Source organism: Gemella sp. zg-570, from assembly GCF_018866345.1.
Lineage (GTDB): Bacteria > Bacillota > Bacilli > Staphylococcales > Gemellaceae > Gemelliphila.
The window spans coordinates 954,899-1,012,569 of the sequence record NZ_CP076443.1 but is presented as its reverse complement, the minus strand read 5'-3'; the positions used below and the strand labels follow the sequence as shown (position 1 = coordinate 1,012,569).

Sequence of the window (57,671 nt, the reverse complement as noted above, 5' to 3'; positions counted from 1 at the left end):
ACTATGGCTAGTATACTAGAAAAAGAATCTACGTCAGCTTCAGATAATTCATCAATAGCTGGTGTATTTCTTAATAGGTTAGCAATTAGTATGCCACTTCAGACAGACCCATCTGTTTTTTATAGTTTAGATAAAATAACAGGGGAGTTGTCATTTGCTGATTTAAAAAATACTAGTAAGTATAATACCTATGTTAATTTAGGGTTACCTCCTGGACCTATATCATCTCCAAGTAAAAAATCATACGAGGCTATAAATAATCCTGTAAAACATGACTATATCTATTTCCTAACTGATAAGCAAGGCAAAGCGTATTTTGCAAAAACATACGCTGAACATGAAGAATTAGCTAAAAAACATGTAGAGGGCTATATAAGTACAGGAAATTAAAAGGAGTACTATAAATTAAAATTTTTAAAAAATTATTAATTATTGTTTGAGAAGAAAAAAGACAACCACAAGCTTGTCTTTTTTAATGATTAAGAAAGGCTAGGATATAAATAAAAATTTAATTTGTAAATAAGAAAAATCAAAAATAAAATTTTTTATCCCATCTTTAGAAAAAAGCATAATAAAAAAGCAACTAATTTAGTTGCTTTTTTATTATTTATTTAATTTAGATTCGTGGAATTTTTTTAATATTCCTTCTTTAGATAATAAACTTCTAACTGTATCAGAAGGTTGTGCTCCATTAGATAACCATTTCAATGCAAGTTCTTCATCAATTTTAACTTCTGCTGGATTTTTTACTGCATTGTAAGTACCAATAGTTTCAATTGAACGACCGTCACGTGGTGATTTAGAATCAGCAACAACTATACGGTAGAAAGGTGATTTTTTAGCACCTAATCTTTTCAAACGGATTTTTACTGCCATTTTAATACTCCTTTAATATATGTTTCAACTTTATATGTGTGTGTTTATGAGAATTTAATGAAAAGTTGAATCAATAAGCTAAGTTTTAAGCTAGTAGTAATTGTAACATTAAAAAAATATAATGTCAATAGATTTTAATAATAAGTGTCAATTTTTTTTGTTGACAGAATTTTCTTTTAAACTGAATAAAAAATTATATTTTCATTTATTAAAATTTTATTTTATTATTTATATAATTACTTAATTCTGATATAGCTATTCTTGTTTGTTCCATAGTATCTCTATCTCTTACTGTTACCATATTATCATTTTCAGATTCAAAATCATAGGTAATACATAAAGGAGTACCTATTTCATCTTGTCTTCTATATCTTTTTCCAATAGAACCTGTTTCATCAAAATCTACCATAAATTCTTTAGATAAATCAGAAAATAATTTTACAGCTTCTTCTGATAATTTTTTAGAAAGAGGTAGAATAGCTGCTTTGTATGGCGCTAGGGTAGGATGTAATTTTAAAACTATACGTTTGTCATTTTCTCCTACAACTTCTTCTTTATAGGCATCACACAAGAAAGCTAATAAAACTCTATCAACACCCACAGATGGTTCTATACAGTAAGGAAGATATTTTTCATTTGTTATTAGGTCTTGATAAGACAAATCAGCTTTAGAGTGTTCACTATGTTGTTTTAAATCATAGTCTGTTCTTGAGGCAATACCCCATAATTCTCCCCAACCAAAAGGAAACTTAAATTCTATATCAGTAGTAGCATTAGAATAATGAGATAATTCTTCTTTATCATGGGCTCTAAGTCTTATTAAATTTTCATCAATCCCTAAGTTTAATAGCCAATCTTTACAATAATTTTCCCAGTATGAGTGCCATTTTAATTCCGTTCCAGGTTCACAGAAAAATTCTAATTCCATTTGTTCAAATTCTCTTGTTCTGAATATAAAATTACCAGGAGTAATTTCATTTCTAAATGATTTTCCTATTTGTCCAATACCCAACGGTAATTTTTTACGCATAGCCCTTTGAACATTTTTAAAGTTTACAAAAATACCTTGAGCAGTTTCTGGTCGTAAAAATATTTCACTTGTAGAATTTTCTACAACACCTTGACTAGTTTTGAACATAAGATTAAATTGTCTAATGTTAGTAAAATTATGTTTGTTGCATTCTGGACAAGGAATATTTTCTTTCTTTATTACATTTTCTAATTCTTCAAAAGGCAGGCCGTCAACAATTATATCTTCTTTTTTATTTTTAAAATAAAATTCTTCTATTAATTTATCTGCACGTAATCTCGATTTACATTCCTTACAATCCATCATAGGATCACTAAAGTTTCCAACATGACCAGACGCTACCCAAGTTTTTGGATTCATCAATATTGCAGAATCTAGTCCGACGTTGTAAGGTATTTCTTGTATAAATTTTTTCCACCAAGATTTTTTTATATTATTTTTTAATTCTATTCCAAGCGGACCATAATCCCAAGTATTAGCTAAACCTCCATATATTTCTGAACCTTGAAATACAAAACCTCTATTTTTTGCCAAAGATAATATTTTTTCCATTTATAATTCCTCCTAAATTATTATTAAAATTAAAAATACCTGAACATAGGTATAATAAAACACCTACATTCAGGGACGAAATTTATCCGCGGGTCCACCCTTATTAGTAAAAACTCACCTTTATTATTAAATTTTAAATTTCAAGCCAAATAAATTTGTTAATCTTTCACCATCATTAACTCGCTTTTTAATATTCTATCATTTTTAAAAAATTTTTTCAATACAAAAATATTTTTAATTTATTTAAACTATTAAATATGATATAATAACACTACAATCTTTTACCCAATTTTAAACATTGGAGTTGGGAGGAAAAACTTTGAGTAAAATTTCACAAAAAGATATAGATTATATTTTTGATAATATTGATATAGTTGACTTAGTGAGTGAATATGTAAAGTTGGAAAAAAGAGGCAGAAATTATATAGGTCTATGTCCTTTTCACAATGAAAAAACTCCATCTTTTACAGTTTCACCAGAAAAAAAAATATCACACTGTTTTGGGTGTGGTAAGGGAGGAAATATATTTCAATTTTTATCAGAAATAGAGGGTTTAAACTTTAATCAAGCAATATACAAATTAGGTTCCAGGTTAGGACTTAACATAGAAAAAGATAGTAATGATAATTTTAATTTATCTGATGAAAAAGATGTAATGTATTATTCACATGTTTTAATTGCAGATTATTACAACTACATTTTATTAAATACAAAAGAAGCAGAAAAAGCATTAGACTATCTTTTTGAAAGAGGTATAACCATAGATACAATAAAAAAATTTAATATCGGCTATGCTCCTCCAGGTAGAAATATAGCTGTTTCTTTTTTTAATTCACATAATTTAAATTTAGATTATGTTGTAAATTCTGGTATTTTAGGTAAATCCAACGGAGAATATTATGACGTTTTTAAAGACAGAATTATTTTTCCTATAAAAGACAATAACGATAAAGTAGTTGCCTTTTCAGGAAGAACAATGTCAAAAGAAAAAGAAATATCAAAATACTATAATACACATGAAACGCAAATATTTGAAAAAAGAAAAGTACTATTTAATTTTTCAGAAGCAAGACACCACATAAAAAAAGAAAATAGTGTCATAATTTCAGAAGGCTATATGGATGTTATAAGCTCATATCAAGAAAATGTAAAGAATGTAGTTGCATTAATGGGAACTAATATAGACGAAAATATTTTAAATGATATTTTTAAATTAACAGACAAATTTACTCTAGCCTTAGATAATGATGGTGCAGGAATAGAGGCGGCTTTTAAAATAGGAAATTCCTTAATCAAAAAAACAGATAATGTATTTAAGCTATCTTTTTCAGGAGCCAAGGATATTGATGAATTTATACACAAGAAAAAATCTTCAAATTCTTTATTTTCATTTTATGATTATTCTAAAGACAATATCACACATTTTATAGAATATAAGATAGAATACTATAATAGCACAATAAAAAATTTAGAAGATAAGATTAAATATAAAAATGAATTGGTAGAAAATATAAGTTTTATAGAAGATGAAGTTTTAAGAGATTTACTAATTACAAAATTATCTAATGATTTCTCTATTGATAAGAATATATTACTTAGAGAATTATCCAATAGTAATAATAAAAGACAAATTAATACAAAACAAAAGCTGCTATCAAGTAATAATTTTGATTTTAAAACTTTTTATGGAATACCAGCATTTGATAAGAAAATCTGTAAATTATTTAAGTATTTTTTTATTAATAGAGATTACTTTTTATCTGTATATGATGAATTTGAAGGATTTACATTTAAAAATTCAATTTTTAATGAGCTATTTAATGTTTTAGTTATTTATTATAATAATTATAAGTATTTTTATGTACATAAATTCATTAATAATATAAATAATGTTGAACTAGTTAATTTAATAAAATACATAGATAATACCGACTTTTTAATTTCACAAAATGAAGATTTATCTACTATAAAAGAATACATAAAATATATAAAAAAAAGTTATCTATTTAAAGATAAAGTTGATAGCATAAAAACCAACTTGCAGAGTGCGATAATAGAAGCAGATTATGAAGCACAAATAAAAATGCTTTCTAAGTTGAAAAAATATAAGAAATAGTGAGGCTAATTATGTTGAAAGATTCAAGTAATAAAGATTTTGAAACAATAAAAAATGAATTTATCGAAAAAGGTAAAAAAAATGGAGAATTAACGCAAGAAGAAATTCTTGAAGCAATTTCAGGACTAGAAATAACTCCTGATGAAATAGATTTTTTCTATGAACAGTTGAGTAGAGAAGATATAATTTTAATAAATGCAAATCATGCAGAAGAAATAGAAGAAGACGAAATTAATTTAGAAGATTTATCAGTGCCAGCTGGTATAAAAATAAATGACCCTGTAAGAATGTATCTTAAAGAAATAGGTAAAGTTCCCTTATTATCAAAAGAAAGAGAGTTAGAATTAGCTAAAACTATAGAAAATGGTAATGATGCAGAAAAAGAATTAGCAAAACAAGAATTGGCAGAAGCTAACTTAAGACTTGTTGTAAGTATTGCAAAAAGATATGTGGGCAGAGGAATGCTATTTTTAGACCTTATTCAAGAAGGCAATATGGGATTGATTAAAGCGGTAGAAAAATTTGATTACTCTAAAGGATTTAAGTTTAGTACCTATGCTACTTGGTGGATTAGACAAGCTATAACTAGAGCTATTGCAGACCAAGCAAGAACTATAAGAATACCAGTTCATATGGTAGAAACAATAAATAGGTTAATAAGAGTTCAAAGACAACTACTTCAAGATTTAGGAAGAGAACCAAAACCAGAAGAAATAGCAGAAAAAATGGGAATTACTACTGAAAAAGTTAGGGAAATTTTAAAAATAGCTCAAGAACCAGTATCTTTAGAAACGCCAATAGGTGAAGAAGATGATTCACATTTAGGAGATTTTATTGAAGACAAAGATGCTCAATCACCGGTAGAGCATGCTGCTAATGAATTGTTAAAAGAACAGCTTGAAGAAATTTTAGAAACTCTTACAGATAGGGAAGAAAATGTTTTGAAACTTCGTTTTGGTTTGAAAGACGGAAAAACGCACACTTTAGAAGAAGTAGGAAGTGCCTTTGGAGTAACAAGAGAGCGTATAAGACAAATAGAAGCAAAAGCAATAAGAAAATTAAAACACCCATCTAAATTAAACAAATTAAGAGGATTTATGGAGTAAAGTTAAGAACCCTTGTTTTATAAGGGTTCTTTTGTTTTGTATTTGAAATAGTATCAAATTTGTAGTGATTTTTAAAAAATATTAATGTTAGTCAGATTTTAAAAGAAGCTTTGTTAAAAGAATTATAGGCTAAATTAAAAGAGAGTGTTTAACTCTCTTTTTGTGTGTCTATGTAATATTTATATAGCTTTTCGGCTGTTTTTAGGGTCATGTTTTCTATTTTTCGGTCTCCTGTTATGTAGCGTTGAATTATATTAGGGTTTATCTCTAAGTCTTTAGCTATTTTGTAGGCTGTAATTTCTCCGTTTAGCAGTTTTTCTATATGTTCTATAAGCATAGTATACCCCCTAAATAAATTTTAATATTATTGAAATTATTGTTGCTATTATACCTAGTATAATTATTGTAACTTGTATTTTTTCTTTGTCCATGTTATGATTAAGTAAGATATAAGGAGGGGGCTTTTACCCCAACCTTATTTATTTGAAAAATTTTTCAAACAATTCTACTAAAAGATTTATTATTTGTAATGTGGCTAAAATAATATTAATTTTTATTAGTAGGTTTGAAGAATTTTTTTTATTTTTCTTACTCATTTTCTCACCTCCTTATATTTATATTATATAGCAAAAGGTGCATAAAGTCAAGAGTTTTTAGAGAATTTTTTTAAAAAATTTGACAAAATATTTTAATTTTGTTAATATGATTTTAGAGATAAAAACCAATCCTTAGTGATTTAACCTATCTCTTTCTAAAACACTAATGTTAGTAAATCTATAGTGATATAGAAGTGTAATAGAAGCACGTTACACTGCTTGGCAGAGCTTAATAACTGTTCCTTTGCGATAAGCCTAAAAAGCACAACATAGGGAGTTAGTTTTAATAACTAATCGATTACTCCGTTCGGTAGTTTTTAACCGTTCCGTGCTTTGTATAACAGGGGTACGTTATACTGCCTACCACAGGCTTTGTGAGTGGTCTTTTAGTAGTGAGCGAAAAGAGAGTTAGCTATTCGTTATTTTGGCTTACTTTTGTAAGGCAATTTTATTTTAAAAAGTAAATTTATAAGTTAATTTTAAGTCAATTTTTGGTTGGCTTTTTTATTTTGAAAGGAGTTTTTTTTATGGTAACACAGACAGAAGCGATTAGTTGGGTAAAAAGTAAGATAGGGGGGCGTACTGATTTTGACGGTTGGTATGGTTCTCAGTGTGTGGATTTGATTATGGCTTATGTTTATGATAATTGGGGCGGTAAAGTTCACGGTAATGCTATTAATTATGTTAATAATGCTTTGCCAGCTGGTTTTAGGCGTTTTAAAAAGGGTGAGGTTACTATTCAACCAGGTGATATTGTGGTATGGAATATTACTTTACCTTGGGGGCATATTGGCATTTGTACGGCTGTAAATGGAGGTTTGCTTACTTGTGTTGAGCAAAATGTAGACGGCAACGCAGACGCTTTGACAAAGGGAGGCCCTGCAAGGGTTGTTAATAGGTATGATGGCTTGGTTGCCGCTATTATTAGGCCACCTTATGATGTTGATGGTGCAAATGATAGGGAGTGGACAAGGGTTCCTGAGAGTTGGCATTTTACGGTTACGGCTGGGTCTTTAAATGTTAGAAATGAGCCTAGGCTTGATTGTGAAGTGGTGGCTGTTTATAAAAGGGGTCAAGTTATTAATTATGATAGTTATTGCATAGCTAATGGTTATGTGTGGGTTTCTTATGTTTCTTCTAGTGGTAAGCGTAGGTTTGTTGCGACTGGTACTTTTAGGGATAATAAAAACCAAATGGAATTTGGCCATTTTAGATAGTTTAAGGGAGCTTATTTGCTCCCTTTTTTTGTTTGTTTGTAGTAGTTGTATAGTTTTTCTGCTGTGGCTAGCGTCATGTTGTCTATTTTTCTTTTTCCAGACATGAAGGCATATATGTTGTTGTTAGGTATTCCTGTATCTTTTGAAATTTTATAGGCTGTTATTTGTCCATTTAGTAATTCTTCTATTTCTTTTTTCATTTTTTACCTCGTTAAGTAGTATATTATTAGTCCTGTAATAATTATAGCTACTATAAATTCTATTTTTTCTTTTCTAGTAGTTTTTTTAAGTTCAATAGTTATATTTTTGTTAAATAATCTATACTTTTTCATTTTTTTATGTTATAATGGCAACTATAGGGGGATTATTTATCCCCAACTATAGTTATTGTTAGCTTAATAAATAAAAGGTGTATTGTGAATTTTATTTCTTTTATTTTTAAGCTTTTTTTGTTTGCCATTTTGTTCTCCTTTCTTTTTTATTTAAAGTTGTTAATTAACTTTATGTTTATATTATATATCATAAGATAGATTTTGTCAAGTGTTTTTTTGTGATTTTTTTAATATTTTACATAAATAAAGTGTATAGAAAAAGAGAAAAAGTATTAAAAAAGAGAAAAAAGTATTGACAAGAACAATATAATATTGTATAATATTATTATCAAGTTAGAAAGGAGGGTTAAAGGCTTGAAAAAGTGAGATGAAAAAATCGACGAAATCAAAGACTTCATCGACAAGTTGGTTTTGTTGGTATTATCACTTAGAACTTTAGCTAGTTTGATTAAGTGGATAATACAAACATTATTAAAATAATTATATAGGGGCGAAAGCCCCTAATAATTGAATTATAACATTTTTTTAAGTTTAGAACAAGAGGGATGAAAGATTTATTTTTAAATATTGGTGGTGTAATTGTAAAAATACTTATTTTATGTGTTACTATATACGCTTTTTATAAACTGTTAGTATAGCTATATATATTTGAACTTAAGGGAGGTGAAGATTTTGGAAAAATTAACGTTAAAGATGCTAAGGGTTAAGTTTAATTTGTCGCAAGATGAAGTGGCTGGGCGTTTGAATATATCCGCTGCGACTTGGAGCAAGTGGGAAAGAGCTATTAATTTCCCTAGTGTACCAGATATTAAAAAAATAGAAAAACTTTTTAATATCACTTATGCTGATATTGATTTTAAAATATAAATTAGCCTTAGTTTATTTTTTTACTGATTATTATTTATGAATAGTTTACGCAATTAAAAGGAGCATTAGCTCCTTTTTTTATTTTGGCTATTTTTATAAAAAAAGATGAAAAAATATTATTTTTTTTGTAAAAAAGGCTTGACAAAAGAAGAAGAAGAAGAAGGTAGAATATTTATACAGGGTTAAGTTAATCCGAGTTTTTGAAAAAGGAGTAAGGTATGATTACTTTTAAAGAGTTAGCAGAGCTTTTGACTAGCTTAGGTGTTTTATTTGCCGGTATTGCTAGTTTAATAACAGCTACTAATAATAAAAAGCCTTCTGTAAAAAACAGAAAGCATAAAAACCATCGCAAAGGGGGCTAATCCCCTTTGTATATAAGTATATCATATTGGTTTAGAAAATGCAATTTTTATTAGCTTTTATATTTTGTTTTTTAATTTTCCGTTGGGTAAGTAAGGGTGATTAGGTTTTAAAGGAGGTGTTATTTTGGTTACTTTGAAGGAATTAAGGGAAAGTAAGGGGCTTAGCGTCCAGCAGGCGGCGAAGCTTTTAGGTATTAGTAGAAATTCTTTATATAATCATGAAAAAAATACTAGGAGCGTTAGGCTTTACAGGTTAAAAAAGATTAGCCAGGTTTACGGAGTAAGCATAGATGAAATAGAATTTGAAGGGGGGCTGTAAAATGCAAGGTGTAAGGGGCTTTATAATAGGTGTTTTTCTAGCTGTAGGAGTAGAAGAAGGCTTAAACCCTTTCAGAACACTAATGTACATACTGGGGGGCTTAGTACTAACAATGTTTTTTGATTTTAGAGATTTAGACGAAAAGAAGCCTGTGAAAAAGAAAGTTAATAAAGGTAATCAAAAATTCATAAGCCCTTTTTATTAAAGGGGGTTCGGTACTTTTAGCTTGTTATCTGTTGCTAGTAGATAAAAGAAGGCTTAGCAAGTACAGCAGGCGTGCCTCCTCAATAAATTTTTCACGGCACCTATATTTACATTAAAATTTCATCTAGCTAAAATTACTTTGTTTAATGTAAAGTCGACTGAAAAAAATATACAAGTTTACGCTATCAGTAAAAACTTGGTCAATAAAAAAGATTTAGAAGAAAAAAGGAAAAGGCAAGATGGGAGAAGTAAGCAAGAAATGGGAAATGAAAGAGGATGTAGATCTGTATAAATTGCAACCTCATTTTATAGTTAGGGACTTAGCAAAACATTTTAAAACCAGCAAGGAAGAGGTAAGGGCAAGGATAAAGCTTTTGGGCTTACGGCGTGATTTTTCAACGGATAGGGTACAATTTGATAGAATACCCAAGAAATATTTTATACATGCGGTTTTAACAATCCACGGTGTAAGTACGTATAATAAAGTACGTTTAGCTGTGTATATGGGGGAAGTCATAGAATATATAAATGCTTCTTACCGTCAAGTAAATAGGAGTTTAGGCAAATAAAAAAGCTAGCAACATAAGTTACTAGCAAACCTAAATATATAGGTAGATGATAGCATAAAAAGAGGGGGAAGTCAAGATGAAAGAAACAATACAAGAAAAAATAGACAGGAACAAAAAAGAAGACCTGGCAGAAATGCACCATTACATATACGAATTAAAAATACTAGAAAAGAAAACAAAAATAAAATTAGGTATAGACTGGGACAAGGCAATAAATAGAACGCTAAGAGCAATTAGTGAAATATACAAAAAAAGGAAAAATAAAAAATGCGACAACTAACAGATGAATTAAACGAGCAAAGGGAAATAATAAGACTACTTAATAGGCAAAAATACAATTTGGGCAAGAGGCTACCAGAAAAGAAGGTAACCGAGATAATAGCCCTTATTTGGGATAATATAGACTGGTGGGAAGGAGTAAACAACGAAGGTTGGAGAAAGTAGGAGGTAAAGACGGTGAAAAAATTACAAAAAGCAAGGGTGTTATTACAAGAAAAGCAATTAAAGAAAAGTGGGCTTAATCCATTTCAAAAGTTTAAGTATTTTGAACTGCAAGATTTTTTACCAAGGGTAAATGAAATTTTTGAAAGTTTAGATTTATATAGCCACTTTGACTTGTATAAGGAAGTGGCCAAGCTGACTATAAAAGATAATGAGACGGACGAGAAGGTGCAATTTACAAGCCCTATACAGAAGTTAGAGGGGGCAAAGATGCAGGATATAGGGGCGACTATTACTTATGCTAAAAGGTACTTGTATATGAACGCCTTAGAGATAGCAGAAAATGATATAATAGACGCTAAGAACCAGGAGGAGAGAAAGGCAAGGCAGGCTTTAAAGGATGCAAATACGGCAAAAGATAAGGAAGAGATAATAAAAAATATTAATGATAATGTTGACCCTGTCCAAGTTACGAAGTGGTTAAAGGCTAATGGTTATGAAACGTTAAATGATGTTAGTGGGGAGGTGCTGGCGACTTTATGGAAAAACTACTTAGAGAACTTGAAGCAAAAGAAAAATTAGTTAAGGAAGTAACGGAGGATATAGCAAGGATAAAAGAGGACTTAATGCAGGAGATGAAAAAGGAGGGTATAGACAAGTACCTTACAAAGGGGGCGAGTATATCTTATATTCCGTCTAGTGTGTCTTATGTGTTTAATTCTCGGCAGTTTAGACAAGAGAACAGCCAGCTATATGAAAGTTATTTAAATCAAGAGAGGGTAACAAATGAACAAATTAGAATTTCAAGAAGCAAATCATAGTTATACTAAGATAATTTATTTTTAAAAATTTTATTTTATATATTGAATTTTTATAAAAAAAATGATATCATATTAGAAAGCGTTATATTATTAGTAAGGAGTAGTTTTATATGTTAAATTTAGTTAATGTACCTAGACCCGGAGTTAGTCAGTATGTTTCTGGTAGAGGAGCTTTGGGTGAATTAGATAATAGAATTGCAGGATTTAAAAAGCCTTTATTAATTTCTGGAGAAAAATCAAAGGCTGCTTTTGATAAATTCTATAAAGGGATAAGAAAGTTTCAAGAATTAAAATACGATGGGTCAGCTTCTCACGAAGATATGGACAGACTAGCAGGATTGGCAGCTGCGGATACAGACTTAATAATTGCAGTAGGTGGTGGAAGAGTTTTAGATACTGCAAAAGGAGTTGCAGATAGATTAGATGTTGAATATATAACAGTGCCAACAGTTATAGCTACTTGTGCTCCTTATGCACCTGTTGCGGTAGTGTATCATCCAGATCATAAATTTAAAACCATTGATTACACTAAAAGAACAGCTTATGCTTGTATTGTAGATTTAGATTTACTTGTGGAATCTCCAAAAGAATATTTTGTTGCAGGTATTGGAGATACCCTAGCAAAATGGTATGAAGCTCGTGTTCTTGTAGAACGTGCCAATAAATTTAATGACCCTATGGTAAGAATGGGCTTGGAAGCTGCAAAAATCACAAGAGATGTTTTATTAAAAGATGGGGAAATTGCCCTAGAATCACTTGCTAAAAAAGAGGTTACAGAAGAATTTAAGCATTGCGTGGACACTGTTTTTGCAGTTTCTGGGGCTGTGGGTTGCTTTGCTGTACACTATGGTAGAATGGCAGGAGCTCATGCAGTTCATAATGGCATGAGCTTTGTAGCAGAAACTCATCCAGTTTTACATGGTGTAAAAGTTTCTTATGGCATTTTAGTTCAGCTTGTTGCAGAAGGTAATGAAGATGAAGTAAGAAGGTTAATTCCATTTTACAAAGAAAATAATTTAGCCTACAATTTAGCTTCATCTAATATAGTTGAAAATGTTGAGGAAAAAATAGATAAAATTGCAGATTTTGCTGCTAGTGAAAAGGAAACTTTTAGGCTAGCAATAGATGATTGTAGCCCAGAAAAAGTTGTGCAAGCTATGAGAAGATTAGAAGAAATTGTCAAAGAATTTTAAATAAAAGCCCTTATTTTTTACAAGGGCTTTTATTTTTTTGTTTTTAAAAATTTTTTGCTTAATAATATAGTTAGTAAGAAAGATATAATAATTAATATTATAGAAAATATAAATAGATTTTTATTTTCTACTAGGTGGTTCAAATTATTTTTACTTAGTATGGAGATGACAGCAAATATAGTAGGAATAATAGTAAGGATAATTTCATTAAAAGATATTCCAGCATATATTATGGCTAGTATTGATGCCAAATAAGAACTTATTAATATAGTTGGTGTAACTTTTATATGATAAGATATTCCTAAATTGATAATATCATATTTTATGAGTAAAGGTGCAGCTAATAAGGCTAAAAATATTAGAATAGATAATATCATTAATACTAGAATTTTATTTTTTTTATAAAAATTACTTGTTACTAAATATAGGCTGGCTAATATAATTATTAAAATAAAAATTCCAGATATGGCGTAAGTTACTAAATCAAAATCTTCTTTTCCGACTAAATTTATAAAAAAAGATGGTAGAAAAAACATCATTATTATTTCTACTATATTCTTAAATTTTCTGCTAAAACTATCTTGTGAAGAATTTTCTATTATATTTTTAGCAATTAAATCTATATCATTACCAAAAATATCTTCAAAATGTTTTCCGTTTTTTTGTGCTTCGATTAAATCTTGTAAAATTTCTAACAGAGTTTCTTCTAATTTCTCTTGGTTTTTAAAAAATCCTATAAATCTTATTTTAATTAATAGTTCCTCGTATTTTTTATTGTTTTCTTCTGAAAGTTTGTTTCTAAGTTCATTATTATATGTAATTAAATCTTTAGTCTTCATTATTTTCTCCTTTAATATTTAAGATGTTATTAATAGCAGTGTAAATATTTTTCCAAATAGGTATAAAATCATTAATATATTTTATTCCTTTCTTGGTTATTTTATAGTATTTTCTTGGTGGGCCACTACTTAATGCGGTTGAATAACTCGTTAATAATTTTTCTTTTTCTAATTTTAAGAGTAGGGGATATATTGTACCTTGTGCAACCATATTTAGTTTGTATTCTGAAAGTTTTTCGTTTATCTCATAACCGTACATATCTCTTTTAGAAATTATTTTTAAGACACAAACTTCGAGTATACCTTTTAATATTTGCGATGTGTTTATTTCCATTTAGTCCTCCTTAAAAATTTTTATTTCTAACTATCTTGCAAAACAAAATAGAAAATTAAAAAAATATTTTCTTTTCCTTAATTCATATAATAACAAAACAAAACTATTTTGCTTTACAAAATAGTTTTGTTTTAAAAATAATTTTAATTTTTATCAATAAAATCTTCATCTGGTTCTAAGTGTATCAAAGTTTCACAAGCAAAAAATTCTTTTTGCAAGGCTTTTTCAATTTTTACTGTAATATCATGACTTTTAATAACATTTAATTCTGGATTTACGGTTATAGTAACGTCGATAAAGTGTATTAAACCGTGTGAGCGTCCCCTAATTTCTTTGATGGAGACTACCCCCTCTATATTTTTCACAATTTTATTTATTGCTTCTATTTTTTCTACATCTATTCCATCTGTTAGTATATGAGTTGCCTCTTTAAAAATATTTATGGCAGTATAAATTATTATGCAACCCACGATAAAAGCGGCTATACCGTCAGCTTGTTTTATCCCTAAAATTGTTCCGACAATTCCCACCAAAGTTCCCATGGAAACAAAGGCATCACTCAAATTATCAAAGGCCACTGCTTTTAGGGCAGAACTACCAATTTTTTTTGATAAGTTGTAGTTGTAGTAAAAAACAACTAGCATTATCAAAGATGATATTATAGCAACAATAATGGTGGGTGTAGAGGGCGAGTTAAAGTCCTGATACCAAATTTTTTTTATGGAAAATATTACAACTTGAATACCAGCATAGAGCATAATAAATGAGGCTATTAAACTGGAGATAAGTTCTGCACGAAAGTGTCCGTATAAATGATTATCATCGGCTGGTTTTCTTGAAATTTTTAGTCCTACTAGAACACAGATAGAAGATATTAGGTCAGTAGCATTGTTAATTCCGTCGGCAAGTAGGGCTGCAGAATTAAAAATAATTCCAGTAATAAGTTTTATGGAAGATAATATTAAATAAGAAATAATACTTATCCTTGCACCTTGTTCTGCTTTTTTTAAATTGTCGAAGATACTTTTATTATTCATAAAGTTGCTCCTTTTAATTATCAAATCAAGGTATTATACCATTATTTTGCCCATTCTTCAATTTATAAAATAATTTATAGCAAATTACAATAGTAGGATAGGTAGATAATAATAATAATAATAATACAATAATTAAATAATTCACTTAAAATAATTTATTAATAGTAATAATAGACTTATTTAAGTAAGTATGTTATAATTTTGTCATATTTGAATTAAAATTGAAATTATGGTGAGGAGCATGTTTAAAGATGTTTAAATTTTTGAAATCAGTTGTTTCTGAAATGAAAAAGGTCAGCTGGCCTACATTTTATGAATTAATAAAAAAGACTGCGATAGTAATTTTTTCAGTAGGAATATTAATAACTTTTATTTATTTTGTAGATTTAGGAATCTCTACATTAATCAGACACATGAAGTAAGGAGATATTATGAAGAATACAGTTAGTAAAGAATGGTATGTCATACATACTTACTCTGGATATGAAAATAAGGTAAAAGATAATTTAGAAAAACGTGTTGAAACTCTAAATATGCAGGATAAAATATTTAGAATAGTTGTTCCAGAAGAAAAAGAAATAATTACAACACCAACAGGCAAGAAAAAAGAAGTAAATAGAAAAACTTTTCCTGGTTATGTTCTAGTTGAACTTGTTATGACAGATGAGTCTTGGTTTATCGTAAGAAATACACCAGGAGTTACTGGCTTTGTTGGTTCACACGGTGGAGGAAGTAAGCCAGAACCCCTATTGCCAGAAGAAATAAACTTTATCTTGCGTGATATGGGACTGTCTAATGTAACAGAAGTAGATATTAAAGTTGGTGATTTTGTAAAAGTTATATCTGGACCTTTTGTTAATATGGAAGGAAAGGTAGCATATATTGACCTATCTAACTATAAAGTTGATGTTATGATTGAACTTATGGGTAGAGAAACTAAGGTTGAATTAGAACTATACCATGTAGAAAAATTTAATTAATTTTATAGAAAGGAATATTATAGTTTTATATTATAATATCGGTTAAAATTATTGAAAAAAATAGCAATACTTGTAGATTCTACAGCTTATCTCACTGAAGAATTTAGAAAAAAAGAAAATTTAAGAGTAGTATATCTTACTATTACACTAGCAGGAAGAACTAGAAGAGAATTATTAGATATTAAACTAGATGAATACCAAAAATATTTGACAGCAGAAAATAAGGTTTTTCCTACAACATCACAACCTCCGATAGGAGAGGTAGTAATCGCCTTAGAAAAATTTAAGGAAGAGGGCTATACAGATGTAATAGCCATAGGTCTATCAAGTGGCATAAGTGGAACTTACTCATCTTACAATACTGCTGCTCTCATGGTTGCTGGTATAAATGTACACCCATTTGATTCTGAAGTATCATGCCAAGCAGAAGGATTTTATGTAACTAAAACCTGTAAGCTAATAGAAGAAGGAAAAAATCCCAAGGAAATTATTGCAGAATTAAATGAAATGAAAAAAAATTCTAAAGCCCTTTTTATTGTTGATGATTTAAGTCATCTTCAAAGAGGGGGACGACTTAGTCAAACTCAAGCCCTAGTTGGAAATTTATTACAGGTAAAACCAATACTACATTTTGATAATAAGGTTATTGTACCCTATCAAAAAATTCGTACTTATAAAAAAGCAATAAATAAAATATATGAAGTCTTTGGAGAATTTTATTCAGAAAACAAGGGAAAAAACATCCATGTTTGTATTATCCATACCAAAGCAGAAGATAGGGCAGACGATATGGAAGATTACATCAAGGAAAATTATCCCGATGTAAAAATTTTAAAAGATGAAATAGGACCCGTCATAGCAACTCATTTAGGTTTAGGAGCCATAGGTTTTGCTTGGACAGTATTATAGGAGAAAAATTATGAAACAACGAATGGCACATACTTGCTACCGAGTAGCAGATTTAGAAAAATCTATAAAATTTTATACAGAAGCATTTGATTTTAAAGTTAGTAGAAAACGTGATTTCCCAGAATACAAATTCACCCTAGTTTATTTAACTTTACCAGATGATGCTTACGAGTTAGAACTAACTTACAACTACGGACATGGAGCCTATGAAATAGGGAATGGTTATGGGCATATTGCCATAGCAGTAGAAAACTTAGAAGAATTACATGCTAAGCACAAAGATGGAGGCTATAATGTTACAGAACTAAAAGGACTACCAGGTAGCCCTGCTGGTTACTATTTCATTACAGACCCTGACGGTTATAAAGTAGAAGTCATAAGATTTAAGTATTAAAAATATTTAGTGTAGACAAGTCTGCACTAAATATTTTTTGTTTTTATAGCAATATTCTATTGAAAATTTGAGATTTTAATAAAAAATTATTTACAAGTCTTAGCAATAAAATTTTTATTTTGGGCATACAGTTTTTATTTTACACTTATTAATTTTTTATCTTAAATAGAATTTATTTTTATAAAAAATTTTCTAGCAAAAAATTATTAAATATACAGAAAAAATTTAAAATATATTTTTAAAAATTTAATAAGTAATATCAATTAAAGAGAAAAAGAGATTATAAGTTTACTTATAATCTCTTTTTCTCTTTATCTATTTTATATTTTAAATTATAAAAATGTCCACAAGTTTTTAAGTAAATACTCTGACAAAATAAAAATTTTTATATAAAAGCCTCTAACAAGAGCATTAGATAGTTTTTTGAAAATAACAACAGATTTTCAAAAAATATTACAACAGTTAAAAAGTCCATAAACTTGTGGACATGATTTGGTATTTTATTAGTCATGTAAACGAATTATAATTTTAATTAATAAGGAGGTAAGAGTAATGTCAGAGTTAAACAATAGAGAATTAGAACTCATTAAAGTATTAACTGAGGCAAGTAATTATCTACCTGTGCATGTTATTGCAGAAAGATTAAAAATTTCTACTAAAACTATTTATAGGGATATAGAAAAGTTGACTTCTAAAAGGAGTGATTTAATCTTTGAGAAAAAGAGGGGAAAAGGAATAAAACTAAATATCTCTAAAATATCCTTAAATACTTTGCAAATACAAAAAGTTTCCAGATATTCCATAGAAGAAAGAAGAATTAAAATGTTGCTAAGACTACTAAGAAATTCTAAAAATTTTATTTCTATTGAATCTTTATCGGAAAAATACTATGTAAGTAAGTCAAGTATTGTCAACGACCTTAACTATATAAGTATCTATCTTTTAGGAGATACTCTCTCAATAGCAAAGACTAGACAGGGTACTAAAATAGTTGGTGAAGAAAAAGATATCAGAGCCAAGATAGTTAGTTTAATGGATACCTACTCCTTTATTTCTGATGATGAAAAAACTTCTGAATACTATTCAGAAAGAATTAATAGCGCCACTATAAAAGAACTCAGTGCAAAATTTGATGTTAACAAGTTAGAAAAAATTGAATACATCGTAAATAAGTACGAGGGTAGACTACCATACACTATTGGTGATTTATATTATACAAACTTGGTCGTTCATATCTTAATTGCTATCGAAAGAATAAAATCGGGTAATTATATAGACGTAAATGAAAATAAGGTTGGGACTGATGAAAATTATTATAGAGAGGCAGTTAATATAGCAAAGTCTCTTGAAGAAGAATTTGCAATAAAATTTCCTAAGAGTGAAATTTACTACATCTATCAATATTTAGTTAGTACGGGAGTTGGAGAAATAAATTATGGCAACAGCATTCCAGTAGAACAAAATATAGAAGATATAGCAAATAGATTTTTAGCAAATATTAATTCGAGTAATCTTTTTAAAATTGATAAGAACGAACATATCTATTACGTTTTCAAACTACATATCAGAGCCTTAATAAAAAGACTTAAATATAATATAGAAATCAAAAATTCTTTGGCAGAAAAAATAAAGTTAGACTATAAAGATATCTTCCTTGCTGTAAAAAATTTAGCAAAAGAAACTTTAAGTAATAATATTTCTGATGATGAGGTGGCCTATCTTACGGTCTATGTTCAATCTATCTTAGAAGACAATATAAGCCATAAAAATGTAGTTCTTGTTTGTCATAGTGGTTTTGGTACATCACAATTCCTTAAAAAACGGCTAGAAACAATATTTACTAAACTAAACATAGTAGATGTTGTGTCATCAAGAGAACTAAAAGGTTATAACTTGAAAAATGTTGATTATATAATCTCTACCGTCAAATTAGATATAGAATACAAAAATATAATTAATGTAAATGTGCTATTAGTTGATGAAGACATAAATTTAATCAATAAAACAATCTTTGGTGAATGACATGATAGTTGATATTTTAAAAGTGAACAAAACAGAAAATATAGAAGGTGTCTATAGAGAAGTTGCTGATTATCTTCATACAAATAAAATACTAGCTGACAAGTGCGTCTTTTTTGAAGAATTAAAACACAGAGAAGAATTAGGAAGTATAAAAATATATGATGATGTTTACCTGCCACACATACTAAGTGAAAATATCTTAAAAAATATAATTTTACGAGTAGACGGGTACAGAGAAAAAGTTTTATTTATACTCATAGGAAATGCAGATGAAGAAGTTAGAAGCAAAATATTTAGAATAATCACAAAACTTTTAGATAGAAATTTTATAGAGGAGTTATTTAGATATAGCAAGCAAGAATTTGAAGAAAAAATAAAAATAATTTAGGGGGAAATAATGCAGCAATATTTTAGTAAGGAAAATATTTATTTGAATGTAGCTGGTAATAGCTTTGAAGAAGTTTTAAAAAATGTTACCGAAATACTAGAAAAAAAGGGTGCTGTTAAAGATAGCTTTTACAATGCCGTTTTAGAAAGAGAAAAAGTATTTCCAACAGGTTTAGAGTTCCCGAAGTATAGTATCGCTATACCACATACTGACCCACAGCATGTAAACGTAAATAGTATTGTGGTTATAAAGCCAAAAAATTCAGTAATATTTAAAGACATGGGAAATAACTCTAAAGAATTGAGTGTAGGAGTAATATTACTATTATTGATAAGCAAGAGTGAAGACCAAGTTTCAGTATTATCTAGTATAATTAAAAAATTTGCTGATGCAGATTGCTACAACAAAATTTTATCAAGCAGTAGCCAAGAAGAAATTTATGCTACTTTAACAAAATAAGGTCATAAAAATAAAAAATAATTTATCGGAGGATACAAAAATGACAAAAACATTATTAATTGCTTGCGGTGCAGGAATTGCAACATCAACAATAGCAGTAAAAAAAGTAGAAGAGTTGGTTGCAAAACATAACTTGGACGTAAACATAAAACAAATTCAAATTTCAGAGGCAGCCTCATTACAAAATCAGGCAGATTTAATTGTTTCAACAACTATGTTACCTACAATATATTCAATACCAGCAATAATAGCTACTGCTTACATTACTGGTTTTGGTGAAGAAGAACTAGATGAAGAAATTCTTTCACATTTAAAATAATTAAATATGGTTATAAAAATCCGTAACTATTAATTAAATTTAATACTTATGGAAATAACAAAAAATAATTTTTAAAGGAGAATATAATAATGGATGGATTATTAAAAGGTGTTCAGTATTTTCTAAATTTAGGACCTACTGTAATTTTACCTATCGCAATATTTTTACTTGCACTTATTTTCAGAGTACCAGTTGGAAAAGCAGTTCGTTCTGCTCTTACAATAGGTATCGGTTTTGTTGGAATTAATGTAGTTGTAGGTATATTAACAAGTAACTTGGGACCTATAACACAAAAATTCGTAGAAGTACACAATTTAAAACTTGATACAGTAGATGTTGGTTGGCCAGGTGCAGCAGCAGGTTCTTGGGCATCTCCAGTAGCAGCAGTCCTTATTCCTGTTTGTTTGGGTGTGAATATTTTAATGATTGCACTAAAATTAACTAAAACTCTTGATATTGACGTGTGGAATTATTGGCACTTCATAGCAGCGGGGGCTACTGGTTATGTAGTTTCTGGTGGTATTTGGTGGTTCAGTATCCTATGTGCTGTTCTTTACGAAGTTATGGTATTAGTTATGGCAGACAGAACTCAAAAATCTGTTGAAGATGTTTACGGACTTAAAGGTATCTCACTACCAACAGGTTCAACTGCAGCTTTTGGTTTTGTAGGTATTCCAATAGCTTGGTTAGTAGGTAAAATACCAGGAATTAAAAATATCCACGTTGACCCAGAAACAATACAAAAACGTTTTGGAATTTTCGGTGAGCCAATGGTAGTTGGTCTATTCTTAGGTATGCTTTTAGCATTAGGTGCAGGCTATGACATTGGTGGAATTTTAAAAACAGGTGTGGCTATGGCAGCCTTCATGGTTCTTATGCCTCGTATGGTTAAGCTTTTAATGGAAGGTTTAATTCCAATTTCAGAATCAGTTAGAGAATACATGAAAACACGTTATAAAGGTAGAGATTTATATATCGGTCTTGATGCAGCAGTATCAATAGGACATCCTGCAAATATCTCTACTGGATTAATCTTAGTACCAATTACATTGTTATTAGCAATAATTATTCCAGGTAACAAAGTATTACCATTCGGTGACTTGGCAACAATTCCTTTCTATGTATCATTTATCGTAGCTAACAGAAAAGGAAATATCCTACACTCTGTCTTAGCTGGTACAGTTGTAATAGCCCTATCTCTACTTATGGCTACTGACTTTACAAGTGTTCATACACAAATGATGGCAGGTGTTGATGGTTACGGAGCTGGTCAATCACTAAGTTCACTTGACTTAGGTGGTAACTTCTTCAACTGGATTATCTTAAAATTTGCACAATTATTTTACTAATAATATTTAATTTACAGAAGCGGTAGTTAGGTATTTGTAGGTTTCCTATTAAATATTAACTACCTTTTTTGTATAGTAAGAAAGGAGAATAAAGTGAAAGCAGCAGTATTATACGAAGGAACAAAGATAGAAACTAGGGAAGTTGAAGAAATAGCTTGTGGTAAAAAAGATGTAAAAATAAAAGTTATGGCTTGTGGAATATGTGGTTCAGATATTCACAAAATGCAAACTAGGTGGAAATATTCTTACCCAGCAGTTATGGGTCATGAATTTTCTGGGCGAGTAGTAGAAGTGGGAAATGAAGTTACAAAATTCAAAGTAGGAGATAGAGTGGTGGCAGTGCCATTTTTACCTTGTAAAAAATGTAGTTATTGTGAACAAGGAAATTACTCTATGTGCGAAAATTATAAAATGATAGGCACTCACTTTTACGGAGGATTTGCAGAATATTGCACTCTACCAGAAGAAAATCTTTTAAATATAGGTAATTTAGATTTTGAAAGAGCAAGTTTTATAGAACCTCTAGCAGTTGTTATGCACGCAGTTATGGGTATAAAAGTTCAACTGGGAGACAGTATTGTTATTTTGGGAGCTGGAACAATTGGTATGCTAACTATGCAGGCAGTAAAAGCCTTGGGAGCAAGTAAAATTATAGTAGTCGATATTGATAACAAAAAACTTGAAAAAGCTAAAGAGTTAGGAGCAAGTCATACCATAAACTCCCTAGAAGAAAATTTAAAAGAAAAAGTATATGAATACACAGCAGGTTTTGGAGCAGATATTTCTTTAGAATGTGCAGGAAGTCCTATAACACAAGAGCAAGCACTTTTAATTACTAAAAAAAGTGGCAAGATAGGTTATACAGGTATAGCTTATAAAGATGTTTTATTAAAAGAAGAAGCCTTTGAAAGTATTTTTAGAAAAGAATTAACCTTAAAAGGATTTTGGAATTCTTATTCTGCACCATTTCCTGGTCGTGAATGGACTAATGCCATAGAATTATTAACCAAAGAAATTATTAAAGTTGATAGTTTTATTTCTCATAGATTTTTAGTGGAAGAAGTTGCCAAAGCTTTCCAAATGATTTTAAACAAAGAAGAAGTATACAACAAAGTATTAATTAAACCTCAAGGAGAATAATATGTTATCAGTAGTAAAAACAAAAGCAGGTTATGACAATTTAGAAATTTTAGAACTAGAAGAACCAAAAGTTTACGGAGATAAAGTTAAAATTGCAGTAGGCTTTACTGGTATATGTGGTTCTGATATTCATACCTTCAAAGGAGAATACAATAGTAAAAATCTTCCAGTAACATTAGGTCATGAATTTTCTGGAAGGGTCGTAGAAGTAGGAGAAAATGTGAAAAATATTAGGGTGGGTGATAGGGTAACGAGTGAAACTACCTTTGAAACTTGTGGAGAATGTATCTATTGCCAAAGTAAAGATTATAACCTATGCAGTAAAAGAAAGGGTATTGGAACACAAATTAACGGAAGTATGGCTAAATATGTTTTATCAAGAGAAGAAAGTTGCCACGTTTTACCAGATAACGTAAGTTTAGAAGCTGCTTCACTAACAGAACCTCTAGCTTGTTGTACCCATGCAGTTATGGAAAAAACATCTGTTAAAGATGGAGATGTAGTTTTAGTTATCGGTCCAGGACCAATAGGTTTATTACTATCTCAAGTAGCAAAAGCAAATGGTGCAAAAGTTATCCTAACTGGTATAACAAAAGATATGCCACGTTTAAATCTTGCTAAAGAAATAGGAATTGATATCATAGTAGACAGCCTAAAAGAAAATTTAGAAGAAATTGTCCTAAGAGAAACTAATGGTTACGGAGTTGATAAAGCCTTTGATTGTTCTGGTGCTGTTATCGCAGTAAATTCAGCCCTACCCCTAGTTAAGAAAAAAGGAGATTTTGTTCAAGTTGGACTGTTTGCTGAAAAACGCAACTCACTAGACCAAGAATCAATTATCCAAAGAGAATTACGTTATATCGGTTCTCGCTCTCAAAAACCATCATCTTGGGTGCTAGCCTTAGAATTATTATCGCAAGGAAAAATTGCGACAGATAAAATGATTACAAAAATTTTCAGCATAGAAGAAGCAAGACAAGCATTTGAAACTGTAATGGCAGGTAATGAAATAAAAGTCTTAATAAAATCATAAAATCAATATGCAAAAGGAGTTAATTTTTAATTCAATCCTTCTTACTAAAAAATTTATATTATTTTACTAAAAATATTTTTCGTAAAATCTTACAACTAACAAATAAAAATAAATCTACTTTGTTATAAATTTCAGCCTGAATAAGCATTTCTACCCTAAATATTAAAGGGCATTACTCTATCTTTTGAAATATAGGATAAAAACTTATGAATAAATAATAAAAAAGAATTTCATGTGGTATAAAATTCATCGAAATTCTTTTTTTATTATTTATATTATTTGAGATAATAGGCTAAAAAATATTGGAGATATCAACTATGAAATACGGTTATATAAGAGTATCAACAAGAGAACAAAATATTGAACGCCAGTTGACGGCTATGTACGAAAATGGTATTAGCCGCAGATATATTTATATTGATAAGATGTCGGGGAAAGATTTTAACAGAAGATCTTACAGACAAATGATAAAACGTCTAAAAAAAGGAGATGAAATTGTAATTAAATCAATTGATCGTTTGGGAAGAAATTATGACGAGATTCTTGAACAATGGCGTTACTTGGTAAGAGAATGTGAGGTGGATATTAGGGTTATTGATTTAGAACTACTCAATACTAAGTCGGCCTTTGATAATAATATTACAGGACGATTTATTTCAGATTTAGTCTTACAGGTATTATCCTACGTTGCACAAGTTGAACGTGAGAACACACTTCAGAGGCAAAAGGAGGGGATAATAGAGGCAAAGAAAAAAGGGGTTAGGTTTGGACGGCCTAAAAAGGAAGTGCCGGATAATTTTGAAGAAGTTTATCAAAAGTGGAAACTAGAAGAAGTAAATATTCGAGAAGCGGCTATAATACTAGGAGTAGCAAAGACGACTTGCTACAACTGGTTAATACAGAGAAAAAACAAAAAAAATTTGCAAAATACCAGGTTTTTGGACTAGAAAAGCAAGTGTAAAAAATAAAAAACACCAAAAATTCAATAAAATTCTATTTTATGATACAATAAGAAAAAAAGACAGAAAGGAAAAATCATGGCAAACATATCACAGCAAAAAAGACAGAAAATGCTAGACTTTTTAAATAAACTAAAAGGGGAACATCAAGATGATGAAAGTCTAAGAGCTTTGGGTCAAATTGAAACAGCACTTAACGAGAAAAAATACGGTCTAGTCTGGGAAAAACACACAGAAAAAGTAGATGAAATGTTAGAACACAACATACCCGTATTCTGTGAAGATGAGAATAGAAAAATCACAGTAAAAGAAAATGAAGTTTACAATTTTTTATTAGAGGGGGACAATCTCCACTCCCTAAAACTCCTTGAAAAAACACACAAGGGGAAAATTGATGTTATCTATATCGACCCGCCTTATAATACGGGTAACAAGGACTTCATTTATAACGACAGCTTTGTTGATAAAACAGACGGTTATTCACATAGCAAATGGCTATCCTTTATGGAACAAAGACTTGAAATTGCCAGAGAGCTTTTAAGTGATGAGGGTGTTATTTTTATCTCTATTGATGATAATGAACAAGCACAACTAAAATTACTTTGTGATGAAGTGTTTGGGGAAGAAAATTTTATTGCAATTTATAAGTGGAATAAAACGTCAACCCCACCTTCATTATCTAAGAAAGTAAGAAATAAATTTGAATATGTTATTTGTTATGAAAAAAATAGAACTGATATTAAATATAATGCTGGAATTACTCTTGGTGGAGATATGCCTTTGTTGAATGAAGGAAATACAGTTAGAGATATAAAGTTTGATAAATCAAAAGTTAAATTTAGTTTTAATGGAAAATTTAAAAAAGGAAATTATGGAAAAATAGAATTAAAAAATGATTTAGATATTGTTGACGGATTTTCAAAAGAAGATTTTGTTTTAAGAGGATGTTTTAAATGGACTCAAGAAACAGTAGATGAGGAGGTACTTAACGAAACAACTTTTGTAATAAAATCTAAAAAATTTTCTCCACGTTATGTTAGAGTTGGGGAAAGAATAAAACGTCCTTCAGATATTATTTCTATGAATGAGTGTAGAGTTGAAACAAATGAAGGAGCAAAAAAAGAACTTAATATTTTAGTTCCTAATAATTCCATGACTTATCCAAAACCTACATCTTTAATTAAATATTTAATTAGATTTACTGAAAATAACAGAACAAATAAAATTATTTTAGACTTTTTCGCAGGGTCAGGCACAACGGGGCATGCAGTAATGCAACTAAATAAAGAAGACGGAGGAAATCGTAAATATATTCTTTGCACCAATAATGAAAATAATATTTGCGAGGAAGTAACCTACCAAAGATTAAAAAATATTCAAGAAGACTTACCCCATAACTTAAAATACTTTAAAACAAAATTTATTGCTAAATATGAAAGTGATGAAGATGAAGAAAGTATCTCTGAAAAAATGCTAGAACATATTAAAGAACTAATTGAACTAGAATATCACATTGAAATAGACAATAAAAAATATATTATTTTAGATGATGAAGATAAACTTGATGAAATAGTTAATACTATAAAAGAATATGGAAAACTATTTATTAGCTCGGGTATCTTCTTATCAAGAAGCCATCAAAGAATATTAGACGATAAAAATGTTTCTGTAATCAATATTCCTGAATATTACTACAGAAGTGAACTTAAGGAGGTTGGAGAGATATGATTGGATTAAAACTTAAAGATTTTCAAGAAAAAGCAGTAGACTTTCTTTTTGAAAAAACAACAAATAGTAAGTCTAAACCCAAAATTGTCCTGCAAAGTCCTACAGGAAGTGGTAAAACAATAATTTTAGTAGCCTACATTGAAAAATATTTAGATTATCATGAAGATGATATTATTTGTTGGTTTTGTCCGGGCAAGGGAGAACTTGAAGAACAGTCAAAAGAAAAAATGTGTCGATTTTCACCGACTTTAAAAACAGGAACTTTATTTGATATTTTATCTAGTGGATTTGTTTCTGGCACAAGCTACTTTATTAACTGGGAAACAATTACTAAAAAAGATAATACTGCCATAAGAGAAAGCGAAAGAAAAAATCTATTTGAAAGAATTTCTGAAGCACATAGAAAAGGTAAAAACTTTATTATTATCATAGATGAAGAACATCAAAATAATACATCTAAAGCAGATGATATTATTTCAAGTATCAATGCAAAATATGAAATAAGAGTATCTGCTACACCAAATAAAAGAGTTGTTGGAGAATTTTATGAAATACCAGAACTTGATGTAATCAATGAAGAATTAATTACTCGCTTTATGTATATTAATAAAGGATTAGAATCAGTAAGTGTAATTGACCCCAAAAATGAAGCAGAAATACTACTAGAAAAAGCAGACGAAGTTAGAAAAGAAATTGCACAAGCCTATATAGATGAAAAAGAAGATGTAAGACCTCTTGTTTTAGTTCAATTTCCAAATTTAAATGATGAACTTATTGAATTTGTAGAAAACAAATTGAATAACATGGGCTATAGTTATCAAAATAAACTACTGGCTTCATGGTTTAGTGCAGAAAATAAGGAAGACAAAGACAGAAAATCTAAAAAACTAGGAAAAATAAATATCGGAACAAGAGATGAAGACAGCATTACAAAAGCTAATGCAAGCCCTGTATTTTTACTTTTCAAACAAGCACTAGCTACTGGCTGGGATTGCCCTCGTGCCAAGATACTTGTAAAACTGCGTGAGAACATGAGTGATACATTTGAAATTCAAACGCTAGGTAGACTTAGAAGAATGCCAAAGGCAAAACATTATGGAAGAGATATACTAGACTGTTCATATCTATATACATTTGATGAAAAATATAAATTAGATGTAATAAAAGCTGGTAGCGGATTTGAAACGCAGAGATTATTTTTAAAAGATGAAGTAAAAACTATAAAACTTAAAAAAGAACTTAGAAATCAGGACGGCAACTATGTAGACGAACAAGAAATGCGTAATCGTATCTATGAATTTTTTAAAGAAAAATATTCATTAGACAGTATAAAACAAGAAAATAGAAAAAGACTAGAAAATGCCGGTTTTATTTTTGGTACAAGCTTAAAAAGAAAATACCTAACAGGTAAATATTCTACACTAATGCAAGTAAATGAAGAACATGCACAATATGGAATAATGGATATTGAAGTAAATACCCACATTCACGGTATTGATAGACAGCATTGCGTTGATGCCATTAAAAAACATATCGGACTTAGCTATGACAAGACACATCAAATACTTAAAACATTATTCCTAGGAGGGAATTTTGGGAATAAGAGATATAAATTACTAAATTTAAACCTAAGAGAATTTTACGCTTTTATTATTAATAATGTTGATAGATTAAAAGAGGATTTTATTACATTTTCCGGAATAAAATATTTGCAGGTGCAGTGGTTGGAAAACAGAATTGAAGATTTTGTAATTCCGTCTGAAGAACATTATCGTTATGTTCCATTTGAACCAAACGTAAGAAATTTAGAAACGAATGTGTATAAGGAATATAATACATCTATGATTACAGACGATTTTCGGTCTACATCAGAAAGACTATTTGAAAAATATTGTGAGAAAAATCCTAATGTGAAATATGTGTATAAAAATGGAGATAGTGGACAACAATATCTATCAGTAGTTTATGGAACAAATTTTGATAAACAAAGACTATTTTATCCCGACTATATTATTCAACTTCAAGATGGTTCAATCTGGTTGATTGAAACTAAAGGAGGAGAGAAAAACGGACAAAGTAAAAATATCGATATTCAAGTAGAAAATAAGTTTGAAGCATTTAAAGAATTTGCAAAAAAACACGGATACAAGTTTGGTTTTGTTAGAGATAGAAATGATGAACTATATTTAAATAATACAGACTATGTAGAAGATATGAAAAATAATAGTTGGCTTTTACTTGCGGAGATATTCTAGTATGCAGTAAGTTCAAATAAATTTTATCAGGTCTGAAAAATTTGGGTAATAAGAGTAAAGCTTTAAAATACATAAGAAATAAAAAGAGGAGAAAGCAGAAAAAAATTGTTAGTAATAAATACGGGGAGTGTAAAGAAGCCACAGAAAAATTTGAAATATAAATACTTATAATTTATTTTAAAAATTTAAAATGAAATTTATTATGGCATAAGAATTTTAAAAATATATAAAAAATTTATAATTTACCTGAGAGAATAAAAATCAACTAAGAATTTCTTAGTTGATTTTTATTTTTATTTATTGCAACCACAGTGGTTTTTGGCTTTTTCCAGGCGAGAGTTTACGAAATCCCAGTTTACTACCCTGAAAAATTCTTTGATGTATTCAGGTCTGCGGTTTTGGTAATTTAAGTAATAAGCATGTTCCCAAACATCTAGTCCAAGAAGTGGGAATTTTCCTTCCATTACAGGCGAATCCTGGTTTGGAGTTGAGATAACTTCTAGTTTACCGTCTTTGTTAAGAACAAGCCAAGCCCAACCACTTCCAAAACGACTAGTTGCCGCCGCTGAGAATAAGTCTACAAATTTTTCATAACCTCCAAGGTCAGCATCTATTTTTTCTTTTATTTCCCCAGTCAAGACAGAAGTATCTGGAGCTGCTAGAGATTTCCAAAATAGTAGGTGATTTAAGTGGCCACCTCCATTGTTGATTACAGCCTGTTTAATGTCGGCAGGAACTTTATCAATATTTTCCAATACACTGCCTATACAGGTAAACTCGAAGTCGGGATGTTTTTCCAGAGCTGCGTTTAGGTTATTTACATAGGCGGCGTGGTGTTTAGAGTGGTGTATTTCCATAGTAGCCTTGTCTATTACTGGTTCTAAGAAATCATAGCCGTAGGGTAATTTTGGTAATTCAAACTTCATTTTTTATTCCTCCAAGAAATTAATTTATATTTATTATAACTAATTTTAATATTTTCAACAAAGTATTTGCTTATATCTAAAATAGTTTTTAATTGCAAAAGAAATTTTTTTGTATATAATGGTTAGTGTATTAAATTATAGGAGTTGTATATGAAAATTTTAATACCTACTGCTAAGGAAATGAAAATTGATAGTAGTAACCAAAAACTTGAGACCTTGCCTGAAAAAAGTAAGATGATTTTAGACGTTTTATTGAAGTATGATATAAAAGACTTAGCAAGGATATACAAAATTAAAGAAGAGCAGGCTCAAAAAGAAAGCTTGCGTTTAAAAAATATAGCTAGTCTTGATGCCAAAATATACGAAGCTATAAACTTATTTGACGGTTTAATGTATCGCAATATAAAAAGAGTGGCCCTAACCGAAAAGGAAAAAGACTATGTGGGTGCTAATGTTTTTATTGCCTCGTCCTTTTATGGTATTATTAGTGCATACGAAAAAATATCCGAACACAGACTAGATTTTCTTCAAAATATCAAGGTAGGGAGTATGTCCTTAAAACAATACTGGCGTAGTGAATATGACGAATTTTTAAAGAATGAAGATTTTGCTATTTCTCTACTCTCAAAAGAATTTGAAGAAGTTTTTTCAAAAGACTTGAGGAGTAAACTTATAAAAATAATATTTATGGAGAAAAAAGACGGAGAATTAAAAGTTCATTCTACTATTTCTAAAAAGGCTAGGGGTAAATTTTTAAGTCAGCTCATAGAAAAGAATATTGATAGTATTGAAGAAATAAAAAATATAGAATTTGATAATTATGGTTACAAAGAAGACTTATCTTCTGAGAAAGAATTAATTTTTGTTAGAAATTAAGAGGGAAAATATGTTTATAAAAGAAAAATCTGAAATTCACACTAAAAAATTATATTATGCTTTCCCAGTGGTTTTGGTTGGCTACAAGGATGATAAGTTTAAGTACAATGCAACAACAATAAGCTCGACATATTCTTTGGGAAATACAATTAATATGGGAATAACTTCGGATAGTCATGCGGCAGAGCAAATAAAAAAATATGGCGAATTCACAATAAATTTACCCTGTGATAGTCTGATGTCTGAAATAGAAATATGCGGTTTTTTCAGTGGTAACAACAAGTTACAGCAGGCTGACCTGCCCTATACGGTAGGAAATTTTGTAGACGCCCCCCTAATTGATGAATGTTTTTTATCAATGGAATGCAGGGTGAGGGAGTGTATAGAATTTGAAGGTTATGTACATTTTATAGGCAAGATAGAACGCCGTATTGCCGACAAAAATCTTGTTGATGAAGATGGTAATTTTATAAGTGAAAAAGCAAAAACGGTACACTTTATAGGTTGTTCAAACAAGCGTGTTTATCGCTATCTCAAAGAAGAAACTAAGGACTTGGGGGACTTTATAGAGGGTGGCACAAGCAACTGTGGCTAAGTCAAGGCAGTAATTCAAGAAATTGAGTTATTGCTTTTTATTATGACCATATTAGAGTTTAAAATAATTTGTATTTAAAAATTTTAAATATTTTTTATCAAGTTCTAGCAGAAAATATTTTTTATAACCAATATAAAAAACAAAACTAATATTTTTTATTCCTAGTTACTAAAAATATTTGTTTTTAAAATATAAATTAGCTAAATTTTATTTTTTTTCTATTTATAGTATAATTAAAATATTATTAATTAAGAAGGGTGGATAGTATGAAATATTATAACTTGCAGGTGCACACCAGCTATGACTTGTTAAATAGTACCATAAAATTAGAAAATTTATTTCAAAAATTAGAGGCTGACAAGCAAGAAGCAGTTTGCATTACAGACCCAAATATGTATGCAGCTATCCAAAGTCATAAACTAGCTAAAAAATATAATATATCTTTAATCCAGGCCCTAGAAATAAAAGTAAGCAACGAACTAGATTTTTTAAACTTAAATATTTTATGTAAAAATGAAAAAATGTTTAAGCAACTTCTAAAAATTTCTAGTCTTATACAAACTAAGGGCAAAGAATTTTCTTTAGAAGAAATAGCTGAAACCTTATCTGATTTTAAAGATGACTGCCTCCTTATAGTTGCATCGGAAATATTTTCTGTAAATCAAGCAAAAGATATTGTAGAAAAAATAAAAAATTTAGATTACTACTTCGCATTTAATGAAAGTTATAACTACAAGGTCTATCAATATATTAGTAAATTAGTTTATTCCAAAGCAAGTTACTATTTAGACTATAATAATTATCAAACTCTTGTTGTTGCTAGGGCAATAAGAGATAACAGAAAATTAAATATAGAAGAATTAGTTGTAACTAGGGGTAATGATTTTGTTTACACCCAGGATAATATCATAAAACTTCTTGATAATATTATTAATCCCTTGGCTAAAAATTTATTGAAAAAAGCTATTGCAAGGCAAGAAGAAATTATTAAAAAAACTAAATACAGCTTAGAATTTAAGGGCTATCATCTACCCAAATATGTCTATAATAAAGATGAAGAAATTTTCAAACAAAAATCAAGCCTTGAATATCTGCACTATCTTGTGGTTAAAGGTGCAAAACAAAAATTAGGTGGTAAAGATTTTTATAAATATAAAAAACGTTTTGATTATGAACTTAAAACAATTTATGAAATGGGCTTTGCTGATTATTTCTTAATAGTTAGAGATTTTGTAAAATATGCCAAAGAAAATGGAATTGCTGTTGGGGCAGGACGTGGTAGTGCAGCAGGAAGTTTGGTCTGTTACTTGCTGGATATTACAGAGGCTGACCCACTAGAATTTAATTTACTATTTGAAAGATTTTTAAATAAGGATAGAATTTCTATGCCTGATATTGATATAGATTTTCAGGATACTCGTAGAGATGAAGTAATAAAATATGTAGAAGAAAAATATGGAAGCAATAGGGTAGCCCAAATCATAACCTTTAATACTTTTCAATCCAAAAGTGCGGCTAGAGAAAGTGCTAGGATACTGCAATTTTCCGATGAAAATTTAAAGTATATCAGTAGACTAATTAATTCTCGTATGAGTTTAGAAGAATGTTACGAAGAAAATTTAGACTTGAGAAATTTTGTTCATTCTAGCCAGCAAAATGAACGCTGGTTCAGTGTTGCTAAGAGTTTAGAAAATTTACCACGCAATACTTCAGTACACGCAGCAGGTTTAATTATTAGTGATGAAAATAATTTATATAATTATACTGCCCTAGAAAAAGGAAATCTTGTAAGTAACCTAACCCAGTGGACTATGGACGATATAGAATATGTGGGACTTTTAAAAATAGATTTTCTTGGTATAAGATACTTAACAATGGTAGATAATATTGTTAAGGAAATTCAAAAAACAGAAAAAAATTTTGATATAAAAAATATAAGTTACAAAGATAAAAATGTTTATAAGCTATTTGCTGAGGGTAAAACAGAAGGAATATTCCAGTTTGAAAATAGCGGTATAAAAGAAAAATTACGCCTCTTACAACCGACAGAATTTAATGATGTTGTAGCCATGACTTCCTTATATCGACCAGGACCCATGTCCCACATAGAAACTTATATTAATAGAAAACACGGCAAAGAAAATGTAAAATATCCTCACCCAAAACTTGAGAAAATTTTAAAAGACACTTACGGAGTTATTGTCTATCAAGAACAGATTATGCTCATAGCCGTAAATTTTGCCAATATGAGTTTGAATGAAGCGGACAATATGCGTCGAGCAGTTAGCAAAAAGAAAAAAGAAGACTTAGAATATTACGGTAAAATCTTCATAGAAAAATCTGTTTCCTCTGGTTACGACCTAAAAATAGCCCAGGCTATTTTTGAAATGATAGTAACCTTTGCCAACTACGGTTTTAATAAATCTCACGCTGTGGTTTATAGTATGTTAGCTTACAAACTTGCTTACTTAAAATATTATTACAACCACTATTTCATGACAGCTTTATTAAATAATGTTGTCAACAGTGAAAATAAAATAAATGAATACAAACAAGAATTAAATATCCACAATATAAAATTACTCAATCCAGATGTCAACATAAGTGGAATTAATTTTACAGTTAATAAAAATAATATCAGCTTTGCTCTAGTAGCAATAAAAAATGTAGGTTTTAGGTCGGCAACAGAAATAGTAAATGACAGGCTAAATTTTGGTAAATACTTAGATATTGATGACTTTTTAAGAAGAATGAATAAAAAAGTAGACTATCAAGCGGCAACTTCTTTAGTAAAGGCTGGGGCCTTGGATAGCTTTGGTTATAATCGAGCCACTGTAATGAAAAAAATAAAAGATTATTACGAAGATACTAGACAACACATTGACAAGGTGAGATTTGCTATAAATACAGAAGGTTTAACTTTGAAAATTGAAGAAGTTGAAGACTATACAGTACAAGAAAAAATAAAAATGGAAAAAGAAGTTACAGGAACTTATTTTTTAAAACACCCAGCCCAAGTAGAAAAAGAAAAATATCACTACCTGCCTCTTAAATATCTAACAAACGAAAGTAGCGATAGCTATGTAGAAGTAATTAATATCAAAGAAATAAAAACTAAAAAAGGAGATACAATGGCATTTTTAACCGTAAATGACGGCAAGGCTGACTACGACCTTACAGTATTTCCTAATGTATATAAATATGTCCTTGCCATGTTAAAGACAAATAATTTTTTTGTAATTTCTGTCAAAGCTCAAATTAGAAATGACAGACTACAATATATTTTAGAAAAAATAAGGACACTAGAAAAATATCGAGATTATTGCTTAAATAATATCAAACAAATATATGTTCTGATAGACGAAGAAAATATTAATTTTGTAAAAGAGTATATTGCTAGTGATGCAAAGGTTAAATTAATTTCCGTTTTTAAAAATAATAAAATAACTAAAAAAACTCACATAAAAAACGAACAAGAATTTGTTTGTAAATTTTTGGAATCCTACCCTGAAAAAGCTATTAAACTAACTTATACATAAATTAAATAAAAAGAAAAAACAAACAAAAAAACAAAAATAATCCTTTTTTCTCTAGTAATAAAATAAAAAATATGTTATTATTTATATGAATAAAATAAAAAAGGAGTTCTTTAAGATGAAAAAAATAGCAGTCTTAACAAGTGGTGGAGATGCTCCAGGCATGAATGCTACCGTTCGTGCAGTTGTAAGAACAGCAATTTTTAATGGGATCGAAGCCTACGGTATATTTCAAGGCTACAAGGGTATGCTAGAAGGTAAAATAAAAAAACTTGAATGTGGTGATGTTGGTAACATTATAAATCGTGGGGGAACTTTTTTAGGTTCTGCAAGATTTCCAGAATTTGCCAATCCTGATGTAAGAAAAGGCGCTATTCAAAATTTAAAAAATCTGGGTATTGATGGGCTTGTAGTTGTTGGTGGTGATGGTTCTTATCGTGGTGCCATGGCACTTAGTAGGGAAATGGATATAAAAACTATTGGTATCCCAGGCACCATAGATAATGATATTTGCGGTACTGATTTTACTATAGGTTTTGATACAGCCTTAAATACAATAATTGACGCCATAGATACAATTCGTGATACAGCATCAAGCCATGAAAGAGTATTTGTTATAGAAGTAATGGGACGTAATGCAGGAGATTTAGCCCTAGTTGCAGGTATTGCAGGTGGTTCAGAATCAATAATAATTCCAGAAAAAAAAGAATCTCTTGAAGATGTAATTTCAAGAGTACGCCAAGCAGAAGCTAGGGGGAAAAAACACTCAATCATCATCTTAGCAGAAGGAGTTATGTCTGCACCTGAACTATCAGAAATGATAAAAAAAGATTATGGGATCAATGTAAAATATGCCATTTTAGGTCATATTCAACGCGGTGGGACACCTAGTGCTATGGATAGGTTGCTAGCATCAAGACTTGGTAACTATGCAGTGCAATTACTTATTGCTGGAGAATCGGGAAGAGCAGTAGGTATTCAAAATAATAGATTGGTAAGTTCACGCTTTGAAGATGTCTTTGAAGACGAACACACAGTAGACTTAGATATGTATGAAGTGTCAAAACAACTTTCAATATAAAACGAGGTAAAGAATGAGTAAAAAAACAAAAATAATTTGTACAATAGGGCCAAAATCAGAAAAAAAAGAAATCTTGAAAAAAATGGCAGAACTAGGAATGAATGTTTGCCGTCTTAACTTTTCGCACGGAGATTATGAAGAACACGCAGCACGCATAGCTACAATAAAAGAGGTTCGAGAAGAAACTGGGAAAAATATAGCCATACTTTTAGATACTAAGGGTCCAGAAATTAGAACTAATGAAATGGAAAATGGAGCCATACTTTTAGAAAAAGGAAAAGATGTTATCGTATCTATGAAAGAAGTATTAGGAAGTCCTGAGATGTTCTCAATTACTTATGGAGAATTGGTTCATGATGTAAAAGCTGGTGATACAATATTATTAGATGATGGCTTAATAGGACTTACGGTAAATAAAGTTGATGTGGAAGCTGGATTGATATACACGACTATTCAAAATGGTGGAGTTCTTAAAAATAAAAAAGGTGTAAATGTGCCAGGTGTATCAACTAAATTACCAGGTATTACTGAAAAAGATGAGCAAGATATTCGTTTTGGCTGTAAACAGGGTATTGACTTTGTCGCAGCATCATTTGTTCGTACTAAAGAAAATGTTTTAGAAGTACGCCGTATTTTAAAAGAAGAAGGTTGCGAACACGTTCAAATAATTCCTAAGGTAGAATGCCAAGAATGTGTTGATAATATAGAATCAGTCTTAGAAGTATCAGAGGGAATTATGATTGCTCGTGGAGATTTAGGTGTAGAAGTTCCAGCAGAAGAAGTGCCGATTATCCAAAAAGATATTATTCGTCGTTGTAATAAATCTGGAAAATTTGTTATCACTGCTACACAAATGTTAGATTCAATGCAAAAAAATCCACGACCAACACGTGCAGAAGTATCAGATGTAGCTAACGCTATTTTTGATGGTACAGATGCAATAATGTTATCTGGAGAATCAGCCGCGGGTGCTTATCCTGTTGAATCGGTAGAAACAATGGCAACAATCGCCAAACGTGCAGAAGATATGCAGGACTATTCAAGCATTATCAAAGAAAGATCAAAAACTGATAAAAAATGTAATGTTACGAATGCCATAGGTATTTCTGTTGGCTATACGGCCCTTAATTTAGACTTGCATACCATAGTAACTTATACAGAATCAGGTCAAACAGCCCGTCTAATTTCTAAATATCGTCCTAACGCTTCAATCCTAGCAGTTACTCCAAGTGAAAAAGTAGCTAGAGGACTAAGTTTAGTATGGGGAGTGGATGCAAAAGTTTCTCATCAAGTAACTTCAACAGATGAAATGTTAGAAACTGCAAAAGATATTGCCGTTGAATCTGGTTATGCTAAAAAAGATAATGCAATTATCATAACTGGAGGTATCCCAGTAAATGCAGGTAAGAGTAGTGTAGGAACTACTAACTTTATCAAAGTTTCATTAATAGATTAAGCTATGAAAATATATTAAAAATATAAAATATTAAGAAACACAGGTAAAACTAAATGCTAGAATAAACATATCAAATGGAGTTTGACAATTAAGCGATTTTCTAGATCTATTGTAAAACTCCATTAAATTTTTTATTAATTCTACCAAGTTAATTTTAAGTAAATAAATTTCCTTGCTACAATAGCCTATAAGCAATTAGTTAGGCTTTTTTTACTAGCTCTTTATCAGGCTGAATAGCTAGTAAGAAAAATATGGCTCTATTCCCATTTTCTCAATTTCTTTTTAACAAGCAAATTCTTTCCCACTTTCTCAAATAAAACTTTTTAAAGTGAATTTTGCTAAAGAACTTATCAATTTTCATAGTTTCAAACATTTAATCTTTACTACTTTTATATTTTTTATTATAGAAGTTTCATTATTAAATTTTCCTCTACTTTCTTTAGCAATTTTTGTCCTAGTTTTTTTAAGTTTGGTGATATCAAATTTATAAGGATAGAGTAAGGGCAAATATACAGTTTTAAAATAAACTAAAGCCTATAGTAGTGTAGAAGTAATTTGTGCTTACTTAGCATTTAATATATCAAGCCCTATAATTTTAATCCTATAAATAACTTTTGTCTTTATCTATTTTTATAGTTTTATAAATTACTTTACACTTTTTAAGTTCTCTAGCCTTTCTATAATGCTGAAGTCCTAAAGTCCTCTATTATTCTAGTCTAATATCCATAAGTCCTTAAGCCTTTTATTTTAGTTTTAAATATTTTTAATTCATGATATTTTCTTGTTTTTTTTTGTCGTTTTTAATATTTTTTATGAAGTTAGTATGTTTTTTCTTATATAAAATGTAGATTTTTATTTTATAATATATATTTGTTCAATATATTAAGCTTTATTTAAATATTTTTTACTTTATCAAAACTTTTGCTATAATTATAAAAATTTATATATAATAAAATTAAAATTTTTCTGAATGGAGAAAATATAAATAATGAAAAATAAAAATTTATATTTATTAAGTCTTATCAGTAGTTTACCTTTTTTTATAATTATTTTATTTGGTTTGGGTGAACCTAGTAATAATAAGTGGCAAATTGATAATAAAATTTGGTCTTATATTTTAGAAATAAGAAATATTAATATGACTAAAATTATTGTAACTATTACTCACATGGGTGGTTCTTTATTTTTAACAATTTTAGTTCTTGTAGTTTGTTTGATATTAATATTAAAGAAAGAATTGAAATTAGCTATTTTCTTGGCTATGAGTAGTTTGTTAGGGGCATTTTTCCTAAATAGAATTTTAAAATATATTTTTGCAAGACCTAGACCTTATTCAGCTTCTTATATAGAAAATTTAATTTCTGTTAAGGGTTATTCTTTTCCGAGTGGACATGCTATGGCATCTGCAATAATATATATTCTTTTGGCTTATATCCTAACAAAAAATATAAAAAATAAAAAGATTATTTTGTTTATATACTCTTTAGCTATAATTTTTAGTTTATTTATTTGCTTTACTAGAATTTATTTAGGAGTTCATTATCCGACTGATCTTATAGCTGGATTTTCAATGGGTTTATCTTGGGCTATATTATCAATTTTAATATATAAGAGGTGGTTAAGTAATGAAAGTTAGAAAAGCAAGAATGGAAGATTTAGAGGAAGTATTACTTATATATTCTATTGCAAGAAATTTTATGATTGCAAATAATAATCCTCAGCAGTGGAGAAATAATCATCCTAAGAAAGAATTATTAGTTGATGATATAAAAAAGGGGCAACTCTATGTTGTTGGAGATGAAAAAAACATCTATGGTGTCTTTGCCCTTATCTTTGGTATGGACGAAACTTATAATTATATAGAAGGAAATTGGCTTAATGATAATGACTATGCAGCAATTCATAGAATAGCAAGTAGGGGTAGTAAAAAGGGAATTTTTGATTTTGCTATATCATATTGTAAAAGGCAAATTTCAGATTTAAGGATAGACACACACGAAGATAATTTGCTAATGCAAAGACTCATTACAAAAAATAATTTTCAGTATTGTGGTATTATTTATGTAGAAGATGGGTCTGCTCGTTTAGCCTACCACTATTCAGACTAGAATTATAATTTTTATTACATGTTTTCAATTGATAACTATTCTCTTTTATAATAAATTATGATATTATAATATTATAATATATAGTATTCTAGGAAGGAAGTAGAAATTATGAATAAAAATATTACATTTAAGGGACGTCCAGTCGAAGTTACTTTTAAGGGGATAGAAATTGGTAGTAAGTTTCCAAATTTTAAGGCAGTTAATAAGGATATGACAGATTTTAATTTGGCAGATTATGCTGGAAAGATTATAGTTGTTAATGCTTTTCCCTCAGTAGATACTGGTATCTGTGCTATGCAAACTGTAAGATTTAATCAAGAAGTAAAAAATTATGAAGATTTAGTAGTTGTTACGGTATCGAAAGATTTGCCTTTTACGCTTAATAGATTTTGTGCAGATAAAGATGTAAATAATGCTATCACTGTTTCAGATTATCGTTATAGAGATTTTGAAAATAATGTCGGGGGCCTGATTAAGGATATAGAATTATTGGCTCGTCAAGTTATAGTTTTAGATAAAAGTGGTCAAGTTAAATATTTAGAATTGTGTGATGAAGTTAGTTCAGAACCAAATTTTGAGGCGGCCTTGGCAGTAATAAAGGAATTAGTGTAGGTAGTTATTATGACTGAATTAAAGTATATTAATAAAGAAAATGATAATAAGTTGAAAACAAAAGATTTAATAACTTTAGGGCTATATACCCTACTTTTAATTTTACTAATGGCAGTAGGTCTCGGAGTTTGTGCAGGGGTATTTTCTGTTTTATTTGCTGGTAAATTATATTTTTCTGTTTTTACTACGGTAGCAACAGGACTTTTTGCCGCACCTGCCTATACCCTAATATTTAATAAAATAAAAAAAGACTATGCCGTGTTTATTGCAGCTTTTATAATTGGTGTCTTTTTACTTTTATCAGGGCATCCATATATTGCCTTTCCTATTACTATTTTAGGAGGTTTACTAGCAGAATATTTCTTTAGAAAAAATAATGAGTATCTTTCTTATATTTTCTTCACATTGGGTGGGCTAGGTGCTTTGATGCCTATGTACTTTATGCGTGATAGTTATATTGAACACTTAAAAGCCAGAGGTTTCAGCCCAGAAAAAATAGATTTTGTAATGTCTAATTCAAGTATGAATATTTTTATTGTTGTAGTTGTGCTAACTATTGTTTTTTCTGCACTAGGAACATACATAGGAAGAAAATTATATTTTAGAAATTTTGACAAAGCAGGCTTATAAAATGAATCTAAGATTAGATATTAGAACAAAAATATTGCTACTTTTACTTGCCAATGTTTTTATGTTTAAAAAAATGTCAATTTATGAACATCTAATACTAGCAACTATTTTCACCCTAATAGTTTTTATATTTTTTAATCAGTATCGGGCTTTAAGAATATATGCCATATACCTATTATTTACACTTTATGAATTATTTTTAGCTAAGGTAGGGAGTCTGGGTTTTATAGACAATCTTATATTATTTAGTTCTTTGTTGTTTAAGACGGTTTATTTTCCTATATGTGCAGGTATGGTATTGGTTGGTAGTTCTAAGGTTTCTGAGTTAATAACTTTTTTACGCAAGATTAAACTATCCAATAGTGTAATTATCGTCTTGGCAGTTGTTTTCAGGTTTTTTCCTGTTATGTTAGCTGATTATAGTATGATAAAAAATTCTTTGAAGATTAAGGGTGTAGGGAATAGTCCTTTTTACTATTTTAGACACCCCTTAAAATTTATGGAATATGTTTTTGTTCCCTATGTAATTATAAGTACCAACATAGCTAATGAATTATCAATATCTTGCTTGTGTAGGGGGATTGAACACAAGGGTAAAGCAAGTTCTATACAAGTATTAAAATTTAAAATTACTGATTATTTATTTATGATATTTTTAGTTAAATTAGTAGTTTTTGTATTTATATTTAAGATATAGTAACTTGGTTATTCAACGAAAATTTGAGGAGTTAAGTTATATAGTTAGTAGGTAAATTATGATAGAATTTAAAGACTTTAATTTTAAATATAGCAAGTCTGAAAAATTAAATATAGAAAACTTAAATTTAAAAATTTCTAAGGGTGAATGTGTCTTATTTACGGGTTCGTCTGGTTGTGGGAAAACTACAATTTTAAGAATGTTAAATGGCCTAGCCCCAGAATTTTTTGAGGGTGGCTTTAGTGGTAGTATGAAGCTTGCTCATCTAAAAATTGGCGATAATTTAACCGAATTTTCTAGTATTGTAGGAAGTGTTTTTCAAAATCCAAAAAATCAGTTTTTTCATCTAGATTCTACAAGTGAATTAGCCTTTAGTATGGAAAATTTTGGTTTTGCTCCTCAAAAAATTTTAGAACGTATAAATTTTTTGGTTAAAGAATTTGAAGCAGAAAATTTACTAGACAGAAATATTTTAGAAATTAGTGGGGGAGAAAAACAAAAATTAGCCTTTATGGCTAGCATGATGTTAGATGCTGATATTTATGTTCTTGATGAAATAACAAGCAACCTTGACCTTAAAGCCATATCTTTAATAGCTGATATTATCTCTAAATTAAAAAAACAGGGTAAGACTATTGTCATAGCAGAACACAGGATATACTACCTGAAAAATTTAATTGATAGAATGTTTATAGTTAAAGATGGAAAAATTATTCATGAATTTTTTAGTGAGGACTTAAAAAATTTTGACGGCAGTCATTGTCGCACACGTCAATTAGATTTGAACTTGGTCAAGTTAGCAGACAAGAAATTAAAAAATATTGGTAAAAATTATTTGCAATTAAAAAATTTTGAATATAAGGTAAATAATAGAAATCTTATTCATAGGGAAGAAAATTTCCCTAGTGGTTTAGTTTATGCCATAATAGGAGATAATGGTTGTGGCAAGACTACTTTTGCAAATGCTCTGTCAGGATTTTTAAAATCAAAAGGTCAGCTAATTTTAAGCGGTAAAGAATTGAAGAAAAAAGATTTAGTAAATACTTGTTTTCAAGTTATGCAAGATGTCAATTATCAACTATTTACTAACAGGGTAGAAACAGAAATAAAGTTGGGTTGTAAAGACTTAAGAAATTTTGATAATATAGTTACTAAATTAAAGTTAAACCATTTGCTTGATAGGCATCCCAACACCCTATCAGGAGGAGAAAAACAGCGTGTTGCCATCGCTTCTGCCCTCCTGTCAGGCAAAAAGATTTTAATATTTGATGAGCCAACAAGTGGTTTAGATTTTATCAACATGAAGGAATTATCAAATCTCATTCAAGAAATAAGTAATAAGGAAATAATTATATTTATTATTACGCACGATTATGAATTTTTATGTAGTAGTTGTGATGAAGTTCTTTATTTTGATAAAAAAGGAATTGCAGAAAGAATAAGCCTAAATCTTGAAACAAAAGATAGAATATTAAAAATTATGACTAGGGTAAAGTAGGATTTTATTTTTATCAAATTTAAGAAATAGTTTTATAAAAAGAAATTAGTGTGAGGGAGAAACTTACACTAATTTTTTTATATTTTTAATAGGTATGTATAAAAATTTTTTATTAAAATTGAATAAAGTTTTAAAGATATTTTTTAAAAACAAGCTAATAAATATTTATTTAAAAAAGTAAATTATTAATACAGAAATTGCATACTAATAAAATTTATTTTCAGGGAAATTAATAAGAAATTATTTTAAAATAAAATAGATTAGTGCAAAAAAAGCTACACTAATTTTTTATAAAAATTTATTTAAAATAAAAAACCTGCAAAATAAATTGCAGATTTTATAATAAATTAATCTTCTTTTTGGAATTGTAAAGCAATTTTTGGTTCGAAATCTTCTGGTATAGATTTTTGTTTGATGATTATAACATCACATTTAGCATAACGCACTATTCCTTCTGATACAGATCCCATAAGCATTCTCTTGAATCCTGTTAAACCAGAAGAGCCACAAACCACTAGGTCAATATCTTTTTCGTCAACTATATCTTCACTAAGAACTATTTTGGGAATACCTTGTTCAACGATACCATGTACATGATTTAGTCCTTCTTCTTTAGCAACTGCTACATAACTTTCAACTAAAGCCTTAGTTTTTTTGTAAAAAGAATTAAAAATGTATGGGTCTGATAGACCAGATGTTGCTATTGTAGCATCAATTACTGAAGCTATATATAAGTGCGCATTTTCATTACGTTTTGCGATTGATACTGCATATTTGAATGCCCATTCTGCTTGTCTTGAACCATCAACTGCGACTAGAATTTTTGAATATCTGTTTTCCATGATAGATACCTCCTTATCCTTTATAGCTTTATTATAACACAGATTTCATAAAAGTAAATAATTTTAGAATTTTCTTTTTCTAATTATTAATATAATTTTATGTTTTTTAGAGTAGAGTAAAAATTTTTTGAATTGTTAATATTTTATTAGGATATAATATACTCTATTCTACTGTAATTAATCTAGTTCTCGTATAGTGTTTTCCTTCTATATCAACTGAATATATAATTTCATAAACCCCTTCTTTACTCGTGTCAAGATTAGAAGATATTTCCACCTTATCCAAGAATGACCTGCTGGCTTTTCTTGCAATAATTCCCTCTTTAGTAATTGAAAAATTTTCATTTCTTTTTATTGTGGTATTTTCTGGCACAACAAAGTAAAAAGTTCTTTCTAGCCTGCGTTGCATGCGTTTATAATATTTTTCCTCATCTTCAGCTGATACTTTTTCCTTTAATTTTTCATCAACAAGAGGCATTAATTCAATTTCTGTATCGGCTATACAAATTCTACTATTTACCAGAGTAAAAGTTTGTTTTCTACCCGGTCCACAATAAGATTGACATCCTATAATAAATTCAGCATTGGGAGCCTTCTTTTTAAGTTTTGGTATTAAAGTTTTTAAGTTTACGCCAAGGCATTCATCACAAACACGAAAAATAACTTTTTCTTCTGTAACTAAACCTTTATTATTTTTAATGTCGCTCATTTTTTATCCTTTCAAAAATTATCTTAAATATTATAGCATATATTGACCTTAAATTAAAAATAAATTTTTGTAGAATTTTATTTAGAACTATAATAATTAGTAATAATAAAAAATAACTAATTATTTTAATATAAAATAATTAGAAATAGAAATGTGCTTAATAATAAGTATTAATTCAAGTGAATAGAAAAATTTTAAGTTATAAATAAGCACTAAATAATTTCATCTAGCTTAGTTATGTGTTTCTCAAATTAATAGATTTAATAAAAATGTCTTTGTAAGAGATGAGAAATTATTAGATATATAATACTTACTATGTTGAATATATGATGGTTTATTTTTATTTAGGATATATTTTAATTATAAAAAGATTAGTTTATAAATAAATCTTATGATAATATGCTATTTATGATGGTTATATGTATGTTAGGACTTAAAACATAACTTTTTCAAAATTATTTAATGTAGAAAAGAAGATATTGAGTTAATTTCTGAAAAAATACTTGTTACTGAAAATAATTTTAATATTGCTAGACAAGCTACGGAAAATTCGATAAACTCTAAACAAGCATATTTTATTACAAATACTTTTATAAATATAAATAATTTGGATAAAATAGCCAGAGATATAATTAAATTGTAAATAAATATAAAATACCAAATTTTAAAATGAATTTGGTATTTTTCTTTTTATAAGGGCATTTTTTGATTTTTTTTTAATAGCATAGTATAATTATTATGATTAAATTTCAGGAGAATATTTGTTATGAAAAATAAAAAAATAGCATTTATGGGAACACCTAATTTTTCAGTTCCAATGCTGAAAATGTTGATAGATGATTTTGGTGTCGATTTAGTAATAACACAAGCAGATAAAAAAATAGGGAGAAAAAAAATACTAACTCCTTCTCCTGTAAAAGTATTAGCAGAAGAACATAATATAAAAGTTTTACAACCTATTAATATTAGCCATGATGAAGAAGTATTTAATGAATTAAAAATTTTAAATCCAGATATTATAATAACCGCTGCCTATGGACAATTAATACTAATACAAGAAAAAATTTATAAATAAAAAAGTTGCTAAAATTTAGCAAGCCTTTAATATGTTTTTATATATTTACTTAATTTATAATTACTTACATATTTTATAAATTCATAAACAACAGGTATGTTCACCGGGTCTTTTAAATAGGCTAGATAAAAAATTCTATTTTGTTCTATGTCTTCTATGTGTATTTTATTAAGATCTAAACTTTCTAAAATTGGCATATCTGGAACTATAGAAATTCCAAATCCTTGTGCAACCAAACCAGCAACTACTTGGTCTTCTTCTGCTGTGTATTTTATATGAGGGTATTTTTTTATTTTTGCAAAGTTGGGCATAATTATATTGTTTAAACCTGTATTTTTTTGGAAACCTACAAAATCATATTTTAAAATTTCTTCTAAACTTACAGTGTTTCTGTCGCTTAACTCATGATTTTTAGGAGTTATTAAAAGAAGTTCTTGTTTTCCTAAGGGGACATATTCTATAGACTCATCACTATTTATTTTAGATGTAAATACTACATCATACTCGCCACTTTTTAAGCCTGCTATCAATCTTTCTGAAAAACCGTTATAAAAGTTAAAATTAATTTCCTTGTCCTTATTATCTTCTTTAAATTTTCTACATAAGGTAGGTATTGAAGATACACCTAAGGTCCTTAAAAATCCAATATTTATTAATCCATCTCCAGCATTTATTTTTTGTACATAATCAACGGCGTCATCTATATTGGTAACTGCAGCTTTAATTATATTAAAAAATATGTTTCCAGTTTTTGTAAGAATAATATTTCTACCTTTTTTTTCAAAGAGTTTTACATTTATTTCTTCTTCTAAGCTAGCTATTGCATGACTAAGGCTGGGCTGAGTTATATTTAATTCTTTTGCCGCTTTGGTATAATGTTCTAACTCTGCTAATTTAATAAAATATTTAAGATGAAATAGATTCATATTAATAGCCTCCATTTTTATATTTAAATAATATTTAAATTTGATTATATATCAAAGTATGAAAAAAATCTATTAATTTTATTGTTTTTATTAATTAGACAATAGAAAATTTAGGGTGTACAATAACAGTGAAAAAATTAATTTTAGGAGCTTTTATTTTTATGAACTCAAATTCACAAAAAGTCCGTAATTCATTGACGACTTAACGCCAGTTGTAAAACTGGAAGGAGAGGTTAATACATTAGTAAATAACAATGAACACTTACTAGGAGATACTACTGATGGAACAGGTTGTATAATGGCTCTTGAAGAAAGAAGATATAATACAAAAGGGAAAACTTTAACTATTTTAGGTGCGACTGATCTAGCAACAAGTATCATCTCTAAAACGGCTATTAATGGAGTAGGAAAAATTAATATCGTCTCACTGGAAGACAAATACTTTGAACCTATGAAAAAACGGGTAGCAAAAATCAACGAAACAACAGATTGAACAGCATAACTATGTACTTTTTATAATCTTGATTTATTTAAAGAAAAAATGAACCAAAGCGACTTTTTGTTCAAGTTACTGGAGTAGGAATGAAACCTCAAGAAGAATCAGTAATTCCTGATGTATCATTCTTCAAAAAAGATTTAGTAGTTAACGAATGTATTACAATCCTCGTGAAACTAAAACAATGGAATTATCAAAAGAAGCTGGCTGTAAAGAAATAATAAACGGTCTTGACATGATGATTTATCAAGATGCCACAGAATTCAAACAATTTACTGGAGAAAGTAGGTCAGTAAGTTTTATAAAATATATAATCCTTTAAAATATTTTTTGTTTATAAAGTATAATTGCTTTTAAATAGAAATAATTAATTTTTATTTTTAATTTAGCTACTATAGAAAGTTTTAAAAATTTTTAAAGATGGTAGATATATTTGTCAAAAAAATTTAAAATCAATTTTTTAATTTATTTCAGATAAAATATTTATGTATAAAAATAATGTTATAATTAATGAAATGTCAAAATTTTTAAAAAAGATGTTTTTCCTACATTGCAATGATTTAGTAATTATAATTTAATACAAGAAAGAATCTAATTAAAATATGTCAAGTATTAAAAATGGGTAATAATTATAGTGGAGAAAAATTTTATGATAATTTATTTTGTACCTAAGTTCAATATTTTTATATAGGAGATATATAGTAATTAATTAGTTGCATTAGGACTTTATAAGGTTTATTTTATTGGAAAAATATAATACAGTAGACTATTAATTTACAAAACACATTTCAAATAATAGAATGATGTATTGAAAATAAACATTTTGATAAAATTAATTCATAAAATAAAGTGTTTTCAAAATGCTATGCTTATGTTAGAATATAAATGTACAAAACAAAATACTAAGGAGGGGTATAATGAAAATAGGAATACCAACAGAAATAAAAAATAACGAGAACAGAGTTTCGGCTGTACCAGGAATAGTACAAGAACTTGTTTCAGCTGGACATGAAGTGTTCGTCGAGAAAGGAGCAGGATTAGGTTCAGGAATTACTGACTCTGAGTATGAAGCATCAGGAGCTATTTTATTAGATACAGCAGAAGAAGTATGGAGCAAAGCTGAACTAATATACAAAGTTAAAGAACCACTAGAATCTGAATACAAATACTTTAGAGAAGGGCAATTAATTTATACTTATTTACATTTAGCCGCCGAACCACACCTAACAAAAGCACTTGTAGATAGTAAAGTAACAGGTATAGCTTTTGAAACAGTTAGAGTTGGAAGAGGTTTACCATTACTAAGACCGATGAGTGAAGTAGCAGGAAGAATGGCTGTTCAAGAAGGTGTAAGATTCTTAACAAAACCTCATGGAGGAAAAGGATTATTAATTCAAGGTGTGCCAGGTGTTAAAGTTGGTAAAGTTGTAGTTGTAGGTGCAGGTATTGCTGGTTCTGCTGCTACAACAGCTGCTGTTGGTCTTGGAGCAAACGTTACAGTATTAGACGTTAATATTGATAGATTAACAGAATTATCTAACCAATTTGGTCGTGATATAGAAACTCTATATTCAACAAAAGCAAACATAGCTCAAGCAGTAAAAAATGCAGACTTAGTAATTTCTACTGTATTAATTCCTGGAGCTAAAGCACCTAAATTAGTAACAAAAGAAATGGTAGCAAGTATGCAAAAAGGTTCTGTAATTGTTGATGTAGCTATTGATCAAGGTGGGTCAACAGAATATACTGAAGGACGTGCGACAAGCCACTCTGAACCAATATTTGTAGAAGAAGGAATTTTACATTATTCTGTAGCTAACATTCCTGGGGCTGTACCAATCACATCATCTCATGCTTTATGTAATGCAACTTCTAAATATATTAAAGTTATTGCAAACCTAGGATTAGAAAGAGCAATTGAACGTTTTCCTGAATTAGCAGGTGGAGTAAATACTCTAAATGGTCATGTAACTTACAAAGCAGTAGCGGATGATTTAGGATATGAATATGTAGAAGTAGCAAAAGCTTTCTAAAATAGAAATAGTTTAAACTAAACATTTTTATTTCTCATATTAATATTATAAATATGATAATAACTTTTAATTTAAAATAACAATATAATTATTTTAAAAATTAAAAAGCATATTTCACTTTTCTTTTCTTTTCTTTTCTGTTATAATTTTAAAACAGTTTATACTGTGTTTATATTTATTAAAAGGAGGATATTAATATGAGTATTTTTAGAAAAAAATCTATTACAAATATACTGAATGAAAATAAGAAAAAAACCCTTACTCCCACACTGAAAACAATAGACTTAATTTTATTTGGTTTAGGTGCAATTATTGGTTCTGGAGTAATGGTTCTTACAGGTATAGCCTCAGCTAGTGCAGGACCAGCTATAATTTTTTCTTTTTTAATAGCAGGTATTGCTTGTACAATTGTAGCTTTATGTTATGCAGAAATGGCTTCTGCTTTACCATCTAGTGGTAGTACTTATACTTACATGTATGTTTCAATTGGAGAAATTGGTGCTTACGGAATAGGTTGGGTACTTATGGGGGGTTATATAATTATTGCCGCCGCTGTTGCTGCTGGTTGGTCAAAATATTTTAATTCATTACTAGCAGGCTTAAATATAAACCTGCCAGAGGAATTTTTAAACATACCAAAAGAAGGCGGTTATGGGAATATCCCTGCTATATTACTTGTATTGCTACTTACATTTATTATTTCAAGAGGAACAAGTGAAAGTAAAATTATCAATAATTTTTTGGTATTTATAAAAATAGGAGTAGTAGTTTTATTTATTATAGTAGGTGCTTTCTATGTTCAACCACATAATTTGACTGATAATTTTGCTCCTACTGGGGTTAATGGTGTAATGTTAGGTGCGACAACTGTATTCTTTGCTTATTTAGGTTTTGATGCTATATCAACTTCATCAGAAGAAACAATCAATCCTGAAAAAACCATGCCTAGGGCAATTATTATCACGTTATTAATATGTACTATAATTTATATGATGGTTTGTCTTGTTTTAACGGGAGCAGTTCATTATTCTGAATTAGGTTCAGGTAATGCTCTTGTTTATGTTTTAAATAAAGTTGGTCAAACCAAAGTTGCAGGTATAATTTCTCTAGGAGCGACCATAGGACTTATGGCAGGAGTCTTGTCATTCATTTTTGCAAGTGCTAGGATTGGTTTTACAATGGCTCGTGACGGCTTGTTACCTAAAGCTTTAACTAGTGTTAACAAAAAACATGTACCTAGTACTATAACTTGGTTAGTAGGTATTTCCGCTGCTATTTTTACAGGCTTTTTACCTCTTGATCAATTATCAGAAATAGCAAATGTATCTTCTATGATAGGATTCATGTTAGTTTCTTATTCAACAATAGTATTTAGAAAAACACATCCAGATACTAAAAGAGGATTTGTTATGCCAGCAGTTCCAGTATTGCCAGGAATAGCTATTTTAATATTCGGATTTTTATTATTATTTACTGTTAGTTCATTAACTTGGTTAATCTTCTTTGTATGGTTGTTTATTGGATTAGCTGTTTACTTTATATATTCAAATTCACACAGTAAATTAAAATAAAAGAAGTGGAAATTTTCCACTTCTTTTATTTTTTTCTATTTTTTAAATATTCTATTGCTTAACCACGTCTGCCACCTGGTTTTGGTGTCATATCACCCATTATAATATCAAAGACACCTTATAATCGTAAATCTTGTAGCGTTTGTATAATTATAGAGGTCGCTTGATAAGTAAAGAACAGCGTTAGCTACATCTTGAACATTACCTATACGTTTAGAAGCTGTTAGTCGTTTACGTCCTTCTTCTACTTCTTGGTCAGCATAAAAACTGGCTGATAATGGAGTTTGTACAAAGCAAGGTAGGATAAAATTACTTCTTACTCCATGTTTTCCCCACTAAGCTGCAACTTGTTTAGATAACATATTTACTGCTGCTTTTGTCATTGTGTATGCACCAGAGTATCTTTCTGGGAAGTGAGGAGCTATTGATGATATGTGAACTATATTTCCGTATTTTTGTTCAATCGTTACACATCCAAAACCTTGTGTCATTAAGAAATATCCCTTGATGTTTACGTTGATAGTTGCATCATAATCAGCCATATCTAAATCTTCAAATGGAGCAAAGTGTAAAATCGCTACTGTATTTACTAAAATATCAACACGTCTACTAAAATATCGACACGTCAAAATTCTTCCTTTACTAATTTCACTGCCGCGTCTACCGATTCTTCACTTGTAGTATTACATTTAATTTCTAAAGTTTTTACTCGGTATTTAGTGTTAAGTTCTTTAGCCTACTCTCTTGCTTTGTCTACTAATAAATCTACTAAGACAACATTTGTTCCTTGCATAGCAAATTTTTTACAAATTTTTGAACCCATTCCAGCTAAAGCACCTGTTACTACTGCTACTTTATTTTCTAAGTTTAACCAATTATTAGTCATTAAATAATAACCTCCAAATTTTATTTTATTATTTGTTACAAATTAATTATAACTAGTAAAAATAAGCCTAGTCAATACAATAAAATATGAAATAGTTTGCTAGAATGTATAAAGAAAATTAATAATTTTTATTTTGTTTTTTAATTGATAAGAGCTAGTATATTTTTAAAAATTTTAAGTAGTTTTTTATTTATTTCTTATAGTAAAAATTATTTTTAATTTGAAATTATCAAAATTATATTTTTTGCTGAAAAATTATATTTTAAAATTTAAAACTTTATTTTTTAATTGTTAGGAATTTTGAAATGTGTTATTATAAGTAGAATAAATTTTTTAAGGATAAGAAATGAGAATAAGAGAAATTATTGTAGTTGAAGGAAGAGATGATACAAATAGGGTGAAAGAAGCTTTTGATTGTGATACTTTTGAAACGAACGGGTCAGCTATTACTAGAGAAAAATTGGAAAGATTAAAAGTTTTAAATAAAAATCGTGGTATAATAGTTTTAACTGACCCTGATTATGCTGGCAAGAGAATTAGAAATATAATTGAACGTCATATTCCTACTGCTAAGCATGCTTATATTTCTAGTAAAAAAGCTATTGATAGTAAGGGTAAAATAGGTATCGAAGCTGCGAGCAAGGAAGATATTATTTTTGCTTTGGAAAAATGTTATACTCCTGCTAGTGAGCTGAAATACGATATAAGTAATGATTTGTTGATAGAACTTGGTTTGGTTGGGGGTAGCTTGTCAAAAATACTTAGGGAAAAGTTGTGTGAAGAGCTGAATATTGAATATACAAATGGCAAACAGCTACTAAATAAGTTGAATATGTATAGTATTTCTAAAGAAAAATTGATAGAAACGATGAAAAAGATAGAGGATTATGTATGATAGGAACTTCTAAAAAAACTTTTCAAATTTTAAAAAAATATAATTTTAATTTTAAGAAGAGTTTAGGTCAAAATTTTTTAATTGATAGTAATATTTTAAATAAAATAGTTAATTCAGCTAGTATTGATAAGGATACTGGAGTTATAGAAATAGGTTCTGGTATTGGTTCTTTAACAGAAGTTTTAGCCAAGTCAGCAAAAGAGGTGATTTCTTTTGAAATAGACGGCAGATTATTGCCGATTTTGGCAGATACCTTAGCTGCTTATGATAATGTAAAAATCATTAATAAGGATATATTAAAGGTTGATGTTGATAAAATTATTAAGGAAAAATTTTCTACTTGTTCTAAGATTATGGTAGTTGCAAATCTACCTTATTATATTACCACACCAATCCTAACTCATTTATTAGAAAATACAAGTTTAATAGACGGTTATGTGGTTATGATGCAAAAAGAAGTTGCTAATCGTTTGAATGCTAAAGTCGGAACGAAAGATTATAATTCTTTAACCATATTATTAAATTATTATACTGATGTTGAATATTTATTTACCGTACCTAAAAAAGTTTTTGTCCCAGCTCCTAATGTTGAGAGTGCAGTGGTGAAAATTATGACTAAAAAGGAAAAGGATATTTATATTGCAGATACAGAAGAATTTTTTAATTTTGTACGTAATTGTTTTGCTCAGCGTCGTAAAACTTTAATGAATAATCTTATTGCAATTTCTGGAAAAGATAAAAAAGAATCTTTGTTGTCAGCTTGTCAAAGTTTGGGTATAGAACCTAGTAGGAGAAGTGAAACATTGACAATATTTGAATTTAATAAACTACATACAGACTTAAAAAATAGGGAAGTTATTAAATAAATTTATAGGGGGAACATTATGGAAGAATTGAAGAAAACTATTGTAGAATTTAGGGAAAAAAGAGGCTGGATAGAATCTAATACGGAGGCGAATTTGGCTCGTAGTATTATTATTGAAGCGGCAGAACTTTTGGAACATTTTCAGTGGCAGGACAATAATTTTGACAAAAAGGCAGTTTGTGATGAGTTGGCAGATGTTCTAATTTATTCTTTATCTATGTGTTATCACATGGGAGTAGACCCCAAGGATATTATTACTGAAAAATTGAAAGATGTAGCTAGACGCTATCCAGAAAAGAAATAAATATGTTATAATAATAAAAAAATAGAAAGGAAGCACACATGTCAGAACTAAAAGATAGAGTTATTGAGGCTTTAGAAACGGTTATAGACCCAGAATTAGGTATTGATATAGTAAATCTTGGTTTGTTATACGATGTTAAGATGAATGATGAAGGTCATGCAATCGTAGAAATGACACTTACTTCTATGGGTTGTCCCCTAGCTCCGCTAATTATTGAACAGGTAGAAATGGCTATGCTAGGTATTGACGAAGTAAAAGCAGTAGATGTTGAATTAATCTGGGATCCACCTTGGACAAAGGATAAAATGTCTCGCTATGCAAAAATAGCTCTAGGCATAGCAGATTATTAATAAGAATTAAATTTTTTATTTACAAGATTTTATTTTACAAAGATAATTTTAAATTAATATAATTTATAAATGTAATTTTTAATGTAGCTTAATAGTTATATAAAAAATAATAAATATTTATTATAAATGAAAATATAAATCAAAAAATTAAAATTCTTATTAGAATTTAATAAAATAAAAATAAAATTTAAAAAGTGAGGTTATTAATAATCTCACTTTTGTTTTGAATTAATTAAAATAGTATAAAAAAATTTTTTTTGCTATAATGTATAGGAAAATATATAAGAGAGGATTGAGAAAGATTAAAATTTTATTTTCTATTGTAATGATTTTTATAATTTTAGCTGTCGTTATTTTTTTAACAAAAAAATATAAATTAAATAAAAATCAAATTATTATTTTTTGGATTTTAGTTTTATTTTGGTCAACAATAAGTATTATTAGGGCATATAGAAAATTATATGCCATAACTCCCGCAGAACAAGGAGGCTTGTCCCTAACGGCAGAAATGGCAGCCCAAATAGCTGCTGCTTATGGTTTAATGAGTTTATTTGTTAGGCTACCCATGTTTGTTATAAGTGATATTTTAAAGAAAAGAAAATTCTTTATTCAGATAGCCTTATTTACTTTAGTGGTTTCATCATTTTTAGTTTTTTATAAACCTTCTTATGATAGCCTTTATTTTTCATCTCTAGCTTTGGGTCTTGGAGCTACCATGCTAGCCATGTTTAATGTTATTTTTTCAGAAACATTTGAAAGTGATGAAGTGGTAGTGTCGGTTTCTATCCTATCGGTAGCACCACTTCTGGCAGAGTTTATAGCAGCACCTATACAATATCTGTTTACTTATGACCAATATAAAAATTATAATTTTATGTGGCTTTTTGCTGGATTTTTAGCCTTACTAACATTTATTTTAAGTTTTAAGATGAAAGATTACATACCGACAGAAAAAATTTTTTCATTTGATAAATTAAAAGTAGTAATCAAACATAAGAGTTTTATTTATATTTGTCTTTTAGCCCTATTAGTTTCCTTTATAAAATTTTCAACGAGTGGGGCTAATATGCTTACTTTTGGCAAGGTTGAATTGAAAATGTCGCCTCTTATGTTAGCTTATATGGATACTGTTTTTGCCCTGCCACAATTAATTGCCGGAATACTGGCTGGAACCTATTTTGCTAAAAAATTTGGTATTCAAAGAACTATGATTTTTTCATTCTTATTAGCCATAATATTTTTCTTAGTAGCTCTTTATGTTAATAATCCCTATATCGTTTATGTTGCTTATATTTTTAACGGCTTTTTTTATGGAGGTATCTATAATCTTCTAATTTCTATGGCTATGCAATACTTCGACAAATATTATCGCAATATAAGTATGGGGGTTTATCAAGCCTTTTTTGCTTTAGGAATTTATTATGGAGATTACGTATATGTTGTTTTGGCAAGACATTTAAAAGATGGTCTACTTGGTTTTAACCAAAATAAATCCATATTTTTAATAACATTAATATTATCAATAATTAGTATTTTTCTATTAAAATTTAGAGTAAAGAATAAATAAGAGGATAGCTATGTAAGATAACTGCTCTTTTATTTTCAATATACTAGCCAAAAAATTACTAATAGGGTATAATAAAATGATTGAGATATATTAAAATTAAAAAATAAGATTAATTTTTAGATTAATCAAATTGTTAAGGAGGCAACTATATTGACTAATGAAGTTGCTAAGTTTGAAAAAAAATTACAATTAATTTTTAGTAAACAATTTTTCTTTAGAGAACCAGAAAGAAAAAAAATATGGCTACACAGTATTTCATATTTATTAATCAATTCGTTAGGAATTGTTTTGAATATATGGCTTATTACAGGAATAGCTTCTGTTTCTCTTGCCATATATACACTAGGAGCTAAGGGCTATAAAATTTTCACACCACTTGCCTCATTATCCATATTAATTGCCCTTTTATTCGGTAGTTACTATGCTCTTATTTGGACGATAATACACACTATTATAGTTTTAATAATATATTTTTCTATAATTAATAGATTTTCAAAAATATTAATATTAGTTTACACAGCAGTATTTTTATTTTTTTCTATAAGTTTATCCTTTAGCATTTTAATAAAATTAGGCTATATCAATTTCAATCCTCAAGCTATTCAAAACTATATTGATGAATATATAAGAAGCGTAGTTAGCTTGCAAACAAATATTGATGTTGATTTATTACGTTTAAGTTTTGAAGATATAAAAAGGCATTTCCCATCGCTTGTCTTTTCTACCATATTTTTATATTCTTTAATTTTATTAAATTATAGCCTAATATTTTTATCAAAAGAGAAGGTAATAACGCCAGTATTTCCTAGGTTTAGTTATGTTTTGGTACGTTCAAGATATACTATTTACTATGTGATACTATCTTTTATCGTGTACTTTGCACAGCTATTAATAAGTAATAAGTATGATATGAGCCTACTAATATTGGAAAATTCTCTTTATATATTCCGTTGGATTTTTGTCTTAAATGGTTTGTTCACTTGTTTTTATTTTGTAGAAATTAAAAATAAAAATAATATGTTTGTAAAAACACTATTAGCTGTATCTGCATATTTATTTAATTCTATATTTGAAATTATTGGAATTGTCGATTCTGTATTTCAAATTAGAGAAATGTACTCTAGGCATAAAGGAGGTAAGTAGATGTTTAAAAAAGGAAATTTTTATCTTAGTATTGCAACTGCTTTTGTGGTACTAGGAGGAATAATTTTATTATTAATTGATATATACAGTTTTTTTGTCTATCTTGCTGTAATTATTGGCTTGTTTTTACCAGCATATATGTATGGTAGAAAAATTGAACAGACTAATCAGGAGTATGTAAACGAAATAACAAATAAAATTAAGGATTCTTCTGACAAGGGGCTTAATAAATTTCCTATTGGAATTATTATTATTGATGAAAAAAATAATATTGAATGGGCAAATAATTATATCTATAAGCACTTAGACTTAGATGATATTATAGGAGAAAATATATTAGAAGTTATCCCAGAAATAAAATCTTTATTTGGAGTAGAAGCATCAGTCGACAACCAGTTTATCATAGAAGACAAATATTTCAGGGTAAACTATAAAAAAGATAGTGGATATATTTATTTTTTTGATATTACAGAAATTAAGGTTGTTATGCAGAGATTTAGGGATACTCGACCAGTAGTAATGTCTATAAATATTGATAATCAAGAAGAAGTTTATGACGGCTTAGAAGATGAAGTAGCGACTAGACTAGATTCAAAAATAACAAGTATGCTTACTGATTGGGCTAAGAAAAATGGGGTATATCTAAAGCGTACTGATGAAGATAGATTTTTAGGTCTACTTAATATTAAAGACTTAAAAATTATAGAAAAAGAAAAATTTTCCATACTAGATGAAATTAGAAATTTAAAAGAAGAATTTGACACCCAAGTAACAATTAGTGTTGGTGTTGGTTTGGGAACTGACTTTTTACCAGAATTGGGAGAACTTTCCAAAACAGCCTTAGACCTTTCTTTAGGAAGAGGGGGCGACCAAGTTGCCATAAAAGAAGTTGACGGTACTATCAGACTTTATGGAGGAAAAACCAATCCTCAAGAAAGACGTACTCGTATTAAGGCGCGTGTCATTTCTAATGCCCTAGCTGATATTGTAAAAGAAAGTGATAGGCTTATAGTTATGGGGCATATTCAACCAGACTTTGATGCCATAGGAGCTTGTATAGGAATTTACGAATTTGCAAAACTTAATAACAAGGAATGTTACATTGTTTTAAATGATAGTGATAAGGATGAAACTATTAAAAAAATAATGACCGAAATTGAAAAAGAAGAGAATTTAGCTGAAATTTTTGTTGATAGCGATAAGGCTTGGGACTTGATGACACCTCTAACAACTTTGGTAATAGTAGAT

The 57,671-nt window shown here is 28.9% G+C and carries 64 protein-coding genes and 2 pseudogenes (2 of these 66 running past the window's edge); 51 read left to right on the top strand and 15 right to left on the bottom strand.

Annotation, left to right across the window (positions count from 1 at the left end; all coding sequences use genetic code 11):
• Nucleotides 1–390: the 3' end of an endolytic transglycosylase MltG gene (gene mltG / locus KMP11_RS05095; RefSeq protein ID WP_216279633.1), read on the top strand. Its footprint begins 750 nt before the window's first position; 390 of the gene's 1,140 nt are visible here — the last part of the coding sequence; its start codon lies beyond the left edge, outside the window; the stop codon is at nt 388–390.
• Between the two features lie 213 nt (nt 391–603).
• Here the strand turns inward: mltG and rpsP are convergent, their stop codons facing one another.
• Both rpsP and KMP11_RS05085 read right to left on the bottom strand, forming a co-directional pair.
• Nucleotides 604–876 carry a 30S ribosomal protein S16 gene (gene rpsP, locus KMP11_RS05090; protein ID WP_215755807.1) on the bottom strand — a complete coding sequence of 91 codons (273 nt, stop codon included), beginning with the start codon at nt 874–876 and terminating at the stop codon, nt 604–606.
• A 208-nt stretch (nt 877–1,084) separates the two neighbouring features.
• Nucleotides 1,085–2,458, bottom strand: coding sequence for a glycine--tRNA ligase (locus tag KMP11_RS05085; RefSeq protein ID WP_215755808.1), 1,374 nt, complete (start codon nt 2,456–2,458; stop codon nt 1,085–1,087).
• Between the two features lie 319 nt (nt 2,459–2,777).
• Here KMP11_RS05085 and dnaG point away from each other — a divergent pair, with 319 nt between their 5' ends.
• The gene (gene dnaG / locus KMP11_RS05080; protein ID WP_215755809.1) at nt 2,778–4,574 is read left to right on the top strand and encodes a DNA primase; all 1,797 of its coding nucleotides are present in this window, start codon (nt 2,778–2,780) and stop codon (nt 4,572–4,574) included.
• An 11-nt stretch (nt 4,575–4,585) separates the two neighbouring features.
• Nucleotides 4,586–5,680, top strand: coding sequence for an RNA polymerase sigma factor RpoD (rpoD, locus tag KMP11_RS05075; protein WP_215755810.1), 1,095 nt, complete (start codon nt 4,586–4,588; stop codon nt 5,678–5,680).
• Between the two features lie 148 nt (nt 5,681–5,828).
• Here the strand turns inward: rpoD and KMP11_RS05070 are convergent, their stop codons facing one another.
• On the bottom strand, nt 5,829–6,017 hold the full coding sequence (locus tag KMP11_RS05070; protein WP_215755811.1) for a hypothetical protein: 189 nt from the start codon (nt 6,015–6,017) through the stop codon (nt 5,829–5,831).
• A gap of 786 nt (nt 6,018–6,803) precedes the next feature.
• Between KMP11_RS05070 and KMP11_RS05065 the strand changes: the two genes are divergently transcribed.
• On the top strand, nt 6,804–7,493 hold the full coding sequence (locus tag KMP11_RS05065) for an SH3 domain-containing protein (RefSeq protein WP_216279632.1): 690 nt from the start codon (nt 6,804–6,806) through the stop codon (nt 7,491–7,493).
• An 11-nt stretch (nt 7,494–7,504) separates the two neighbouring features.
• Here KMP11_RS05065 and KMP11_RS05060 read toward each other — a convergent pair whose 3' ends face one another.
• Nucleotides 7,505–7,693, bottom strand: a complete 189-nt coding sequence (locus KMP11_RS05060) for a hypothetical protein (protein ID WP_215757066.1) — start codon at nt 7,691–7,693, stop codon at nt 7,505–7,507.
• A gap of 3 nt (nt 7,694–7,696) precedes the next feature.
• Complete coding sequence (locus tag KMP11_RS07850) at nt 7,697–7,825, bottom strand: hypothetical protein (protein ID WP_256442635.1); 129 nt, start codon at nt 7,823–7,825, stop codon at nt 7,697–7,699.
• A 672-nt stretch (nt 7,826–8,497) separates the two neighbouring features.
• On the opposite strand from KMP11_RS07850, the gene KMP11_RS05055 reads away from it, so the two are divergent.
• The 10 genes from KMP11_RS05055 (at nt 8,498) to KMP11_RS05010 (ending at nt 12,601) form a co-directional block, all read left to right on the top strand.
• Complete coding sequence (locus KMP11_RS05055; protein ID WP_216279631.1) at nt 8,498–8,692, top strand: helix-turn-helix domain-containing protein; 195 nt, start codon at nt 8,498–8,500, stop codon at nt 8,690–8,692.
• A gap of 218 nt (nt 8,693–8,910) precedes the next feature.
• Nucleotides 8,911–9,054 (top strand): hypothetical protein, encoded by a 144-nt coding sequence (locus KMP11_RS05050; RefSeq protein WP_216279630.1) that lies wholly within the window; start codon nt 8,911–8,913, stop codon nt 9,052–9,054.
• A gap of 124 nt (nt 9,055–9,178) precedes the next feature.
• Complete coding sequence (locus tag KMP11_RS05045; RefSeq protein ID WP_216279629.1) at nt 9,179–9,373, top strand: helix-turn-helix transcriptional regulator; 195 nt, start codon at nt 9,179–9,181, stop codon at nt 9,371–9,373.
• 1 nt (nt 9,374) lies between these two features.
• Nucleotides 9,375–9,578, top strand: coding sequence for a hypothetical protein (locus tag KMP11_RS05040; protein ID WP_216279628.1), 204 nt, complete (start codon nt 9,375–9,377; stop codon nt 9,576–9,578).
• 238 nt (nt 9,579–9,816) lie between these two features.
• Complete coding sequence (locus KMP11_RS05035; protein ID WP_216279627.1) at nt 9,817–10,146, top strand: hypothetical protein; 330 nt, start codon at nt 9,817–9,819, stop codon at nt 10,144–10,146.
• 76 nt (nt 10,147–10,222) lie between these two features.
• Entirely contained in the window at nt 10,223–10,426 is a 204-nt protein-coding gene (locus KMP11_RS05030; RefSeq protein WP_215756865.1) for a hypothetical protein, read from the top strand.
• Nucleotides 10,414–10,590, top strand: coding sequence for a hypothetical protein (locus tag KMP11_RS05025; RefSeq protein WP_216279626.1), 177 nt, complete (start codon nt 10,414–10,416; stop codon nt 10,588–10,590). Before KMP11_RS05030 ends, KMP11_RS05025 begins: the two co-directional genes overlap by 13 nt.
• 12 nt (nt 10,591–10,602) lie before the next feature.
• Entirely contained in the window at nt 10,603–11,169 is a 567-nt protein-coding gene (locus KMP11_RS05020) for an ERF family protein (RefSeq protein ID WP_216279625.1), read from the top strand.
• Nucleotides 11,127–11,408 carry a hypothetical protein gene (locus KMP11_RS05015; protein WP_216279624.1) on the top strand — a complete coding sequence of 94 codons (282 nt, stop codon included), beginning with the start codon at nt 11,127–11,129 and terminating at the stop codon, nt 11,406–11,408. Before KMP11_RS05020 ends, KMP11_RS05015 begins: the two co-directional genes overlap by 43 nt.
• A gap of 110 nt (nt 11,409–11,518) precedes the next feature.
• Nucleotides 11,519–12,601 (top strand): iron-containing alcohol dehydrogenase family protein, encoded by a 1,083-nt coding sequence (locus tag KMP11_RS05010; protein ID WP_215756861.1) that lies wholly within the window; start codon nt 11,519–11,521, stop codon nt 12,599–12,601.
• A 29-nt stretch (nt 12,602–12,630) separates the two neighbouring features.
• Here the strand turns inward: KMP11_RS05010 and KMP11_RS05005 are convergent, their stop codons facing one another.
• The 3 genes from KMP11_RS05005 to KMP11_RS04995 form a co-directional block, all read right to left on the bottom strand.
• The gene (locus tag KMP11_RS05005) at nt 12,631–13,440 is read right to left on the bottom strand and encodes a DUF1129 domain-containing protein (protein WP_216279623.1); all 810 of its coding nucleotides are present in this window, start codon (nt 13,438–13,440) and stop codon (nt 12,631–12,633) included.
• On the bottom strand, nt 13,430–13,774 hold the full coding sequence (locus KMP11_RS05000) for a PadR family transcriptional regulator (RefSeq protein ID WP_216279622.1): 345 nt from the start codon (nt 13,772–13,774) through the stop codon (nt 13,430–13,432). Before KMP11_RS05000 ends, KMP11_RS05005 begins: the two co-directional genes overlap by 11 nt.
• A gap of 143 nt (nt 13,775–13,917) precedes the next feature.
• Nucleotides 13,918–14,811, bottom strand: a complete 894-nt coding sequence (locus KMP11_RS04995; RefSeq protein WP_216279621.1) for a cation diffusion facilitator family transporter — start codon at nt 14,809–14,811, stop codon at nt 13,918–13,920.
• Between the two features lie 251 nt (nt 14,812–15,062).
• Between KMP11_RS04995 and secE the strand changes: the two genes are divergently transcribed.
• From secE to KMP11_RS04925, 14 genes are all read left to right on the top strand, one after another.
• Nucleotides 15,063–15,233 carry a preprotein translocase subunit SecE gene (gene secE / locus KMP11_RS04990; protein WP_215756857.1) on the top strand — a complete coding sequence of 57 codons (171 nt, stop codon included), beginning with the start codon at nt 15,063–15,065 and terminating at the stop codon, nt 15,231–15,233.
• A 9-nt stretch (nt 15,234–15,242) separates the two neighbouring features.
• Nucleotides 15,243–15,791: a transcription termination/antitermination protein NusG gene (gene nusG, locus KMP11_RS04985; protein ID WP_215756856.1), complete on the top strand. Its 549-nt coding sequence runs from the start codon at nt 15,243–15,245 to the stop codon at nt 15,789–15,791.
• 51 nt (nt 15,792–15,842) lie between these two features.
• A complete protein-coding gene (locus KMP11_RS04980) occupies nt 15,843–16,700 on the top strand; it encodes a DegV family protein (RefSeq protein WP_216279620.1) in 858 nt (285 codons plus the stop codon).
• Between the two features lie 10 nt (nt 16,701–16,710).
• Nucleotides 16,711–17,094: a lactoylglutathione lyase gene (locus tag KMP11_RS04975; RefSeq protein WP_216279619.1), complete on the top strand. Its 384-nt coding sequence runs from the start codon at nt 16,711–16,713 to the stop codon at nt 17,092–17,094.
• A gap of 552 nt (nt 17,095–17,646) precedes the next feature.
• Nucleotides 17,647–19,116 (top strand): BglG family transcription antiterminator, encoded by a 1,470-nt coding sequence (locus tag KMP11_RS04970; RefSeq protein ID WP_216279618.1) that lies wholly within the window; start codon nt 17,647–17,649, stop codon nt 19,114–19,116.
• A 1-nt stretch (nt 19,117) separates the two neighbouring features.
• A complete protein-coding gene (locus KMP11_RS04965) occupies nt 19,118–19,504 on the top strand; it encodes a PTS sugar transporter subunit IIA (RefSeq protein WP_216279617.1) in 387 nt (128 codons plus the stop codon).
• A gap of 9 nt (nt 19,505–19,513) precedes the next feature.
• Nucleotides 19,514–19,963 carry a PTS sugar transporter subunit IIA gene (locus KMP11_RS04960; RefSeq protein WP_253195941.1) on the top strand — a complete coding sequence of 150 codons (450 nt, stop codon included), beginning with the start codon at nt 19,514–19,516 and terminating at the stop codon, nt 19,961–19,963.
• Nucleotides 19,964–20,003: 40 nt separating this feature from the next.
• Nucleotides 20,004–20,282, top strand: coding sequence for a PTS sugar transporter subunit IIB (locus KMP11_RS04955; protein ID WP_216279616.1), 279 nt, complete (start codon nt 20,004–20,006; stop codon nt 20,280–20,282).
• 89 nt (nt 20,283–20,371) lie between these two features.
• Nucleotides 20,372–21,631, top strand: a complete 1,260-nt coding sequence (locus KMP11_RS04950; RefSeq protein WP_216279615.1) for a PTS galactitol transporter subunit IIC — start codon at nt 20,372–20,374, stop codon at nt 21,629–21,631.
• Between the two features lie 93 nt (nt 21,632–21,724).
• A complete protein-coding gene (locus KMP11_RS04945; protein ID WP_216279614.1) occupies nt 21,725–22,771 on the top strand; it encodes a galactitol-1-phosphate 5-dehydrogenase in 1,047 nt (348 codons plus the stop codon).
• A 1-nt stretch (nt 22,772) separates the two neighbouring features.
• On the top strand, nt 22,773–23,804 hold the full coding sequence (locus tag KMP11_RS04940; protein WP_216279613.1) for a zinc-binding dehydrogenase: 1,032 nt from the start codon (nt 22,773–22,775) through the stop codon (nt 23,802–23,804).
• Nucleotides 23,805–24,121: 317 nt separating this feature from the next.
• The gene (locus KMP11_RS04935; RefSeq protein WP_216279612.1) at nt 24,122–24,751 is read left to right on the top strand and encodes a recombinase family protein; all 630 of its coding nucleotides are present in this window, start codon (nt 24,122–24,124) and stop codon (nt 24,749–24,751) included.
• 90 nt (nt 24,752–24,841) lie between these two features.
• Entirely contained in the window at nt 24,842–26,491 is a 1,650-nt protein-coding gene (locus tag KMP11_RS04930) for a site-specific DNA-methyltransferase (RefSeq protein ID WP_216279611.1), read from the top strand.
• On the top strand, nt 26,488–28,746 hold the full coding sequence (locus KMP11_RS04925; protein WP_216279610.1) for a DEAD/DEAH box helicase family protein: 2,259 nt from the start codon (nt 26,488–26,490) through the stop codon (nt 28,744–28,746). The genes KMP11_RS04930 and KMP11_RS04925 overlap by 4 nt, the downstream gene beginning before the upstream one ends.
• Before the next feature lie 293 nt (nt 28,747–29,039).
• Here KMP11_RS04925 and KMP11_RS04920 read toward each other — a convergent pair whose 3' ends face one another.
• Complete coding sequence (locus tag KMP11_RS04920) at nt 29,040–29,672, bottom strand: superoxide dismutase (protein ID WP_216279609.1); 633 nt, start codon at nt 29,670–29,672, stop codon at nt 29,040–29,042.
• Between the two features lie 150 nt (nt 29,673–29,822).
• Between KMP11_RS04920 and yaaA the strand changes: the two genes are divergently transcribed.
• The 11 genes from yaaA to KMP11_RS04865 all read left to right on the top strand — a co-directional run bounded on the left by yaaA (nt 29,823) and on the right by KMP11_RS04865 (nt 42,761).
• Entirely contained in the window at nt 29,823–30,548 is a 726-nt protein-coding gene (yaaA, locus tag KMP11_RS04915) for a peroxide stress protein YaaA (protein ID WP_216279608.1), read from the top strand.
• Nucleotides 30,549–30,558: 10 nt separating this feature from the next.
• Nucleotides 30,559–31,143, top strand: a complete 585-nt coding sequence (locus KMP11_RS04910) for a flavin reductase family protein (RefSeq protein WP_216279607.1) — start codon at nt 30,559–30,561, stop codon at nt 31,141–31,143.
• A 266-nt stretch (nt 31,144–31,409) separates the two neighbouring features.
• Nucleotides 31,410–34,682 (top strand): DNA polymerase III subunit alpha, encoded by a 3,273-nt coding sequence (locus KMP11_RS04905; RefSeq protein ID WP_216279606.1) that lies wholly within the window; start codon nt 31,410–31,412, stop codon nt 34,680–34,682.
• A gap of 115 nt (nt 34,683–34,797) precedes the next feature.
• Nucleotides 34,798–35,760 (top strand): 6-phosphofructokinase, encoded by a 963-nt coding sequence (pfkA, locus tag KMP11_RS04900; RefSeq protein ID WP_216279605.1) that lies wholly within the window; start codon nt 34,798–34,800, stop codon nt 35,758–35,760.
• A 13-nt stretch (nt 35,761–35,773) separates the two neighbouring features.
• Nucleotides 35,774–37,216, top strand: a complete 1,443-nt coding sequence (gene pyk / locus KMP11_RS04895; protein ID WP_216279604.1) for a pyruvate kinase — start codon at nt 35,774–35,776, stop codon at nt 37,214–37,216.
• A 988-nt stretch (nt 37,217–38,204) separates the two neighbouring features.
• Entirely contained in the window at nt 38,205–38,852 is a 648-nt protein-coding gene (locus tag KMP11_RS04890) for a phosphatase PAP2 family protein (protein WP_216279603.1), read from the top strand.
• Complete coding sequence (locus KMP11_RS04885) at nt 38,842–39,324, top strand: GNAT family N-acetyltransferase (RefSeq protein WP_215756248.1); 483 nt, start codon at nt 38,842–38,844, stop codon at nt 39,322–39,324. The genes KMP11_RS04890 and KMP11_RS04885 overlap by 11 nt, the downstream gene beginning before the upstream one ends.
• Before the next feature lie 108 nt (nt 39,325–39,432).
• Nucleotides 39,433–39,936, top strand: a complete 504-nt coding sequence (tpx, locus tag KMP11_RS04880) for a thiol peroxidase (protein ID WP_215756249.1) — start codon at nt 39,433–39,435, stop codon at nt 39,934–39,936.
• A 9-nt stretch (nt 39,937–39,945) separates the two neighbouring features.
• On the top strand, nt 39,946–40,566 hold the full coding sequence (locus KMP11_RS04875; RefSeq protein ID WP_215756250.1) for an MptD family putative ECF transporter S component: 621 nt from the start codon (nt 39,946–39,948) through the stop codon (nt 40,564–40,566).
• Between the two features lies 1 nt (nt 40,567).
• Nucleotides 40,568–41,263: an energy-coupling factor transporter transmembrane component T family protein gene (locus KMP11_RS04870; RefSeq protein WP_216279602.1), complete on the top strand. Its 696-nt coding sequence runs from the start codon at nt 40,568–40,570 to the stop codon at nt 41,261–41,263.
• Nucleotides 41,264–41,321: 58 nt separating this feature from the next.
• Nucleotides 41,322–42,761, top strand: coding sequence for an ATP-binding cassette domain-containing protein (locus tag KMP11_RS04865; protein WP_216279601.1), 1,440 nt, complete (start codon nt 41,322–41,324; stop codon nt 42,759–42,761).
• Between the two features lie 347 nt (nt 42,762–43,108).
• On the opposite strand, the gene KMP11_RS04860 is transcribed toward KMP11_RS04865, so the two are convergent.
• The 3 genes and pseudogenes from KMP11_RS04860 to KMP11_RS07945 all read right to left on the bottom strand — a co-directional run.
• Nucleotides 43,109–43,603 (bottom strand): universal stress protein, encoded by a 495-nt coding sequence (locus KMP11_RS04860; protein WP_216279600.1) that lies wholly within the window; start codon nt 43,601–43,603, stop codon nt 43,109–43,111.
• Nucleotides 43,604–43,766: 163 nt separating this feature from the next.
• Nucleotides 43,767–44,012, bottom strand: coding sequence for an immunoglobulin-like domain-containing protein (locus KMP11_RS07950; protein ID WP_371741372.1), 246 nt, complete (start codon nt 44,010–44,012; stop codon nt 43,767–43,769).
• Nucleotides 43,992–44,312 (bottom strand): annotated as a pseudogene (locus tag KMP11_RS07945) (DUF5011 domain-containing protein); the annotation flags it as partial. The gene KMP11_RS07950 and the pseudogene KMP11_RS07945, both read right to left, overlap by 21 nt.
• 766 nt (nt 44,313–45,078) lie before the next feature.
• Here KMP11_RS07945 and KMP11_RS04850 point away from each other — a divergent pair.
• Complete coding sequence (locus KMP11_RS04850; protein ID WP_216279598.1) at nt 45,079–45,387, top strand: methionyl-tRNA formyltransferase; 309 nt, start codon at nt 45,079–45,081, stop codon at nt 45,385–45,387.
• 26 nt (nt 45,388–45,413) lie between these two features.
• Here KMP11_RS04850 and KMP11_RS04845 read toward each other — a convergent pair whose 3' ends face one another.
• Nucleotides 45,414–46,313, bottom strand: coding sequence for a LysR family transcriptional regulator (locus KMP11_RS04845; protein ID WP_216279597.1), 900 nt, complete (start codon nt 46,311–46,313; stop codon nt 45,414–45,416).
• A 298-nt stretch (nt 46,314–46,611) separates the two neighbouring features.
• Between KMP11_RS04845 and KMP11_RS04840 the strand changes: the two genes are divergently transcribed.
• The 4 genes from KMP11_RS04840 (at nt 46,612) to KMP11_RS04825 (ending at nt 50,413) form a co-directional block, all read left to right on the top strand.
• Nucleotides 46,612–46,806, top strand: coding sequence for a hypothetical protein (locus KMP11_RS04840; protein WP_216279596.1), 195 nt, complete (start codon nt 46,612–46,614; stop codon nt 46,804–46,806).
• 157 nt (nt 46,807–46,963) lie between these two features.
• Nucleotides 46,964–47,131 (top strand): hypothetical protein, encoded by a 168-nt coding sequence (locus KMP11_RS04835; protein ID WP_215756258.1) that lies wholly within the window; start codon nt 46,964–46,966, stop codon nt 47,129–47,131.
• A 595-nt stretch (nt 47,132–47,726) separates the two neighbouring features.
• A complete protein-coding gene (gene ald / locus KMP11_RS04830; protein WP_215756259.1) occupies nt 47,727–48,842 on the top strand; it encodes an alanine dehydrogenase in 1,116 nt (371 codons plus the stop codon).
• A 197-nt stretch (nt 48,843–49,039) separates the two neighbouring features.
• Nucleotides 49,040–50,413 carry an amino acid permease gene (locus KMP11_RS04825; protein ID WP_215756260.1) on the top strand — a complete coding sequence of 458 codons (1,374 nt, stop codon included), beginning with the start codon at nt 49,040–49,042 and terminating at the stop codon, nt 50,411–50,413.
• A gap of 107 nt (nt 50,414–50,520) precedes the next feature.
• On the opposite strand, the pseudogene KMP11_RS07670 reads toward KMP11_RS04825, so the two are convergent.
• Nucleotides 50,521–51,042 (bottom strand): annotated as a pseudogene (locus KMP11_RS07670) (SDR family NAD(P)-dependent oxidoreductase).
• Between the two features lie 107 nt (nt 51,043–51,149).
• Complete coding sequence (locus tag KMP11_RS04810; protein WP_215756262.1) at nt 51,150–51,299, bottom strand: SDR family NAD(P)-dependent oxidoreductase; 150 nt, start codon at nt 51,297–51,299, stop codon at nt 51,150–51,152.
• 346 nt (nt 51,300–51,645) lie between these two features.
• Between KMP11_RS04810 and rnmV the strand changes: the two genes are divergently transcribed.
• From rnmV to KMP11_RS04775, 7 genes are all read left to right on the top strand, one after another.
• The gene (rnmV, locus tag KMP11_RS04805; protein WP_216279594.1) at nt 51,646–52,194 is read left to right on the top strand and encodes a ribonuclease M5; all 549 of its coding nucleotides are present in this window, start codon (nt 51,646–51,648) and stop codon (nt 52,192–52,194) included.
• On the top strand, nt 52,191–53,060 hold the full coding sequence (gene rsmA, locus KMP11_RS04800) for a 16S rRNA (adenine(1518)-N(6)/adenine(1519)-N(6))-dimethyltransferase RsmA (protein WP_216279593.1): 870 nt from the start codon (nt 52,191–52,193) through the stop codon (nt 53,058–53,060). The genes rnmV and rsmA overlap by 4 nt, the downstream gene beginning before the upstream one ends.
• Nucleotides 53,061–53,078: 18 nt before the next feature.
• Nucleotides 53,079–53,363: a nucleotide pyrophosphohydrolase gene (locus KMP11_RS04795; protein ID WP_216279592.1), complete on the top strand. Its 285-nt coding sequence runs from the start codon at nt 53,079–53,081 to the stop codon at nt 53,361–53,363.
• Nucleotides 53,364–53,401: 38 nt separating this feature from the next.
• Complete coding sequence (locus KMP11_RS04790) at nt 53,402–53,713, top strand: metal-sulfur cluster assembly factor (protein ID WP_215756266.1); 312 nt, start codon at nt 53,402–53,404, stop codon at nt 53,711–53,713.
• 325 nt (nt 53,714–54,038) lie between these two features.
• Nucleotides 54,039–55,280, top strand: coding sequence for an MFS transporter (locus KMP11_RS04785; RefSeq protein ID WP_252344679.1), 1,242 nt, complete (start codon nt 54,039–54,041; stop codon nt 55,278–55,280).
• Between the two features lie 150 nt (nt 55,281–55,430).
• Entirely contained in the window at nt 55,431–56,423 is a 993-nt protein-coding gene (locus tag KMP11_RS04780) for a YybS family protein (RefSeq protein ID WP_215756268.1), read from the top strand.
• Nucleotides 56,424–57,671, top strand: partial view of a DHH family phosphoesterase gene (locus KMP11_RS04775; RefSeq protein WP_216279591.1) — the 5' portion only. 705 nt of this gene lie beyond the right edge of the window; the window shows 1,248 of its 1,953 coding nt (coding positions 1–1,248); it begins with the start codon at nt 56,424–56,426; its stop codon lies off the right edge, out of view. It abuts the gene before it with no gap.

Bases quoted from the DNA above. Each gene is read 5' to 3' on its own strand.
- rpsP (WP_215755807.1), bottom strand. From the start codon at position 876: ATGGCAGTAAAAATCCGTTTGAAAAGATTAGGTGCTAAAAAATCACCT.
- KMP11_RS05085 (WP_215755808.1), bottom strand. From the start codon at position 2,458: ATGGAAAAAATATTATCTTTGGCAAAAAATAGAGGTTTTGTATTTCAA.
- rpoD (WP_215755810.1), top strand. From the start codon at position 4,586: ATGTTGAAAGATTCAAGTAATAAAGATTTTGAAACAATAAAAAATGAA.
- KMP11_RS05070 (WP_215755811.1), bottom strand. From the start codon at position 6,017: ATGCTTATAGAACATATAGAAAAACTGCTAAACGGAGAAATTACAGCC.
- KMP11_RS05065 (WP_216279632.1), top strand. From the start codon at position 6,804: ATGGTAACACAGACAGAAGCGATTAGTTGGGTAAAAAGTAAGATAGGG.
- KMP11_RS05060 (WP_215757066.1), bottom strand. From the start codon at position 7,693: ATGAAAAAAGAAATAGAAGAATTACTAAATGGACAAATAACAGCCTAT.
- KMP11_RS07850 (WP_256442635.1), bottom strand. From the start codon at position 7,825: ATGAAAAAGTATAGATTATTTAACAAAAATATAACTATTGAACTTAAA.
- KMP11_RS05050 (WP_216279630.1), top strand. From the start codon at position 8,911: ATGATTACTTTTAAAGAGTTAGCAGAGCTTTTGACTAGCTTAGGTGTT.
- KMP11_RS05040 (WP_216279628.1), top strand. From the start codon at position 9,375: ATGCAAGGTGTAAGGGGCTTTATAATAGGTGTTTTTCTAGCTGTAGGA.
- KMP11_RS05035 (WP_216279627.1), top strand. From the start codon at position 9,817: ATGGGAGAAGTAAGCAAGAAATGGGAAATGAAAGAGGATGTAGATCTG.
- KMP11_RS05030 (WP_215756865.1), top strand. From the start codon at position 10,223: ATGAAAGAAACAATACAAGAAAAAATAGACAGGAACAAAAAAGAAGAC.
- KMP11_RS05025 (WP_216279626.1), top strand. From the start codon at position 10,414: ATGCGACAACTAACAGATGAATTAAACGAGCAAAGGGAAATAATAAGA.
- KMP11_RS05015 (WP_216279624.1), top strand. From the start codon at position 11,127: ATGGAAAAACTACTTAGAGAACTTGAAGCAAAAGAAAAATTAGTTAAG.
- KMP11_RS05010 (WP_215756861.1), top strand. From the start codon at position 11,519: ATGTTAAATTTAGTTAATGTACCTAGACCCGGAGTTAGTCAGTATGTT.
- KMP11_RS05005 (WP_216279623.1), bottom strand. From the start codon at position 13,440: ATGAAGACTAAAGATTTAATTACATATAATAATGAACTTAGAAACAAA.
- KMP11_RS05000 (WP_216279622.1), bottom strand. From the start codon at position 13,774: ATGGAAATAAACACATCGCAAATATTAAAAGGTATACTCGAAGTTTGT.
- KMP11_RS04995 (WP_216279621.1), bottom strand. From the start codon at position 14,811: ATGAATAATAAAAGTATCTTCGACAATTTAAAAAAAGCAGAACAAGGT.
- secE (WP_215756857.1), top strand. From the start codon at position 15,063: ATGTTTAAATTTTTGAAATCAGTTGTTTCTGAAATGAAAAAGGTCAGC.
- nusG (WP_215756856.1), top strand. From the start codon at position 15,243: ATGAAGAATACAGTTAGTAAAGAATGGTATGTCATACATACTTACTCT.
- KMP11_RS04975 (WP_216279619.1), top strand. From the start codon at position 16,711: ATGAAACAACGAATGGCACATACTTGCTACCGAGTAGCAGATTTAGAA.
- KMP11_RS04970 (WP_216279618.1), top strand. From the start codon at position 17,647: ATGTCAGAGTTAAACAATAGAGAATTAGAACTCATTAAAGTATTAACT.
- KMP11_RS04965 (WP_216279617.1), top strand. From the start codon at position 19,118: ATGATAGTTGATATTTTAAAAGTGAACAAAACAGAAAATATAGAAGGT.
- KMP11_RS04960 (WP_253195941.1), top strand. From the start codon at position 19,514: ATGCAGCAATATTTTAGTAAGGAAAATATTTATTTGAATGTAGCTGGT.
- KMP11_RS04955 (WP_216279616.1), top strand. From the start codon at position 20,004: ATGACAAAAACATTATTAATTGCTTGCGGTGCAGGAATTGCAACATCA.
- KMP11_RS04950 (WP_216279615.1), top strand. From the start codon at position 20,372: ATGGATGGATTATTAAAAGGTGTTCAGTATTTTCTAAATTTAGGACCT.
- KMP11_RS04940 (WP_216279613.1), top strand. From the start codon at position 22,773: ATGTTATCAGTAGTAAAAACAAAAGCAGGTTATGACAATTTAGAAATT.
- KMP11_RS04935 (WP_216279612.1), top strand. From the start codon at position 24,122: ATGAAATACGGTTATATAAGAGTATCAACAAGAGAACAAAATATTGAA.
- KMP11_RS04930 (WP_216279611.1), top strand. From the start codon at position 24,842: ATGGCAAACATATCACAGCAAAAAAGACAGAAAATGCTAGACTTTTTA.
- KMP11_RS04925 (WP_216279610.1), top strand. From the start codon at position 26,488: ATGATTGGATTAAAACTTAAAGATTTTCAAGAAAAAGCAGTAGACTTT.
- KMP11_RS04920 (WP_216279609.1), bottom strand. From the start codon at position 29,672: ATGAAGTTTGAATTACCAAAATTACCCTACGGCTATGATTTCTTAGAA.
- yaaA (WP_216279608.1), top strand. From the start codon at position 29,823: ATGAAAATTTTAATACCTACTGCTAAGGAAATGAAAATTGATAGTAGT.
- KMP11_RS04910 (WP_216279607.1), top strand. From the start codon at position 30,559: ATGTTTATAAAAGAAAAATCTGAAATTCACACTAAAAAATTATATTAT.
- KMP11_RS04905 (WP_216279606.1), top strand. From the start codon at position 31,410: ATGAAATATTATAACTTGCAGGTGCACACCAGCTATGACTTGTTAAAT.
- pfkA (WP_216279605.1), top strand. From the start codon at position 34,798: ATGAAAAAAATAGCAGTCTTAACAAGTGGTGGAGATGCTCCAGGCATG.
- pyk (WP_216279604.1), top strand. From the start codon at position 35,774: ATGAGTAAAAAAACAAAAATAATTTGTACAATAGGGCCAAAATCAGAA.
- KMP11_RS04890 (WP_216279603.1), top strand. From the start codon at position 38,205: ATGAAAAATAAAAATTTATATTTATTAAGTCTTATCAGTAGTTTACCT.
- KMP11_RS04885 (WP_215756248.1), top strand. From the start codon at position 38,842: ATGAAAGTTAGAAAAGCAAGAATGGAAGATTTAGAGGAAGTATTACTT.
- tpx (WP_215756249.1), top strand. From the start codon at position 39,433: ATGAATAAAAATATTACATTTAAGGGACGTCCAGTCGAAGTTACTTTT.
- KMP11_RS04875 (WP_215756250.1), top strand. From the start codon at position 39,946: ATGACTGAATTAAAGTATATTAATAAAGAAAATGATAATAAGTTGAAA.
- KMP11_RS04870 (WP_216279602.1), top strand. From the start codon at position 40,568: ATGAATCTAAGATTAGATATTAGAACAAAAATATTGCTACTTTTACTT.
- KMP11_RS04865 (WP_216279601.1), top strand. From the start codon at position 41,322: ATGATAGAATTTAAAGACTTTAATTTTAAATATAGCAAGTCTGAAAAA.
- KMP11_RS04860 (WP_216279600.1), bottom strand. From the start codon at position 43,603: ATGGAAAACAGATATTCAAAAATTCTAGTCGCAGTTGATGGTTCAAGA.
- KMP11_RS07950 (WP_371741372.1), bottom strand. From the start codon at position 44,012: ATGCAACGCAGGCTAGAAAGAACTTTTTACTTTGTTGTGCCAGAAAAT.
- KMP11_RS04850 (WP_216279598.1), top strand. From the start codon at position 45,079: ATGAAAAATAAAAAAATAGCATTTATGGGAACACCTAATTTTTCAGTT.
- KMP11_RS04845 (WP_216279597.1), bottom strand. From the start codon at position 46,313: ATGAATCTATTTCATCTTAAATATTTTATTAAATTAGCAGAGTTAGAA.
- KMP11_RS04840 (WP_216279596.1), top strand. From the start codon at position 46,612: ATGGCTCTTGAAGAAAGAAGATATAATACAAAAGGGAAAACTTTAACT.
- KMP11_RS04835 (WP_215756258.1), top strand. From the start codon at position 46,964: ATGTATTACAATCCTCGTGAAACTAAAACAATGGAATTATCAAAAGAA.
- ald (WP_215756259.1), top strand. From the start codon at position 47,727: ATGAAAATAGGAATACCAACAGAAATAAAAAATAACGAGAACAGAGTT.
- KMP11_RS04825 (WP_215756260.1), top strand. From the start codon at position 49,040: ATGAGTATTTTTAGAAAAAAATCTATTACAAATATACTGAATGAAAAT.
- KMP11_RS04810 (WP_215756262.1), bottom strand. From the start codon at position 51,299: ATGACTAATAATTGGTTAAACTTAGAAAATAAAGTAGCAGTAGTAACA.
- rnmV (WP_216279594.1), top strand. From the start codon at position 51,646: ATGAGAATAAGAGAAATTATTGTAGTTGAAGGAAGAGATGATACAAAT.
- rsmA (WP_216279593.1), top strand. From the start codon at position 52,191: ATGATAGGAACTTCTAAAAAAACTTTTCAAATTTTAAAAAAATATAAT.
- KMP11_RS04795 (WP_216279592.1), top strand. From the start codon at position 53,079: ATGGAAGAATTGAAGAAAACTATTGTAGAATTTAGGGAAAAAAGAGGC.
- KMP11_RS04790 (WP_215756266.1), top strand. From the start codon at position 53,402: ATGTCAGAACTAAAAGATAGAGTTATTGAGGCTTTAGAAACGGTTATA.
- KMP11_RS04785 (WP_252344679.1), top strand. From the start codon at position 54,039: ATGATTTTTATAATTTTAGCTGTCGTTATTTTTTTAACAAAAAAATAT.